The sequence below is a fragment of the Actinomadura madurae genome, from assembly GCF_047130825.1.
Taxonomy (GTDB): Bacteria; Actinomycetota; Actinomycetes; order Streptosporangiales; family Streptosporangiaceae; genus Spirillospora; species Spirillospora madurae.
In genome coordinates this window covers 2,319,319-2,376,989 of record NZ_CP083237.1, presented here as the reverse complement: position 1 = coordinate 2,376,989, position 57,671 = coordinate 2,319,319, and the positions used below count along the sequence as shown (strand labels likewise).

Annotated in this window: 38 protein-coding genes and 1 pseudogene (1 of these 39 running past the window's edge); 24 read left to right on the top strand and 15 right to left on the bottom strand. The window is 73.6% G+C overall.

Annotated elements, in window-relative coordinates; genetic code table 11:
* The first annotated feature begins 261 nt into the window (after nt 1-261).
* Nucleotides 262-1,704: a GAF domain-containing protein gene (locus K8Z49_RS10850; RefSeq protein ID WP_412518487.1), complete on the top strand. Its 1,443-nt coding sequence runs from the start codon at nt 262-264 to the stop codon at nt 1,702-1,704.
* On the opposite strand, the gene K8Z49_RS10845 is transcribed toward K8Z49_RS10850, so the two are convergent.
* Nucleotides 1,664-2,425, bottom strand: a complete 762-nt coding sequence (locus K8Z49_RS10845) for a histidine phosphatase family protein (RefSeq protein ID WP_412518485.1) — start codon at nt 2,423-2,425, stop codon at nt 1,664-1,666. The two genes, K8Z49_RS10850 and K8Z49_RS10845, sit on opposite strands and share 41 nt — an antisense overlap.
* Nucleotides 2,426-2,499: 74 nt before the next feature.
* Between K8Z49_RS10845 and K8Z49_RS10840 the strand changes: the two genes are divergently transcribed.
* Both K8Z49_RS10840 and K8Z49_RS10835 read left to right on the top strand, forming a co-directional pair.
* Entirely contained in the window at nt 2,500-2,865 is a 366-nt protein-coding gene (locus tag K8Z49_RS10840) for a hypothetical protein (RefSeq protein WP_024934758.1), read from the top strand.
* 136 nt (nt 2,866-3,001) lie between these two features.
* Nucleotides 3,002-3,409, top strand: coding sequence for a hypothetical protein (locus K8Z49_RS10835; protein ID WP_052357360.1), 408 nt, complete (start codon nt 3,002-3,004; stop codon nt 3,407-3,409).
* A 69-nt stretch (nt 3,410-3,478) separates the two neighbouring features.
* On the opposite strand, the gene K8Z49_RS10830 is transcribed toward K8Z49_RS10835, so the two are convergent.
* Entirely contained in the window at nt 3,479-4,243 is a 765-nt protein-coding gene (locus K8Z49_RS10830; RefSeq protein WP_021600314.1) for a nuclease-related domain-containing protein, read from the bottom strand.
* Nucleotides 4,244-4,541: 298 nt separating this feature from the next.
* Here K8Z49_RS10830 and hrpB point away from each other — a divergent pair, with 298 nt between their 5' ends.
* Nucleotides 4,542-7,088 carry an ATP-dependent helicase HrpB gene (hrpB, locus tag K8Z49_RS10825; protein WP_412518483.1) on the top strand — a complete coding sequence of 849 codons (2,547 nt, stop codon included), beginning with the start codon at nt 4,542-4,544 and terminating at the stop codon, nt 7,086-7,088.
* Here the strand turns inward: hrpB and K8Z49_RS10820 are convergent.
* Nucleotides 7,075-7,824, bottom strand: a complete 750-nt coding sequence (locus K8Z49_RS10820) for a TetR/AcrR family transcriptional regulator (protein ID WP_412518481.1) — start codon at nt 7,822-7,824, stop codon at nt 7,075-7,077. The genes hrpB and K8Z49_RS10820 overlap by 14 nt on opposite strands.
* 93 nt (nt 7,825-7,917) lie before the next feature.
* Between K8Z49_RS10820 and K8Z49_RS10815 the strand changes: the two genes are divergently transcribed.
* Together K8Z49_RS10815 and K8Z49_RS10810 are read left to right on the top strand one after the other, a co-directional pair.
* Nucleotides 7,918-8,874: an ATP-binding cassette domain-containing protein gene (locus tag K8Z49_RS10815; RefSeq protein WP_412518479.1), complete on the top strand. Its 957-nt coding sequence runs from the start codon at nt 7,918-7,920 to the stop codon at nt 8,872-8,874.
* Entirely contained in the window at nt 8,871-9,665 is a 795-nt protein-coding gene (locus K8Z49_RS10810; protein ID WP_111831304.1) for an ABC transporter permease, read from the top strand. Before K8Z49_RS10815 ends, K8Z49_RS10810 begins: the two co-directional genes overlap by 4 nt.
* On the opposite strand, the gene K8Z49_RS10805 is transcribed toward K8Z49_RS10810, so the two are convergent.
* The 3 genes from K8Z49_RS10805 to K8Z49_RS10795 all read right to left on the bottom strand — a co-directional run bounded on the left by K8Z49_RS10805 (nt 9,662) and on the right by K8Z49_RS10795 (nt 11,701).
* Nucleotides 9,662-10,366 carry a hypothetical protein gene (locus K8Z49_RS10805; RefSeq protein WP_111831305.1) on the bottom strand — a complete coding sequence of 235 codons (705 nt, stop codon included), beginning with the start codon at nt 10,364-10,366 and terminating at the stop codon, nt 9,662-9,664. The genes K8Z49_RS10810 and K8Z49_RS10805 overlap by 4 nt on opposite strands.
* 124 nt (nt 10,367-10,490) lie before the next feature.
* Nucleotides 10,491-11,216, bottom strand: a complete 726-nt coding sequence (locus K8Z49_RS10800; protein WP_081842674.1) for an anti-sigma factor family protein — start codon at nt 11,214-11,216, stop codon at nt 10,491-10,493.
* A complete protein-coding gene (locus K8Z49_RS10795; RefSeq protein ID WP_205717773.1) occupies nt 11,213-11,701 on the bottom strand; it encodes a sigma-70 family RNA polymerase sigma factor in 489 nt (162 codons plus the stop codon). Before K8Z49_RS10795 ends, K8Z49_RS10800 begins: the two co-directional genes overlap by 4 nt.
* Nucleotides 11,702-12,131: 430 nt before the next feature.
* Between K8Z49_RS10795 and K8Z49_RS10790 the strand changes: the two genes are divergently transcribed.
* On the top strand, nt 12,132-12,809 hold the full coding sequence (locus K8Z49_RS10790) for a hypothetical protein (RefSeq protein ID WP_256255272.1): 678 nt from the start codon (nt 12,132-12,134) through the stop codon (nt 12,807-12,809).
* A 70-nt stretch (nt 12,810-12,879) separates the two neighbouring features.
* Here the strand turns inward: K8Z49_RS10790 and K8Z49_RS10785 are convergent, their stop codons facing one another.
* Entirely contained in the window at nt 12,880-13,659 is a 780-nt protein-coding gene (locus tag K8Z49_RS10785; protein ID WP_412518476.1) for a class I SAM-dependent methyltransferase, read from the bottom strand.
* Nucleotides 13,660-13,759: 100 nt separating this feature from the next.
* On the opposite strand from K8Z49_RS10785, the gene K8Z49_RS10780 reads away from it, so the two are divergent.
* On the top strand, nt 13,760-14,302 hold the full coding sequence (locus K8Z49_RS10780; protein WP_256255273.1) for a CGNR zinc finger domain-containing protein: 543 nt from the start codon (nt 13,760-13,762) through the stop codon (nt 14,300-14,302).
* 31 nt (nt 14,303-14,333) lie between these two features.
* The gene (locus K8Z49_RS10775; RefSeq protein ID WP_412518474.1) at nt 14,334-14,801 is read left to right on the top strand and encodes an SRPBCC family protein; all 468 of its coding nucleotides are present in this window, start codon (nt 14,334-14,336) and stop codon (nt 14,799-14,801) included.
* Between the two features lie 117 nt (nt 14,802-14,918).
* On the opposite strand, the gene K8Z49_RS10770 is transcribed toward K8Z49_RS10775, so the two are convergent.
* The 8 genes from K8Z49_RS10770 to K8Z49_RS10735 all read right to left on the bottom strand — a co-directional run bounded on the left by K8Z49_RS10770 (nt 14,919) and on the right by K8Z49_RS10735 (nt 27,104).
* Nucleotides 14,919-17,399: a GMC oxidoreductase gene (locus K8Z49_RS10770; RefSeq protein WP_412518472.1), complete on the bottom strand. Its 2,481-nt coding sequence runs from the start codon at nt 17,397-17,399 to the stop codon at nt 14,919-14,921.
* 3 nt (nt 17,400-17,402) lie between these two features.
* Nucleotides 17,403-18,497, bottom strand: coding sequence for an alpha/beta hydrolase (locus K8Z49_RS10765; RefSeq protein WP_412518470.1), 1,095 nt, complete (start codon nt 18,495-18,497; stop codon nt 17,403-17,405).
* A 136-nt stretch (nt 18,498-18,633) separates the two neighbouring features.
* Nucleotides 18,634-21,576 carry a helix-turn-helix transcriptional regulator gene (locus tag K8Z49_RS10760; protein ID WP_412518468.1) on the bottom strand — a complete coding sequence of 981 codons (2,943 nt, stop codon included), beginning with the start codon at nt 21,574-21,576 and terminating at the stop codon, nt 18,634-18,636.
* A gap of 249 nt (nt 21,577-21,825) precedes the next feature.
* Nucleotides 21,826-23,259, bottom strand: a complete 1,434-nt coding sequence (locus K8Z49_RS10755; protein ID WP_412518465.1) for a rhamnulokinase — start codon at nt 23,257-23,259, stop codon at nt 21,826-21,828.
* Entirely contained in the window at nt 23,256-23,876 is a 621-nt protein-coding gene (locus K8Z49_RS10750; protein ID WP_021599678.1) for a LutC/YkgG family protein, read from the bottom strand. Before K8Z49_RS10750 ends, K8Z49_RS10755 begins: the two co-directional genes overlap by 4 nt.
* The gene (locus tag K8Z49_RS10745) at nt 23,873-25,330 is read right to left on the bottom strand and encodes a LutB/LldF family L-lactate oxidation iron-sulfur protein (protein ID WP_412518463.1); all 1,458 of its coding nucleotides are present in this window, start codon (nt 25,328-25,330) and stop codon (nt 23,873-23,875) included. Before K8Z49_RS10745 ends, K8Z49_RS10750 begins: the two co-directional genes overlap by 4 nt.
* Nucleotides 25,327-26,043, bottom strand: coding sequence for a (Fe-S)-binding protein (locus tag K8Z49_RS10740; RefSeq protein WP_021598288.1), 717 nt, complete (start codon nt 26,041-26,043; stop codon nt 25,327-25,329). The genes K8Z49_RS10745 and K8Z49_RS10740 overlap by 4 nt, the downstream gene beginning before the upstream one ends.
* Complete coding sequence (locus K8Z49_RS10735) at nt 26,040-27,104, bottom strand: LacI family DNA-binding transcriptional regulator (RefSeq protein WP_021598289.1); 1,065 nt, start codon at nt 27,102-27,104, stop codon at nt 26,040-26,042. The genes K8Z49_RS10740 and K8Z49_RS10735 overlap by 4 nt, the downstream gene beginning before the upstream one ends.
* Nucleotides 27,105-27,406: 302 nt before the next feature.
* On the opposite strand from K8Z49_RS10735, the gene K8Z49_RS10730 reads away from it, so the two are divergent.
* The 15 genes and pseudogenes from K8Z49_RS10730 to K8Z49_RS10660 all read left to right on the top strand — a co-directional run.
* Nucleotides 27,407-28,945 carry a sugar ABC transporter ATP-binding protein gene (locus K8Z49_RS10730; protein ID WP_024935545.1) on the top strand — a complete coding sequence of 513 codons (1,539 nt, stop codon included), beginning with the start codon at nt 27,407-27,409 and terminating at the stop codon, nt 28,943-28,945.
* Nucleotides 28,946-29,021: 76 nt separating this feature from the next.
* A complete protein-coding gene (locus K8Z49_RS10725) occupies nt 29,022-30,134 on the top strand; it encodes an ABC transporter permease (protein WP_021598292.1) in 1,113 nt (370 codons plus the stop codon).
* The gene (locus K8Z49_RS10720) at nt 30,131-31,120 is read left to right on the top strand and encodes an ABC transporter permease (RefSeq protein ID WP_021598293.1); all 990 of its coding nucleotides are present in this window, start codon (nt 30,131-30,133) and stop codon (nt 31,118-31,120) included. Before K8Z49_RS10725 ends, K8Z49_RS10720 begins: the two co-directional genes overlap by 4 nt.
* 73 nt (nt 31,121-31,193) lie before the next feature.
* On the top strand, nt 31,194-32,279 hold the full coding sequence (rhaS, locus tag K8Z49_RS10715; RefSeq protein ID WP_024935544.1) for a rhamnose ABC transporter substrate-binding protein: 1,086 nt from the start codon (nt 31,194-31,196) through the stop codon (nt 32,277-32,279).
* Between the two features lie 11 nt (nt 32,280-32,290).
* Nucleotides 32,291-32,627: pseudogene (locus K8Z49_RS10710) on the top strand (L-rhamnose mutarotase).
* A gap of 106 nt (nt 32,628-32,733) precedes the next feature.
* A complete protein-coding gene (rhaI, locus tag K8Z49_RS10705) occupies nt 32,734-33,945 on the top strand; it encodes an L-rhamnose isomerase (protein ID WP_412518458.1) in 1,212 nt (403 codons plus the stop codon).
* Between the two features lie 2 nt (nt 33,946-33,947).
* A complete protein-coding gene (locus tag K8Z49_RS10700) occupies nt 33,948-35,429 on the top strand; it encodes a BNR repeat-containing protein (protein WP_412518456.1) in 1,482 nt (493 codons plus the stop codon).
* A gap of 25 nt (nt 35,430-35,454) precedes the next feature.
* Nucleotides 35,455-38,697, top strand: coding sequence for a family 78 glycoside hydrolase catalytic domain (locus K8Z49_RS10695; protein ID WP_412518454.1), 3,243 nt, complete (start codon nt 35,455-35,457; stop codon nt 38,695-38,697).
* 11 nt (nt 38,698-38,708) lie between these two features.
* A complete protein-coding gene (locus K8Z49_RS10690) occupies nt 38,709-40,760 on the top strand; it encodes a bifunctional aldolase/short-chain dehydrogenase (RefSeq protein ID WP_412518452.1) in 2,052 nt (683 codons plus the stop codon).
* A gap of 144 nt (nt 40,761-40,904) precedes the next feature.
* Entirely contained in the window at nt 40,905-43,433 is a 2,529-nt protein-coding gene (locus tag K8Z49_RS10685) for an alpha-L-rhamnosidase C-terminal domain-containing protein (RefSeq protein ID WP_412518450.1), read from the top strand.
* 9 nt (nt 43,434-43,442) lie between these two features.
* Nucleotides 43,443-45,653 carry an alpha-L-rhamnosidase C-terminal domain-containing protein gene (locus K8Z49_RS10680; RefSeq protein ID WP_075020524.1) on the top strand — a complete coding sequence of 737 codons (2,211 nt, stop codon included), beginning with the start codon at nt 43,443-43,445 and terminating at the stop codon, nt 45,651-45,653.
* 17 nt (nt 45,654-45,670) lie between these two features.
* Nucleotides 45,671-47,089, top strand: a complete 1,419-nt coding sequence (locus K8Z49_RS10675) for an arabinose isomerase (protein WP_412518448.1) — start codon at nt 45,671-45,673, stop codon at nt 47,087-47,089.
* 111 nt (nt 47,090-47,200) lie between these two features.
* Entirely contained in the window at nt 47,201-50,314 is a 3,114-nt protein-coding gene (locus K8Z49_RS10670; RefSeq protein WP_412518446.1) for a family 78 glycoside hydrolase catalytic domain, read from the top strand.
* On the top strand, nt 50,311-54,300 hold the full coding sequence (locus tag K8Z49_RS10665; RefSeq protein ID WP_412518444.1) for a family 78 glycoside hydrolase catalytic domain: 3,990 nt from the start codon (nt 50,311-50,313) through the stop codon (nt 54,298-54,300). The genes K8Z49_RS10670 and K8Z49_RS10665 overlap by 4 nt, the downstream gene beginning before the upstream one ends.
* Nucleotides 54,297-57,671 carry the 5' portion of a glycosyl hydrolase gene (locus K8Z49_RS10660; protein WP_412518442.1) on the top strand. It continues 345 nt past the right edge of the window, so 3,375 of the gene's 3,720 nt are visible here — the first part of the coding sequence; the start codon lies at nt 54,297-54,299; the stop codon falls past the right edge of the window. The genes K8Z49_RS10665 and K8Z49_RS10660 overlap by 4 nt, the downstream gene beginning before the upstream one ends.

Here is a 57,671-nt window from a genome sequence, read left to right as displayed (position 1 = left end):
GACGTCCTCCCCGTAGTGCGGGGAGCGGCGCCGTCCCGCACGCATTCCCCCCGGACGCGCACGGGACGGCGGGACCCTTGGGACGGCCCGTCGGCTCCCCGGCAGCGACACGGTAGGCGCCGCCACGTTGCATGCAGGTTGCGATCGTCCGATCACTCTATGTGTCCGAATCCGGCCGGGCGAGATCCCGGGAATCGGTTGCGCCGCCGGCGCGATTGGACCGATCCTCAGACGGCCGAGGTCTCTCCGGGGAAAGGGCTGATGGTGGTGCACGAGGCTGTGCCGGTCCGGCAGCCGATCGCCGAGTCGTGGCGCCGGTCCCGGGACGCCGGCGTCGACGCCGGGGTGGCGGCGGCGCCCCTGGTGTTCGACCGGGACGTTCTCGCCGACGCCCGCGCCGCGCACCCCCTCGAACGGCACCTGCCGATGCTGGAGGCGCTGCTGCGGCAGGTCGCCGACGAGACCGAGCACCTGATGGTGATCACCGACGAGACCGGCAACGCGCTGTGGACGCAGGGCCCGCCGGCCGTCAGCCGCGCCGCCGACGCGATCGGGCTGACCGAGGGCTTCCGCTGGTCGGAGGACGCCGTCGGGACCAACGGGATCGGCACCGCGCTCGCCACCGGCCGGCCCGAGTACGTCTACGCCGCCGAGCACGTCGCGCACGTCCTGCACGGCTGGTCGTGCGCCGGCGCGCCGGTCACCGACCCCGACACCGGGCGGATCGTCGGGTGCATCGACGTCAGCGCCACGGTGGACGCGCTGCATCCCGCGACCGTCGCGCTCGTCGCCGCCGCCGCGCGGCTGGCGGAGTCGCGGCTGGAGAACGAGATGCTGGCCCGGGACGAGCGGCTGCGCGAGCGGCTGCTGCCGCACCTGCGCGGGTTGCGCGGCGCCGGCGCCCTCGTCACCCCCACCGGCCGCATCATCGCGGGCGAGCGGCTGCGCGGCCGGCGCGTCCCCGTCCCGGAACCGGGCGGCACGGTCGTCCTGCCGGACGGGCGCACCGCCGTCGCCGAACCGCTCGGCGAGGCGTTCCTGCTGCGGCTGCCGGGCCTCGTCGGCCGGGTGGACACCGGCGCGCCGGCCGGCCGCGACGCCGCGGCGCCGCCCGCCGGCGACGCGCCGCTGCTGACCCTGACGCTCCTCGGCGCCGGGCAGCCGCACGCGCACCTGGACGGGCGCCGGTTCGACCTGACGCTGCGGCACGCCGAGATCCTCGCGCTGCTGGCGCTGCACCCGCGCGGGCTGAGCGGCGACCGGCTCGCGCTCTACCTGTACGGCGACGACGGCAGCCCCGCGACCGTCCGGCCCGAGATCCACCGGCTCCGCCAGCAGTTCGGCGGCATCGTCCGCGCCCGCCCCTACCGGCTCGGCTGCGCGGTGGAGGCCGACTTCCTCACCGTGCGGCGGCTGCTCGACGGCGGTGACGTCGCCGCCGCGGCCCGGCTGTACGGGGGCGAGCTGCTGCCGCTGTCGGACGCGCCCGGCGTCCGCGCCGAACGCGACGAGCTGGCGGTGCGGGTGCGGCGGCAGGTGGTCGACCGGGGCGGGGCCGAGGCGCTGTGGACCTACGTCCAGACCGAGCCCGGCCGCGCCGACCTGGAGGCGCTGGAGCGGCTCCGCGCCGTCCTGCCGCCGGGCGATCCGCGGCTGGCCGCGGTCAGCTCGCGCCGCGCCCGGCTGCTCGGCGGGGAGCCGTAGGCGCCGGCGTCCCCGTCAGGTGGGCGCAGTCGTTGTAGCAGACGGCGGCCAGGCCGGTGCCGTCGTGCCGCCACCGGGTGACCGAGGCGTTGGCGACCGGCTCCTTCTCGATCGCCATGACCTCCTTCTCGGTCAGCTCCTCGACCAGGTACCGGGTCATGACGACGATCGCGTCGTGCGTGACGACCAGGGCCCGGCCCCCGGGGGCGCCGTCCTGCAGGTCGCGGTAGAAGCTGCGCAGCCGCAGCGCGAGGTCGGCCCACGACTCGCCGCCGGGCGGCCGGTAGTAGAACTTGCCGAGGCGCCGCAGCCGGTCCGCCTCCTCCGGGAACCGGTTCTGCACGCCGCGGGCGGTGAGGCCCTGGAGCGCGCCCTGCTCCCGGTCGCGGAGCCGCTCGTCCACCTTGATCCGCACCCCGCCGGGGTCCCGCGGGGCGGCGTAGGACGTCTGCGTGAGCGCGATCTCCGCGGTGTCGAGGGTCCGCAGGTAGGGGGAGGCGATGACGACGGTGGGGCGCTCGTCCTCGGGAAGCGCGGCGAGCCAGCGGCCGAGCGTCGCCGCCTGCGCGCGGCCGGTGTCCGACAGCGGGACGTCGGCGTCCCGCTCGGGGATGCCGGCCTCCTCGGCGTCGGTGCCCTCCACCGCCTGGTAGGCGAGGTTGCCGGTGCTCTCACCGTGCCGGGTCAGGGTCAGCCACTGCAGCGCGTTCACGCCCGCCATGCTGCCATGCCCGGCGGGGTGCGGACGCCGGTGCGGTGACACCGTCCTCTACAGGCGGTAGTACTCTCTGTGCCGTGACGGACGTCCTGGCCACCGTGACCATCGTGGCCGCGCTGCTGACCGCCGGCTACGCCCTCGTGACCGCGCTGCGCGGCCGGGCGATGGGCGTCGCCGACCTCACCGCGCTCGGCGTCCTGGAGGCGCTGCTGATCGCGCAGGCCGTCGTCGCCGTCGTGAAGCTGTCCGGCGGCGAGGGCCCGGACGGCCCCGCCACCTTCGTCGGCTACCTGATCGGCTCGCTGCTGATCCCCGTCGCCGGCGCCGGGTGGGGCCTGCTGGAGCGGACCCGCTGGGGGCCGGGCGTCATCGTCGTCGCCGGCCTGGCGGCCGCCGTCATGGTCGTACGGATGAACCAGCTGTGGAGCGGCACCGGTGCCTGAGCCCGAGCACGAGGACGTCCGGGAACCCGCGGGCGGGCGGCCCGAGACCCGCGCGGGCGACGGCGCCCGCGCCGGCGCCGGAACCCGCGCGGGCGCCGAAGGCCGGCCCGGCGGCACCGCGAGCGGGCCGGGACGGCTGCTGGTCGCCGTCTACGCGGTCTTCGCGCTCGCGGCCGGTGCGCGGGCGGGCGTGCAGATCGCCACGAAGTTCTCCGACGCGCCCGTGGCCTACCTGCTGTCGGCGCTCGCCGCGGCCGTCTACGTCCTGGCGACGGTCGCGCTCGCCCGCGGCGGCCGGACGTCGTTCCGGATCGCCGTCGCGGCCTGCTCGACCGAACTGGCCGGCGTGCTGGTCGTGGGCACGCTGAGCGTCATCGACACGGCGGCCTTCCCCGACGAGACCGTCTGGTCCATGTTCGGGCGCGGCTACGGGTTCGTGCCGCTGGTGCTCCCGGTCCTCGGCCTGCTGTGGCTGCGCCGCACCGCCCGCGAAGGTGGCGGAGCCTCCGCGGGCGGTGGGCGCCCTGTGAACGGCGGCGTGTGAGCCCCCCGGCCACAGGTGTTCAGAAGTCGGTTGCCGCGGCATGCCCTCTCCGCTCCGTCATGCGTGCCGTCATGCCGCGGCCGTCAAGTGGTGGCCGCCGATCGGCAGGGCGCGGACGGCGGCGCTGGTGATCGCCTCGACCTCCTCGGGCGACCGGTCGGCGACCGGGTTGCGGTGCATCCAGCGGATCAGCCGCAGCGGCTGCGCGAAGACGATGCCGTCGGCGGCGAAGGGCGTCCGGACGAGCTTGCCGCCGTGCACGGCCAGCACCGGCGTCACCGGCACCGGCACCTCCGCGACCCGGGAGATCGCCGCCGCGGCGGCCTCGGCCCGCGCGGTCAGCCCGGCGACGAGCTTGGACTGGGTGCGGCCGTCGACGAACAGCTTGCCGCCGTGCTGGGAGATCTCGGTGCCGGGGGCCCACGCCTCGTTGTGCACGAGCCAGACCCCGCCGGGGCCGATGACCAGCTCGTCGGCGGTGCCGTGCCCGGGGACCGTCCGCCCGTACAGGACGCGGTGACCGCGGCGCTCCAGCGTGTGGCGCAGGAAGCGGTTCATGCGCTCCTCGCCCCGCAGCCCGAGCCGCCACACCCGCGAGGCGTTATGAATGCGCCAATGGACGAACGTGTCCGCGGACGCCACCAGAACGGCCATCAGGATTCCGAAAGCGGCGTTGACGAGCAGTGCGCACAACACGAGCGCCGCCGCCGACAGAATAGCGCGCGTCCGCAAACGCCCCTTTTGGCCGCGCTGCCATAGCTCCTCGTACACCGCCTGCGGCGAGCCGCCCGTGAAGGCCGGCCGGTCCCTGAGATAGATGGAGCTGCCGAACATGGGAACCTCCCAGCACCTGCGATGACAGCATCATTATGGGGATGCCCCCGGCATTGACGCTACAGTTCGCAAGGTGACTTAAATCAAACTCCTAGGACAGTTCTCGGCCTTGACGGCATTGCGTGCCTGGTCGATCGTGCAGGGTTGGCCCGGACGATTCGCGGGAAAACACAGAATAGGTCGGGCGGAGTGCATGAAAGGCACAGTGCAAGTATCACCGCAAGAAACACGGCCTTTTTCGCCGCAATTCATCGGGGGCCGTTCCAGGGCCCGTGCGCCGGGGCGGCACACTGGGACGATGCAGCTGAGCGCCGCCGAGACCCTCCCCGTCCGCCACGCCGTCCCCGCCCTGCGCGCGGCCCTGGACGACGGCGGCACGGCGGTGCTGGCCGCGCCTCCCGGCACCGGCAAGACGACGCTGGTCCCGCTCGCCCTCGCCGGGCTCGCCCTCGGCGGCCCGCCCGCCGCCGGGAAGGTGCTCGTGCTGGAACCGCGGCGCCTCGCCGCCCGCGCCGCCGCCCGCCGCATGGCCTGGCTCCTCGGCGAGCGCGTCGGCGGCCGGGTCGGCGTCACCGTGCGCGGCGAGTCCCGTCCCGGCTCCCGCGTCGAGGTCGTCACCACGGGCGTCGTCCTGCAGCGGCTCCAGTCCGAACCCGACCTCCCCGGCGTCGGCACGGTGATCCTGGACGAGTGCCACGAGCGGCATCTGGACGCCGACACCGCGCTGGCGTTCCTGCTGGACGTGCGCGCCACGGTCCGCCCCGACCTGCGGCTGGTCGCCGCGTCCGCCACCGCCGACACCGGGCCGTGGGCGCGGCTCCTCGGCGGCGCGCCCGTCGTGGAGACCGAGGCGGCGCTGCACCCGGTCGAGACGATCTGGGCGCCGCCGCCGCGCCCCGTCGCGCCGCCCCACGGCATGCGCGTCGACCCGGCCTTCCTCGCGCACGTCGCCGCGACCGTCCGGCGGGCCGCGGCCGAGCGCGACGGGGACGTCCTGTGCTTCCTGCCCGGCGTCGGGGAGATCGCCCGCGTCGCCGGGATGCTCGCCGGCGCCGGGGCCGACGTCCTGCAGATCCACGGGCAGGCGCCCCGGTCCGCGCAGGACGAGGTGCTCGCGCCCTCCTCCCGCCGCCGGATCGTGCTGGCCACCTCGGTCGCCGAGTCGAGCCTCACCGTGCCCGGCGTCCGGACCGTCGTGGACTCCGGCCTCGCCCGCGAGCCCCGCACCGACCACGCCCGCGGCCTCGGCTCCCTCACCACCGTCCGCGCGTCCCGCGCCACCGCCGCGCAGCGCGCCGGCCGCGCCGGGCGGGAGGCCCCCGGCGCGGTGTACCGGTGCTGGACGGCGGCCGAGCACGACCGCCTCCCGGCCCGGCCCCGCCCCGAGATCGAGCTCGCCGACCTCGCCGGGTTCGCGCTCCAGGCGGCCTGCTGGGGCGACCCCGACGCGAGCGGCCTCGCCCTGCCCGACCCGCCCCCGCCCGCCGCCATGGACGCCGCCCGCGCCACCCTGCGCGCCCTCGGCGCCGTGTCTTCCCGAGGGGGGACGACCCCCCACGCCCCCCGCAACGCCGTGGAGGACGGGCGCGTCACCGGCCGGGGGCGCAGGCTGGCCCGTGTCGGGTTGCATCCGCGCCTCGCCCGCGCCCTGGTCGACGGTGCCGGCGAGGTCGGCGCCCGTGCCGCGGCCGAGGTCGTCGCGCTGCTCTCCGAGCCCCCGCCCCGCGCCGCCGGCGACGACCTGACCGCCGCCTGGCGCGCCCTGCGCCGCCGCGGCCGTCCCGCCGACGCCCACGCCGCCCGCTGGCGGGACGAGACCGCCCGCCTGGAGAAGGCGCTCGCCTCCTCGGCTCCGGAGGTCCGGCCGGGAGGGGAGGCCGAGGACGACCGGGTGGCCGGGGTCGTGGTGGCGCTGGCGTTCCCGGAGCGGGTGGCGCGCAGGCGGGGCGGCGGGTATCTGATGGCGTCCGGGACCGGGGCCGTCCTCGCGGACGGGTCGGCGCTGGCCGGGGCGCGGCCGGAGTGGCTCGCGGTGGCGGCGGCGGACCGCCCGGCCGGGTCGGCGTCGGCGCGGGTGCGGCAGGCCGTCGTGATCGGCGAGGACGTGGCGCGGTTCGCCGCGGCGCCGCTGCTCGGCGCGGACGAGGAGGTCGCGTGGCGAGACGGGGACGTGGCCGCGCGCCGCGTCGAGCGGCTCGGCGCGATCGAGCTGGACGTCCGGCCGCTGCCGGAGCCCGACCCGGCCGCGGTGCGGGCCGCGCTGCTGGACGGGGTCCGCGCCGAGGGGCTGGGACTGCTCACCTGGACCCCGGCGGCCGTCGCGCTCCGCGAGCGGCTCGCGTTCCTGCACGGTGCCCTGGGGGAGCCCTGGCCCGCGGTCGACGACGCGGCCCTGCTGGAGCGGGCTCCGGAGTGGCTGGCGGGAGCGCGGCGCCGCGCCGACCTGGCGCGGGTCGACGTCGCCGCCATGCTGCGGGGGCTCCTGCCCTGGGAGCAGGCCGCGCGGCTGGACGAGTACGCGCCCGAGCGGATCGAGGTGCCGTCCGGGTCGCGGATCCGCGTCGGCTACTCGGGCGAGCGGCCCGTCCTGGCCGTGAAGCTGCAGGAGCTGTTCGGCTGGGACGCGGTGCCGCGGCTCGCGGGCGGGCGGGTGCCGCTGGTGGTGCACCTGCTGTCCCCGGCGGGGCGCCCGGCCGCGGTCACCGCCGACCTGGCCTCGTTCTGGCGCGAGGGCTACAAGGCGGTCCGGGCGGAGCTGCGCGGGCGCTACCCGAAGCACCCGTGGCCGGAGGACCCGGCGGGGGCCGTCCCGACGAAGCGGACCAAGCGGGCTAGCGGGAGCTGATCAGGACCTCGATGCCGTCCAGGACGCGGGCGAGGCCGAACTCGAAGGCGCGCCGGGGTGCGGCGGGGGCGTTGTACTCCTGCCCGGCCGCGGTGCCGACGCGGGTGCCGATCGGGTAGTCGGCCTCGTCGACGAGCTCGGCGAGCAGCGGCGCGGTGGCCTCCCACCACTGCAGGTCGCTGATGCCGCTGCGGCGCTCGGCCTCGGCGGCGTTGACCGAGACGCGGGCGGCGCTCTCGGCGAAGCCGGTGACGAGCGCGACGACCGAGTCCATCTCCACGTCGGTGAGGCCGAGTCCCTCCACGGCGCGCAGCTCGAACTCGTACTTGGCGAGCGTGTGCGGGCCCATCGGCGGGCGCGCGAGCGTCACCTGCAGCAGCCACCGGTGGCGGTGGTACAGCGCCCAGCCGTCGTGGGCGACGTGCTCCAGCCGGGCCCGCCACGTGTCCTGCTCCGGGGGTGTCAGCTCGCCGAACGCGCGGTCGACCATGGCGTCGATCAGCTCGGCCTTGCCCGGGACGTAGGTGTAGATCGACATGGGGGAGACGCCGAGCTCGTCGGCGATGCGCCGCATGGACAGCGCCTCCAGGCCCGCGGCGTCGGCCAGCCCGATCGCCGTCCGGACGATGTCCTCCGGGGTCAGCCGCGGCTTGGGCCCCCGTCTGGGGCGAGCCCGCACGCCCCACAGGAGCTCCAGACTGCGTTTCGGGTCCCCGCCCCCGCTGTACTCGGTCACGCCGGGATCCTCTCAGGGATGAAACTCTGTACTCCGTACGCTATATTGGCCGCGATGGTAATTCCGTACTGTGTACATAGTTTGGAGGACGGGGTGACGGAACCACGGCTCGCGGTCTCCGCCGAGGGGCTGCGCAAGCGCTACGGCGGCACCGAGGCCCTGGCGGGGCTCGACCTGCGCGTCCCCGCCGGCACCGTGCACGGGCTGCTCGGCCCGAACGGCGCGGGCAAGACCACCGCCGTCCGGATCCTGACCACGCTCACCCGGCCGGACGGCGGCACCGCCCGCGTCGCCGGGCACGACGTGGTCCGCGAGCCGGACGAGGTGCGGCGCCGGATCGGGCTCGTCGGGCAGCACGCGGCGGTCGACGAGATCCTCGGCGGCCGGCAGAACCTCGTCATGTTCGGCCGCCTCCACCACCTCGGCGCGAAGGAGGCGCGGCGGCGCGCCGACGAGCTGCTGGAGCGGTTCCGGCTGGCCGACGCGGCAGCCAAGCCCGCCGGGGAGTACTCCGGGGGCATGCGGCGGCGCCTCGACCTGGCCGCGTCCATGATCCTCGCGCCGCCGGTGCTGTTCCTGGACGAGCCGACCACCGGACTCGACCCGCGCAGCCGGGGCGAGGTGTGGGACGCGATCCGCGCCCTGGTCGGCGGGGGCACGACCGTCCTGCTCACCACCCAGTACCTGGAGGAGGCCGACCGGCTCGCCTCCGGCATCTCGGTGATCGACCGCGGCCGCGTCATCGCCGAGGGCACCCCCGACGCGCTGAAGGCCCGGCTCGGCGGTGACCGCATCGAGGTCGTCCTGGACGACCCCGGGTCGCTCACCACCGCCGCCGGGATCGTCGGGAAGGTCGCGGCCGGCGAGGTGGACGTCGACGCCGAGACCCTGCGCGTCGGGGCGCCGGTGTCCGGCCGGGCCGCCGCGCTGACCGAGGCCGTCCGGGCCCTGGACGAGGCGGGCGTCGCCGTCGCCGACATCGGCCTGCGCCGCCCCACCCTGGACGAGGTGTTCCTGCACCTCACGGAGAAGGAGGAGGTGCCCTCATGAGCGTCGAGGCGCTGCGCTGGGCCGTCGCCGACGGGCGGACCCTGACCGGGCGGGCCCTCGCCCACTGGGCCCGCAGGCCCGGCGAGGTCGCGGTCGGGCTGCTGTTCCCGGTGATGGTCGTGCTGATGATGGGCTACCTGTTCGGCGGCCAGATGGACGTGCCCGGCGGCGGGAACTACCGCGCGTTCATCGTCCCCGGCATGTTCGCCCTCACGATGGCGTTCGGCGTCGAGACCACGTTCACCGCGGTCGCGAGCGACGCCGCCAAGGGCGTGACGGACCGGTTCCGGTCGATGCCGATGTCGCCGTCCGCCGTCGTGGTGGGCCGCGCCACCGCCGACATGCTGCACTCGGTCGCCGCCCTGGCCGTCATGGCGGCGTGCGGCGTGCTCATCGGCTGGCGCGTCCACGACGGCCCGGTGCGGGCCCTCGCGGGGCTCGGGCTGCTGCTGCTCCTGCGGTTCGCGCTGATCTGGCTCGGCGTCTACCTCGGCCTGGTCGCCAAGGGGCCGGAGTCGGTGGCGGCGATCCAGATCCTGGTGTGGCCGATCGGGTTCCTGTCCAGCGCCCTGGTCGCGCCGAGCACGATGCCGGGCTGGCTCGGCGCGATCGCCGACTGGAACCCCATGTCGGCGACCGTGACGGCGTGCCGCGACCTGTTCGGCGACCCCGTCACCGGCGGGTCGTGGGCGGCGCAGCACAGCCTGCCGCTCGCGGTGGCGTGGCCGCTGGTGATCGCGGCGGTGTTCGTCCCGCTGTCGGTACGCCGCTACCGCGCCCTCGGCCGCTAGGGCAGCAGGGACGCCCGGTGCCGCGCCAGCGCGAGCGCCGGGTAGCACGCCTCGGGCAGAGGCTCCGCGCCCGCGAGAGCGGCGCGGAGCCTCGCCCCCACGGCCGCGGCCTCGTACGGCTGGACGACGCACAGCTCGGCCTGCATCGCCTGCCGTGCGGCCGACATCAGCGCCGGGACGTCCCCCACGATCACGACCTCCGCCGGGACGTCGCCATACGACAGCCGGACGGCCAGAGCGTGCATCCCGGCGGTTCCGGCGCCCTCGTAGCGGAACTCGCAGACCAGGCGGTCGCCGTCCAGCGGCCCTTCCTGGATCAGCCACGCCTGACCGGGCACGACCCGCCCGAGCGAGCCCTCCCAGGGCGCGGCCGGGACGTCGCGGAGTCCGTCCGCCGCGCGCCCCGCCGCCCGGCGGCCCTCCGCCGGGCCGATCGCGGCGAGCGCCCGCAGGAACGTCCGGGCGCCCGGCGTCGCCGCCGCCCGCAGGCAGCCGATCAGGTCGCCGAGCGCGGCACGCCGCCCCTGGACGTGCGGGGCCGCCGCCTCGAGATCGCCGAGCCGCGCGGACGCCCACACCTCCGCCTGCAGCGGGCCCGGCAGCGCGGGCAGGGCGTCCGCCTCACGGACGTAGGCCGCGTACACCTCGCGGAGCCCCGGCAGCATCAGCTCGGGGCCCGCGGACGGCCGGATCGCACTCACCGGACCAGCCTATGAGACCCGGCCCATGAGACGTGACGGAGCGGCGCGTCCGCGCGGCCGGTGCGGCCGGGCCGGCGTGGACGCGCCGCGGGTCCTGCGAAGGCCGGATCCAGAAGGCCCGGGCCTAGGCGGGGACGGTCAGCAGCGTGCGGCCCTCGCCGATCGTCCGGACCTCGAACCGGCTGATCTCCTGCGGCCGCAGCGCCGTGCCGCCCTGCACTGCGAGCCGCGGCTGCGCCGAGCCCGGCAGCCCGTACCCCTTGGCCGGGACGGCCCAGCCGACGACGGTGTGGGCCTTGCCGTTCTTGTCCACCGCGACCAGCTCGCAGCGCAGCGGCCCGTCCACCTTGCTGAGCTGCAGCCCGACGCGGCTGCCCCAGGCCTTCTGCTGCATCGCGACCGTGCCGGTGACGCCGGTGCCCTCGTCGGAGGCCGACATCAGCCGGCCCTCGCGCATCAGCGCGGCCGTGTCGCCGTCCTGACCGGCCGGGGCCCGCTCGCGGTCCGCGCCGAGGGTGAACCCGGTGCCGGCCGCGCCGCCGAGCAGCACGACCCCGGCCGCCGCCGCGGCCAGCGACCGGGCCGCGCGGTGGCGCCGCCGGCGGCGGATCCGGTGCCGCATCATGTCGGTGACCACCGCGGGCTCCGGCGGCGCGGGCATCGCCTCCACCGGGTCCTCGATCGGGCCGATGCCGTCGAGCGTCTCCGCCAGCCCGCGGAGCGCACCCAGCTCCTCGTGGCAGGAGTAGCAGGTCGACAGGTGGGCCTCGAAGGCGCGGCGGTCGGGCTCCTCCAGCAGGCCGAGGGCGTAGGCGCCGACGTCGACGTGCGGCATGTCCGGCGCTCTCATGGCGTCACGCCCCTCTCCTCCAGGGCGACGCGGAGCGCCCTGAGCGCGTAGTAGACCCGGGACTTCACGGTGCCCACGGGGATGCCGAGCTGCTTGGCGGCCTCGTTGACCGACCGGTCCCGGAAGAAGGTCTCGTTGAGGATCTCGCGGTGGGCGGGGGACAGCGCGAGGAGTGCTTCGGACACGACGACGGAGCGCAGCAGATCCTCCAACCCGTCGGGCACGCGCATGTTCTCCAGCGGGCCCTCGCCCGCCTCCTGCGGCCGTGCGTTCTTGCGGCGCTGGTCGTCGATGACGATCCGGCGGGCGACCGTCGCCAACCACGGCAGCAGGGAGGTCGCGTTCTCGTCGAGCTGGTGCGCGCTGCGCCACGCGCGGATCATCGTCTCCTGCACGACGTCCTCGGCCCAGTGCCGGTCGCCGCCGGTGAGGCGGAGGACGAACGACAGCAGCGGACGGCCGTACACGCGGTACAGCTCGGTCACGATCACCTGGTCGTCGACGCCTCCGGCGGGCTGCGGGCCGCGGAACCAGCTCCACGGTCCGGGAGGGCGTTCGCGGGTGGCCGACGCGGCGGCCGGTGATCTGTGGGCCATCGGGGGTCTCCGGGCGGGTGCGAGGGGCGGGTCGACGCGGTGACCGTGGGTGTCACGTTGGGAGGCAGTACGGGACCCCTGGGCCCGCCGGTTCAACTGGAGACCGTTTCGAGGCGAATTTTCCAGTTGCTCCCTTACTTGTTCGCGACCTTTTCCTTACCCCCGGGGCGGACGCCCCCCGGGCCGCGTCTCAGGTTCGTAGGGGGACGGCAGGATCCGAACGACCGCGCCAGGGTCTTCGCCGGGCACATTCATTCCGGTCGTGGAGCGAATGAGGGCACCGAGCCCATTTGCCCAACCGATGACGAGGGGCGGCAGAGTGAAGGGAAACGGGGAAGCACAGCTCAGCTACCGCCTGCTGCTGGCGGTGGACATCCAGGGGTACAGCCGGCGCGACACCCGCGAGCAGCTGCGCGCGCAGCGGCTGCTCTCGGACGCGCTCGACCGCGCGGCCCGGGGCGTCGGCCTCGACCGGGCCGGCTGGGACAAGCAGGTCGGCGGGGACGGGGAGCTCGCCACACTGCCGGACGGGGTCGACCCGGCGACGGTGGCCGGCGACTTCGTGATCGGCCTCGACGAGGCGCTGCGCGTGGTCAACGAGGACGCCGGCCGGTTCCGGCTGCGGGTGCGGCTCGCGCTGCACCACGGCACGCTCACCGCGGGGCCGTTCGGCCCGGCCGGCGACGCGCCGATCGTCGTCCAGCGGCTGCTGGACGCGACGCCGCTGCGCCGCCTGCTGATCGACGACGAGGACCGCGACCTGGCCTACGTCGTGTCGGACTCGCTGTTCGACGACGTCGTGCGGACCGGGTTCTGCGCCCTGCCGCCGGGAGACTTTCACGCCGTCAAGGTCGTCGCGAAGGGCGCGGCGTTCCGCGGCCACATCCTCACCGGCCGCGCGGCCCGCTCCGGCGCGCCGTCCGCGCGGGGCGGCCAGGATCCCGGGCTCGTCCCGCGAGCCCGCGTCCTGGACTTCCCGGCCCTCGCCGCGAGGTGAGAGGCGTCGGGAGGGCGAGCACGTCGGCGGCCGGGGCCGGTGATCGCCGGAGGGCCCGCCGCGTGGCGGGTCAGACGGGCAGAAGGGCGGCGAGCAGCCGGTTGTGGCCGTGCTGCCACAGCGTGCCGATCTCGGTGAAGCCGGCCGTGCGCAGCGCCTCGGTGTGCGCGGACAGCAGGCGGGCCGCCGCGCCGTGGTGCCCGGTGACGTCGTCGGCGCTCTGCGCGCGCAGGCCGGCGAAGGCGGGGTCGGCGCCGATCGCCTCCCACCACTGCGCCCAGGTCTCCGGGCGCGGGACGGCCGCATGCCGCCGGGCCGCCGCCCGTTCCCGCACTGCGCCCTCCAGCCGGTCCAGGCCGGGCGTTGCGTCGTCGGCGTGCAGGTCGTCGCCGTTGAGGAACAGCCCGCCGGGGCGCAGTACGGTCGCCAGCTCGGCGTAGACCACGCGCAGGTCGGCGGGGGAGATCCAGTGCAGCGCGGTGGTGCTCACGGCGGCGTCGGCCTGCCGGGGCAGCCGCAGCCGGGCGGCCCAGCCGGGCTCGCGCAGGTCGAGCGTGGTGAAGGCGATGCCGTCGCGGCCGGCGTGCACGGCCCGGCCGAGCGACAGCAGCAGGGGGTCGGCGTCGATGGCGACGACGGTGGCGGCGGGGATCCGGTCGAGGATGCGGCCGGCGAGCGAGCCGGGCCCGCAGCCGAGGTCCAGCACCAGCGGGTCGGGACGCTCCGCGGCCGCCTCCACCGCGTCGATCATCACGGTGAAGCGGTCCTCGCGATCGGGGACGTACCCCTCCTGCTGGGCGTCCCAGCGCGCGATCCAGGTACCGGCGGCCTCCCGGCCGAGCAGCGTCATGACTCCTCCTGTGACTGTCATGTAGCCTTTGACCAGTGACAAGCTAACCCGGAAGGGCGTAACTGGTCAAGTGAACTTCAACAGTCATACCGATGGCGTGGTGGCGTCCGCCGTGAAGCTCGTCAACGGGCTGACCGAGGGGGAGCGGCGCGGGCGGCCCTACACGCCGCCCACCGGGGAGGGCCTGGCCGCCGTGGGCATGGAGGCCCTCCAGGGCATCAGCAGGCGCACCGCCCTGACCGCGGACGAGGCCGCCGAGTTGGCCGCCGTCGCCCGCGAGCTGCGCGTGGTGTTCGAGGCCGTCGCCGCCGGCGACGTGAACGCCGCCGCAGGGCAGCTGAACCGGCTGCTGGCGCGGACCCGGGCCAGGCCCCGGCTGGCACGCCACGACGGCGAGCCGTGGCACCTGCACTTCCACGGCGAGGGCGGCACCATCACCACCGACTGGGGTGCCACCTGCGCGACCGGTCTCGCGGTCGTCCTCGGCGGCGAGATGCACGACCGCCTCGGCGTCTGCACCGCGCCGCACTGCGACCGCGTCTACGTCGACACCTCCCGCAACGGCACCCGCCGGTTCTGCGGGACCGCCTGCCAGAACCGCGTCAAGGCCGCCGCGTTCCGCGCCCGCGCCCACTCCTCCTGACACCCCGCCAACGGCGGTGTAGCGTGTGGCGATGATCCAGGCCACCGCCACCACCACCGCCGCGCCCGAGGATCTGTTCCGGCACCTCGCCGTCCCCGAGGCGTGGGGCCGCTGGGGCAGGTTCCCCACCCCGGCCAGGCAGGCGCGCAAGGGCGACACGACCACCTACGGCGTCGGGACGGTCAAGAAGATCTGGCCGGCCAGCGAGCAGACCGTCGCCTACGAGCCCTACACGCACTTCGGCTACATCGCGCTGAGAGGGCTCCCCGTCCGCCGCTACCGCTCCGACGTCCACCTGGAGAACGGCGGGCACCTCGAGAATGGCGGGCAGGGCACCCTCATCCGGTGGGAGGCGACGTTCGAGCCGCTGATCCCCGGAACCGGCGCGCTGGTCGGGTTCGGGCTGCGGCTGATGCTGAAGGCGTTCGTCAAGTGGCTGCCCGCGCACGTCGAGGACTGCCCCGCCGACTGCCCCGCCCGCCGGGCGGGCGACATCTGACCCGGACAGGGGCCGGAGGCCGCGCGACCCCCCGCGCGACCTCCGGCGAAAAGGTGCAGGCCGAGAGCACCCCGCAGTTCCCTCGGCCTGCACGACCTTGGCCCCCCTCGGGCCCCCTCAGGCGGGGTCCGGGCCGTAGACCTCCCACAGCTCCCCGGCGAAGAACCTGCCGAAGTCGAGCAGCTTGCCCGCCCCGTCCGGGCCCGACGTGCGGAACGTCGTGAGCTGCCGCGCGAAGTCCGTCAGCTGGATGTGCAGGACGCCCGCCGCGACGATCTCGGCGGCCTCCTCCTCGTCCTCGCCCACATGCCCCTCCAGCAGGCGCACGTAGAGCGTGCTGGTGTCCGGCCAGATCCGCGTCGGCGGCCCGTGCAGGACGTTCTTGTGCCCGCTCAGCGTGCGCGGCCGGTCCTCCCCGTCGGTGTAGAACAGCCGGTACTTCATCAGCCGCCGGTCGTCCTCGCCGTCGGCGACGAACAGGTTGAACGTGCCCTTCTCGACCGGGCGGCGGCCGCCGTCGCCGGCCGCGTCCACCCAGCCCTCGGCCTTCGCCTCGTGCCCGGGCTCGGCCAGGAACCGGTCGGTGTCCGCCGCGGTGATCGTCAGCCGGAACGACAGGGGCCGGCGCCCCTCGGCCAGCTCGCCGATCCGCGGATCGCTCTCGCCGTAGGTGACGAAGCCCTTCATCTCCTCGGTGAACGACAGCGACGTACGGCCGGCAGCCACATGGGACGGTCCCCGTGCCCCATCGTGACTCCCCGATGCCGGACCGTACGCCGTGTGGGGGGACGACCCCCCGCGCCCCCCGGAAACCGACTCGTACGCCGAGCCGTTCTCCCCCCCGCCCGGCGAGCCGGGTCCCCCGACCGGCTCGGCCCCCGTGGTGGACGGGACGGTGGTGCTGGAACCGCCCGCACCCCGTCGTGCGGACGAGTTCTCCAGCAGCCGCGTCGCCAGCCGGTCGGCGTGCGCGGCGATGGTGAGCGAGGGGTTCGGGCCCACCGGACCCGGCATCGCCGCCCCGTCGGCGATGTACAGGCCCGGGAACCCGAACACCTCACCGAAGGCGTCGCAGACGCCCTCGTCCCGGTGGGCGCCCATGGGGGCGCCGCCCAGCGGATGGACGGTGATGATCCGCTTGCGGAACCACATCGGGTTGTCGGCGTAGTGGGCGCCGAGCACGTCCGCGATCCCCTGCATCGTCCTGCGGACCCGGGTGAACAGCTCCTCGCTGGTCTCCGACGTCCAGTCGGCGGCGAGCCGGCCGTCCTTCAGCCGCAGCCGCCCGTCGGCGGTGTCGCGGCCCATCCCGAGCAGCGGCAGCGAGCTGACGGTCAGCGCCCCGTCGCCGATCAGGTCGGAGATCTCCTTGGACAGGTTGGTGTCCGGCGCGTCCCGGAAGAAGTCGGTGAACCGGTTCCACAGGAACTTCACCGCGCGCTCGAAGTCGTTGCCGACGTCGAAGCCGTCGACGATCCAGTCGGTGAACCCCGGGTAGCCGCCGTCCTCGATGTAGGCGCCGCGGCCCGCGCCGGGCACGCCGTCCAGCTCGTCCGGCAGCCGGATCGCCGTGGTGATCACCGGGCCGCGGCTGGCGTTCAGCGGCCGGACCCGGTTGCGGTCCTTGGCCCGCATCAGGAACGTCAGCAGGTCGCCGTTGCCGCTGAAGCGGGTGCCGAGCGCGTCGCTCAGCCCGGGGAACGCCTCCCGCGACTTCAGCAGCAGGAACGTCGTGCCGTAGGTGCCGGCGCCCAGGACCAGCCGGTCGCAGGAGATCGTCCGGATCGGCAGGCGTTGCTTCTTCGCGGTCAGGTCGACGTGGTGGACGTAGTCGACCTCGTACCCGCCGCCCGGCCGCGGCCGGATCGCCTTGACCTCGTGGGACGTGCGGATGTCGGCGCCGTGGTGCGCCGCGGCCGACAGGTAGGTGTGGTCGAGGCTGTTCTTGGCGCCCTCGTTGCAGCCGATGTCGCACTCGCCGCACAGCCGGCACGTCCGCCGGGGGACGCCGTGGACGTTGCCGTACCCGGCGTCCACGATCGGCAGGCTCAGGCCGGGCGTGCCGCCGGGCCGCGAGGCGAAGCTGACCGCGAGCGGCGGCAGCGTGCACTGCAGGCCGAGCTCGGCCGCCGCGTCCTGCATCGCGTGCGTCTTCGGGGTGTCGTCGAACGGGACCTGCTCCAGCGGGTAGGGCGTCGCGCCCATCATCTTCTCGACCGCGTCGTAGTGCGGGTCGAGGTCGGCGCGGGAGATCGGCCACGACTCGTACCCGCCGCCGGGCATCGGCTGGTCGTGGACGAACCAGCGCTCGTCCTTGCGCAGCAGCACGTTCGCGTAGATCAGGGAGCCGCCGCCCAGCCCCGACGAGACGACGGAGTCGCAGCCCTTGAAGCTCCAGACGTCGAACATGCCGTACAGCCCGGCGTCCGGGTCCCAGAACGCCCGCCCCATCTCCGCGGGGGAGCGCGGGAAGGCGCCCGGCGGGTACGGCTGGCCGCGCTCCATCAGCACCACCCGCCGGCCCGCCTCGGCCAGCCGGTAGGCGGCGACGGAGCCGCCGAAGCCGGACCCGATCACGACGGCGTCCACGTGCTCCATGCGTCAGCCCGCCTTCCGCTTGAGGAAGTCGAGCACCTGCGGCAGCACCTCGATGTCGATGCTCTTGCCCATGAAGACGTCCTGGTGGCCGTAGCCCGGCAGGATCGCCAGCTCGTGCCGGCCCGGCGCGATCTTCTCAAGGGCGCGGTGGCAGACGATGTTCGAGTCGGTGAACACGTTGTTGCGGTCTCCGGTGAGGAACAGGATCGGCGTGGTGACCTCGGCGGCGCCGGCCAGGTAGTCGTCCGGCAGGCTCGCGTGCCGGGCGGAGCGGGGGGCGTACTTCACCGCGCGGCCGGCCTTCACCATCGCGTGGATGTGCCGGTAGTAGTGGACGTTGCACGCCCCGAACAGGTCGGGCAGGCGCCCGTGCGTGACCGGCGACATCTTCTCGTGCGTGAAGATCGGCTTGCCGCCGCCCCACATGAAGCTGAGCATGTGGCAGGCCGGCTCAGAGCAGTCGCGGTGGAACGGCCCGACCGCCTTGGCGAGCGTCCAGCCGCGGGTCAGCACGGGGGCGGCCCCGTAGCGCGGGTCGAGATGGCACGGTCCGACGACGTACTCCATCAGCGCCGGCCCGTACGCGAGCTTGACCCTCGACCAGAGCGGCGTCCGCGGCGTCAGCGAGACGCTGTTGCAGACGAGGCTGGTGACGCCGGTGACGGTCCCGGCGAACAGGGCCATGGAGAACGACACGGCGCCCAGGCAGTGGGAGATCACGTGCACGCGCCGGCCCCCGATGTGGCGGCGCAGCTCGGCCATCGCCGCCGGGTGGTCGAAGAGCGCGATGTCGTCGAGGTTGTAGCGCTGGGTCTCGGCGTTGTAGGGGAACCGGCCGCTCATCCGGAAGTCCAGCGCCCACACGTCGCCGAACCCGGCGTCGTGCAGGTAGTTCACCAGGTTGGCGTGCTCCGGCATGATGTACATGTCGCTGGACGTCGTCAGGCCGTGCACCAGCAGGACCACGTCGTCGCTCTGCGCGCGGCGGAACCGGGTCAGGGTCAGGCCGAGGCCGTCCCCGGTCGCGAAGGGGTGCACGGACACGTCGGCATCGGCGACGCCCGCGTGCGTGAAGCGCGCGATCCGCTCCTGGTCCATGGTGATCCCCTCCGGCGTTTCCGACGCCCTAACCTTGCCAAACCCGAATATCGGCGCGGCATCGTGGAGAACCCGTACTTACGTGCGCTGCGGGGTCTGGCGCGCGTACGGGACGTACGTGATGTAAGAGTCGGATCTAGGCGGAACGGTTCATAGCGGTCGCGACACCGACGCGCGAGGAGACGCCGATCTTGGCGAACACGCGGGAGAGATGGGTCTCGACCGTCCGGACGCTGAGGAACAGCTGCTCGGCGATCTGCTGGTTGCTCTTGCCCTCGGCGACCAGCAGCGCGATCTCGTGCTCGCGCGGCGAGAGCCCGAACGGCAGGTCCTTCTTGGCGCCCTTGGGCCGGCCCTGGGGCGCGGGCGTGGTCGGCACCCGGACGCCGAGGCGGCGCTGCTCGCGGACGGTCTGGGCCAGCAGCCCGCGCATCCCGCACGCCTCGAAGGTCTCCGCCGCCGCGCGCAGCCGCTCGCGGGCCGCGGTGCGCTCGCCGGCGGCGGCGTGCGCGACGCCGGCGGCCAGCTCGGCGCGGCCGGCCTCGGGCCGGCGGCCCGCCTTGGCGAGCAGGTCGGCGGCCTCCGCGGCCAGCGCGGCCGACGCGGCCGGGTCGCTCGCCCGGACGGCGTGCGCGCGGGTCAGCTTCGCCAGCCCGACGTCGCCGGTCAGCGCCGGATTGGCGATCGCGTCGGCGATGCCGGCCCACGCGGCTGCGTCGGCGTGGTCCTCCTGCGCGGCGCGGACCGCGGCCAGCGCCTCGGCGCAGATCACCAGCGTGCTGAAGTCCAGGCCCTGGGTGCCGTCGCCGCACGCGGCGATCAGCGCGGTCGCGCCCTCCTCCAGCCGCCCCTCGTTGATCACCGCGATGGCGCGCGCGACGTGCGCCATGTGGGTCCACCACTCGCCCGAGCCGGTGTCGTTGGCGACGGCCTCGTCCCCGGCGCGGACCGCCCGCTCGTGGTCGCCGATCCAGCTCGCCGTGAGGCACTGCTGCATCAGCCCGTAGGCCAGCACCTCCTTGGACCGCAGGTCGCGGCCGACGGCGGTGGCCTCGTCGGCGACGGCGGAGGCCTCCTCCAGCCGCCCGAGCTGGGTGAGGACGCGCGACTGCCCGGCCAGCATGTAGCCGAGGATGAACGTCTGGCCCGTCGTCCGGGTGATCGACACCAGCCGCTCGACGTGCCGCAGCGCCTCGTCGTACATGCCGAGGAACGACTCGGCGAACACCAGCCAGGCGAAGCAGTCCAGGCAGTCGGCGAAGTCGTTGTCGGACGCGGCGGAGAACAGCTGGTCGGCGGTCCGCGCGTAGGCGATCGCCTCGTCGATCTGGCCCCGCCCGTACGACACGATCGGGCGCATCGACGCCACCGCCGCGGTCAGCCCGGGGCCCCAGCCGGGGTCCCGTTCGGGAATGCTGTCCAGGACGGCCTGCGACCCGCGGGTGTCGATCTTCTGGATGCGGTCGGCGACGAGCCGGATCCGCAGCAGCACCGCCTCGGGCGTCTGCCGGTCGGTGATGCGGCGCAGCTCGTCCAGCACCAGGGCGCGCGCCTCGTGGATCCGGCCGAGCTGGCGCTCCATCACCGCGCACATGTGCACGGTGCGGGCGCGGCGGACGGTGTCGTCGGACGGCAGCAGGCCGAGCAGGGTGCGGGCGCTGTCGCGGCCCTCCTCGGCGTGGCCGCTGACCGCCTGCGCCTGGGCCAGCTCGACCAGCAGCGCGAGGCGGTCCGGGTAGGCGGCGTCGGCGCCGTCGGGCATCAGGTCGAGGGCGGCCTGCAGCCAGTACGCGGCGGTGCCGGGCGCCTGCTGCGCCACGACGCGGGCGGCCTCCACCAGCGTCCGGATCGCCTCGGCGTCGCCGAACCGCGCCGACCGCACCACGTGGTGGGCGCGGACGGCCGCCGGGGCGCCCAGCTCGGCCAGCCGCGAGGAGACACGGGAGTGCGCGGCGATCCGCCAGCCGGCCGCAGTGGAGGCGTAGGCGACGTGCCGCACGAGGGGGTGCCGGAACCGGAACCGGCCGCCCGGCGCGGGCCGCACCACGTCGTGGCCGGTCAGCACGTCCAGGGCGGTGAGCGCGGCGTTCTGCTCCATCTCCGCGGCGACGGCGGCGAGCGCGGGCTCGAACACGTCCGCGGCGACGGCGGCGCCGCGCGCCATCCGCAGCGCCTCGGGCGGCAGCGCGCTCAGCTCCACCTGCAGCGCCGCCCGCACCGGCGGCGGCACCTCGGTGAGGCTCGCTACGCCCTTCTGCCAGCTCTGCCGGTCGATGCCGTCGCCGCCCGCCGGGGCGGCCCCGTCCGGCATCTTCGACAGCGCCTCAAGGTAGAAGGGGTTGCCGCCGCTGGCCTTGAACAGGGCCCTGCACCGGGTGTGGCTGACGTCCGGGCCGAGGAACTCCCTGACCTCGCTCTCGCTGAGCGGGTCGACGGCGACCCGCACGCCCTGCGGGCCGGCCGCGTCCACCAGCGCCGCCAGCCGCGGCGACGCCTGGGCGGGCCGGTAGGCGACCGCGACCAGCACCCGGCCGCGCGGCGGGTGCCGGACGAGATGGTCCAGCAGTTCGATGGTCGCGTCGTCGGCCCAGTGCAGGTCGTCCAGGATCAGCACCAGCCCGGACGGCTCGGCCAGGTCCTCCAGCAGGTGCCGGACGGTCCGGTGCAGCTGGTAGCGCGCCGTCCGGGACTCCGGGGAGGCGGCGGGCGGCTCGCCGGTGATGTCGGCGAGCGCGGGGAACACCGTCCCCAGCAGCCGCAGCGCGCCCTGCGACAGGTGCAGGGTCTGGTCTTCGAGGTGGTCGTCGAGGGCGTCGACGACGGCGCCGAACGGCATCTCCTGCTCGAACTCGGCCGCCCGGCCCGCCACGTACGGCAGCTTGCGCGCGCCCGCGGCGTCCGCCAGCTCGTTCAGCAGCCGCGACTTGCCCGCGCCGGGCTCGCCGACCATCGCCAGGAAACCGTAGCCGCCCTCGGCCGCGTCCAGCACGCGGTCGATCTCGCGCAGCGCGTCGCGCCGGCCGACCAGCGGGCCGTTGCCGGGCCGCCCCCCGGCGCCGCGGGCCGCACGACCCTCCATGCTCACACCCCACCAGGCGGTCGATACGCCGTGATCCTGCTCGTCGTCGTGGTCCCTGAGAACTGGCGGACTTACCTTATCGGGTGGAACGTCAATAAGGTGGGGCAACACGCCCCCGCCCGCGCGCGGTGCCCGCGGGCCGGTCTCCTCCGTCCATTAGCAATGAACGGCCCTCGGGCGCCCCATGTCAACCTTGGGAAGGTAAACCGTCCCGGCACCGTGACATCCCGGGGCGCCCGGAGGCACGGGTCAGCCCTCCAGCCCCAGGCGGGCGGCGGCTTCCCTCCAGCGCGCCTCGTCCCCGGACGGCGTGTAGCGGCGGACGTCCTGGGTGGCGGCCACCAGCGCCCGGCACTCGGCCAGGCCGCCGGCCGCGCCGTGGGCGCGGGCCTGGATCAGGACGTTGCCGAGCGCGGTCGCCTCCACCGGACCCGCCACCACCGGCAGGCCGCCGGCGTCGGCGGTCAGCCGGCACAGCAGGTCGTTGCGGCTGCCGCCGCCGACCAGGTGGACGACGTCGACGTCCCGGCCCGACAGGCGGGACGCCTGGCGGAGCGCGGCGCGGTGCGCCAGGGCGAGGCTGTCCAGGATGCAGCGGACGGTCTCGGCCCGGGTCGACGGCTCGGGGAACCCCCGGCGGCGGCAGTGCGCGGCGATCCGGGCGGGCATGTCGCCGGGCGGCAGGAACTCCGGGTCGTCGGGGTCGACGAGGGAGCGCAGGCCCGGGACGTCCGCGGCCTCGGCGAGCAGGGCGGGCAGGTCGGGGCCGCCCCAGGTGCGCAGGGACTCCTGGAGCAGCCACAGCCCCATCACGTTCCGCAGGTAACGGACCGTCCCGTCGACGCCGCCCTCGTTGGTGAAGTTGGCCTTGCGGCTCGCCTCGGTCAGGACGGGCGCGTCCAGCTCCACCCCCACCAGCGACCAGGTGCCGCACGAGATGTAGGCGAACCGCTCCGTCGTCGCGGGCACGGCGACGACGGCGGACGCGGTGTCGTGGGAGCCGACGGCCGTGACGGGCAGGGCGCCGTGGCCGGTCTCGGCCGCCACGTCCGGCCGGAGCGCGCCGATCACCGAGCCGGGGTCGCGGAGCGGCGGGAGGATCGCCGCCGGCAGGTCCAGCCGGGCGAGGAGCTCCGCCGACCAGGTGCCTTCGCGGACGTCCAGGAGGCCGGTCGTGGATGCGTTCGTCCGCTCCGCGCCGATCTCGCCCGTCAGCCAGTAGGCCAGCAGGTCCGGGATCAGCAGGAGCGTGCTCGCCGCGGCCAGGTCGTCCGCCGCCAGCTGGTAGATCGTGTTGAACGGCAGGAACTGCAGGCCGGACGCCTGGTAGAGCAGGTCGTCGCCCAGCTCGGCGCGGATCCGCTCCATCACCCCGGCCGTGCGGCCGTCGCGGTAGTGGACGGGATTGCCGAGCAGGTCGCCGCCCCCGTCCAGCAGGCCGTAGTCGACCGCCCACGAGTCGATGCCGGCCGACACCAGGCCGTGCGGCGCGGCGCGCAGGCCGTCCAGGACGTTGCCGTAGAGCCCGAGGACGTCCCAGTGCAGGGTGCCGTTGACCCTGACCGGGCGGTTCGCGAAGCGCCGGACCTCGTCCAGGGCGAGGGTGCCCGGCCCGACGCGCCCGGCCATCACACGGCCGCTCGACGCCCCCAGGTCCACGGCGGCGAAGGTCGCTTCGCTCATGTGACGACCAGCACCTCCAGCGTCCTCGGCCCGTGCACGCCCTCGACGCGGGACAGCTCGATGTCGCTCGTGGCCGACGGGCCCGACACGAACGTCAGCGGGCGCCGAGGGTCCAGCCGTTCGAGCGCCTCCGGCACGTCCGGGGCGACCTGGTCCGCCAGGACGACGATCAGGTGGTAGTCGGGGACGAGCGACAGCGCGCGCGCCCCCTGCGCGGCGCCGTGGTCGAGCACGATCGTGCCCGTCTCGGCGATGGCGGCGGCGCAGCCGGTGACCGCGCCCGCGAGCCCGTCCAGGGACGGGACCGACGGGTCGCGGACGATCACGTCCCCCGCCGCGGACGTCCACTCCTCCGGCAGGTCGGACGGAACGCCGTACGAGCCGGGACGGGCCGCGAGCCGCTCCGCGACCGTCGCGGCGATCTCCGCCGGGGAGACCCGCAGGACCGTCGCCCGGTAGTGGGCGACCCGCTCCGCGAACAGGTCGAGCACGCCGTCCTCGTGGTGGCGGCGCAGGTAGCCGCGGTCGATCCGGTCGTAGGAGGCGGCGACCTCGGCGGCCGGCCGTTCGGGCATCACCCGCTCGATCCGGCCGAGGATCTCCTCGCGCGCGTTCACGTGTCCTCCCCCTCCTTCCGGCCGCCGTCCGTGCGGGCCCACCAGGCGCGGAACGACTCGGGCGGCGGCGCGGGCGCGTCCCGCGTCTCGGTCCACGCGCTCAGCGGGCCGGGCAGCCGCCGGATCCGGCCGCGGCGCGCCACGGCGCGGCGGCTCGCGGACGCGGCGCGCTGCGCCAGCGCCAGCCGGGTGGGGGAGCGCAGCGTCCACCCGGCCGCCGCCATCGCCACCCGTTCCAGCGGATGGCGCGGGCCCTTCTCCACGGCGCGGGCCCGCAGGTGGACGAGCACCTCCGGGATGTCGATCGCGACCGGGCACGCCTCGAAGCACGCCCCGCACAGCGACGAGGCGTAGGGCAGCGAGGCGTCCACCTTCGACCCGATGCCCCTGATCTGGGGCGACAGGATCGCGCCGATCGGCCCCGGATACGGCGACCCGTAGGCGTGGCCGCCCGCGCGCTGGTAGACCGGGCACACGTTCAGGCACGCGGAGCAGCGGATGCAGCGCAGCGCCTGCCGGCCCACCTCGTCGGCCAGCGTGTCGGTGCGGCCGTTGTCGAGCAGGACGAGGTGGAAGTCGCGCGGGCCGTCGCCGGGGGAGACGCCCGTCCAGGTGGAGGTGTAGGGGTTCATCCGCTCGGCCGTGGACGAGCGGGGCAGCAGCTGCAGGAACACCTCCAGGTCCCGCCAGCCGGGCACGATCTTCTCCACGCCCATCACCGAGATCAGCGTCTCGGGGAGCGTCAGGCACATCCGCCCGTTGCCCTCCGACTCCAGCACGACGAGCGAGCCGGTGTCGGCGACGGCGAAGTTCACCCCCGACACCCCGACCTTCGCCGACAGGAACTTGGCGCGCAGGTGCCGCCGGGCGGCCTCGGCCAGCTCGGCGGGGGAGTCGGTCAGGCCCTCCGGCGCGTCCTGCATCGTGCGCAGGAAGATGTCGCGGATGTCGGACCGGTTCCGGTGGATCGCCGGGACGAGGATGTGCGACGGCCGGTCGTCCCCGAGCTGGACGATCAGCTCGGCGAGGTCGGTCTCGTAGGCGGTGATGCCCTCCTCGGCGAGGAACTCGTTGAGGCCGATCTCCTGCGTGGCCATCGACTTGACCTTGACGACCTCGGTCTCGCCGGTCGCCTTCACCAGGTCGGCCACGATCCGGTTGGCCTCGGCCGCGTCCCGCGCCCAGTGCACCGTCCCGCCGGCCTCGGTGACCTTCTCCTCCAGCAGCCGCAGGTAGTGGGAGAGGTTCTCCAGGACGTGGTCCTTGATCTGCTTGCCCGCCTCGCGCAGCGCGGACCAGTCGTCCAGCTCCGCGACCGCGGAGGCGCGCCGCCCCCGGATCGTCGTGGTCGCGTGCGCCAGGTTGCCGCGCAGCCGGGTGTCGGCCACCGCGCGCCGGGCGGCGTCCGGGAACGACGGCATCCCGACGTAGGTCGGCATCTTCGCTTCGCTCATCGTGACGGGTCCTCCTCCGTGGAGGCGAGGATCTCGGCCAGGTGGACGGCCCGCACCCCCGCGCGTGTGCGGGTGAGCGCGCCCCCGATGTGCATCAGGCAGGAGTTGTCGGCCGCGCACAGCGCCTCGGCCCTCGTCTCCCGGACGGCGGTGACCTTGTCCGCGCACATCGCCGCCGACACCTCGGAGTTCTTCAGCGCGAACGTCCCGCCGAACCCGCAGCACTCGGCGGCGTCCGGCAGGTCGACCAGGTCGATGCCGCGGACCTCGCGCAGCAGCCGCAGCGGGCGGTCGCCCACGTGCAGCATCCGCAGCGAGTGGCACGTCGGGTGGTAGGTGACGCGGTGCGGGAAGTACGCGCCGACGTCGGTGACGCCGAGGACGTCCACCAGGAACTCCGACAGCTCGTACACCCGCGACGCCACCCCGGCCGAGCGCGGCGCCAGCCTCGGATGCCAGTCCCGGATCATCGCCCCGCACGAGGCGGACGGCGTCACGATCGCGTCGTAGGGCTCGAACGTCTCGGCGAACCCCTTGACCAGGGGGAGCGCCTGCCGCCGGTAGCCGGTGTTGAGATGCATCTGCCCGCAGCAGGTCTGCGTTTCGGGGAACTCGACGTCGTGGCCGAGCCGCCGCAGCAGCCGGACCACCGCCTTGCCCGTTCCCGGGAACATCGTGTCGTTGACGCAGGTGAGGAACAGCGCGACCTTCATGAGGCGCCTCCGGACGGGGAGCGGCTGGACTCGCGGACCACCAGTTCGGGTTGGAACATGACCTGCTGGTGGGCGTGCCCGCCCGATTCGTCGCACTCCTCCAGCAGCAGCTCGGTCGCGATCCGGCCGAGCTGGTACGTGGGCTGCCGCACCGAGCTGAGCGGGACGGCCGCCGCGGCCGAGAACTCGATGTCGTCGTACCCGATCAGCGCGACGTCAGTCGGCACCTTCACCCCGGCCTGCAGCAGGACGCGCAGCACACCGAGCGCGAGCAGGTCGTTCGCGCAGAAGATCGCGTCGGGCAGCGGCGGGCCCGCCTCCAGCAGCCGCCGCGCCGCCTCCTGCCCGGACCGGGCGTTCATCGCCCCGACGGCCACCTCGCGCATCGCCTCGCGGCCGAGGCCGGCGGCGCGCAGCGCCCGCAGCGCGCCCTTGCGGCGGTCGGCGCACTGGCGCAGCACCGTCGGCCCGGTGACGAACGCGAGCGTGCGGGCGCCGCCGTCCAGCAGCTCGCCGGCGGCCAGCTCGCCGCCCGCGACGTCGTCGACGGCGACCGAGCACTGGTTGGCGCGCGGCGTCGGATGGTCGAGCAGCACCACCGGGACGTTGCGCTCGCGCAGCCGGTCGGCGGTCTCGCCGTCGTCGCCGACCGGGGTCAGCAGCACGCCGCGGACCCGCTGCTCGGCGAACACCCGCAGGTTGCGCTGCTCCCGCTCGTTCGACTCGCCCGACGACGACAGGATCACCGCGTAGCCGCGCTCGCTGGCGGTGTCCTCCACGCCGCGCGCCACGTCGGTGAAGAACGGGTTGCCGAGGTCGAGCACCATGAGGCCGATCGTGCTGCTGTGCCCGGCGCGCAGCGTGGACGCCGAGCCGTTGCGGACGAAGCCCAGCTCGCGGATCGCCCGCTCGACCCGGGCCCGGGTCGCCGCGGCGACCCGCTCGGGCCGGTTGAGCACGTTGGACACGGTGCCCGGCGAGACACCGGCGTGCGCCGCGACCTGCTTGATCCCGACCGTTCTGCCCGGGTTCTCGGGACGTCCGGTGTCGTCTGTGCTCAATCGGTGTGCCCCCGGTCCGTCCGCGTGCCGTGTCGCCGCTCACTTTGGGTCATCGGATTAAAACGTGTCAACCCCGGAGTCGGGACGCGGGCCCGGCAAACCTCGCTGGCCGGTCCCGGCCGCGGCCGATTCCGAAAACTTCGCCGCCCTTGCGAGCACGGGCTTTGCGCAGGCTCGGCGGGGGGCCGCCGAGAGATCACCTCTTGACGAGTGCTCCGGCTCACATCTAGCGTCCTCCGCAACATCCTGTTAAAACGTTTTTCATTCGTACGTCACAGACGTCCCCCGCGAGGAGGGCCGCGATGGGTGCACCGGGCCGGTCGGCGCCGCCGACATTGGCACTGGTCAACGTGAGTAAGTCGTTCGGCGCCGTGCGCGCCCTCCAGGGCGTCACCCTGGAGCTCCACGCGGGCGAGGTGCACGCCCTGGCCGGGGAGAACGGCGCGGGCAAGTCCACGGTTGTAAAAACGTTCGCAGGCGTGCACCGCCCCGACGCGGGCGAGGTGCGGGTGGACGGCACGGCCGTCGCGTTCGGCGGGCCCGCCGACGCGCAGGCCGCCGGCGTCGCGGTCATCTACCAGGAGCCCACCCTGTTCCCCGACCTGTCGGTCGCCGAGAACATCTTCATGGGCCGCCAGCCGCGCGGCGCGCTCGGCCGCATCGACCGCCGCGCCATGCACGCCGAGGCCGCCCGGCTGTTCGGCCGGCTCGGCGTCGCGCTGGACCCTCAGCAGCCCGCCCGCGGGCTGTCCATCGCCGACCAGCAGGTCGTCGAGATCGCCAAGGCCATCTCCCGGGACGCGCGGGTCCTCATCATGGACGAGCCCACCGCCGCGCTCACCGGCCAGGAGGTCGCGCGGCTGTTCACGGTCACCCGCACCCTGCGCGACCAGGGCTGCGCCATCCTGTTCATCTCGCACCGGCTGGAGGAGATCTTCGAGCTCTGCCAGCGGGTCACCACGCTGCGCGACGGCACCTACGTCGGCACCGACCGGACCGAGGACATCACCGCCGACGACCTCGTCCGCCGGATGGTCGGCCGCGACCTGGACGCGCTCTACCCCAAGCAGGACGTCGCGCCCGGCGAGGTCGCGCTGAAGGTCAGCCGGCTGACCCGCGAGGGCGCCTTCACCGACGTCTCCTTCGAGGTCCGCCGCGGCGAGATCGTCGCGCTGGCCGGGCTCGTCGGCGCCGGGCGCAGCGAGGTCGCCCGCGCCGTCTTCGGCGTGGACCGCTGGGACGCCGGCCGCGTCGAGGTCGACGGCCGCGCGCTCCCCGCGGGGAGCCCCACCGCGGCGATGTCGGCCGGGCTCGCCCTCGTCCCCGAGGACCGCCGCCAGCAGGGCCTGGTCATGGACATGTCCATCGAGCGGAACATGGGCCTCACCCAGCTGAGGGCGCTGCGCCGGGAGACCGGGCGCGGCGGGCTGATCTCCCGCAAGGTCGAGCGCGACCGCGCCGCCGACTGGGGCCTGCGCCTCCAGCTCAAGTACTCCCGCCTCACCGACGCCGTCGGCGTGCTGTCCGGCGGCAACCAGCAGAAGGTCGTGCTCGCCAAGTGGCTGGCCACCGAGCCGGCCGTGCTGATCGTGGACGAGCCGACCCGCGGCATCGACGTCGGCACCAAGGCCGAGGTGCACCGGCTGCTGTCGGAGCTGGCCGCGCAGGACCTGGCGGTGCTGATGATCTCCTCCGACCTGCCGGAGGTGCTCGGCATGGCCGACCGCGTCCTGGTCATGCACGAGGGCCGGCTCACCGCCGAGATCGCCCGCGCGGACGCGACCGAGGAGAGCGTGATGGCCGCCGCGACCGGCCGCCCCGGCAGTGGAAAGGCGGCCTGATGACCGCAGCGAAGCGAGGATCTTCAGGCCGCCCGCCCTGGGGTCCGGGGGCCGCCCCCCAGAAAGGCAGGGCCTGATGACCGTCCTCGCACAGTCCCCGGCCAAGCCGGGCTCGGGCGGGCCGCCGGGCGGCGGCCGCCGCCTCGTCGACCTGGTGCTGCGCGCCCGCGAGCTGAGCATCCTCGGCGCCCTCGTCCTGCTCGTCGTCGGCACGACCCTCGCCAACCCGCGGTTCCTGTCGGGGCAGGGCGTCAAGGACATCTTCCTCAACGCCTCGATCCTGGTGCTGCTCGCCGTCGGGCAGAGCATGGTCGTCGTCACCCGCAACATCGACCTGTCGGTCGGGTCCGTCGTCGGGCTCGTCGCGTTCAGCGCCGGCAAGTTCGCCTCCGGCGGCGACCGCAACGTCGTGCTCGTCGTCCTGGTGGGCGTCCTCATCGGCCTGGTCTGCGGGCTGGTGAACGGCCTGCTGGTCAGCTTCTGCCGCGTCCCCGCCCTGGTGGTCACCCTCGGCACGCTCTACGTGATCCAGGGGCTCGACTACCGCATCGCGCACGGCGACCAGATCGGCGCCGCCGAGCTGCCGTCCTCGGTGCTCAAGCTCGGCAACGACGGCGTCCTCGGCATCCCGTACCTGCCGATCATCACCGTGATCGTGATGCTGGCCGTCGGCTTCTACCTGCGCTCCTACTCCTCCGGACGCGAGTTCTACGCGATCGGGTCCAGCCCCGAGGCCGCGATGCTCGCGGGCGTGCCGATCCGCCGCCGCGTCCTGACCGCCTACCTGGTCAGCGGCGCGCTGGCCGGCCTCGCCGGGGTGCTGTGGCTCGCCCGGTTCGGCACCGTCGTCGCGGACGCCGCGCACGGCTGGGAGCTGACGGTCGTCAGCGCCGTGGTCGTCGGCGGCGTCGCCATCACCGGCGGCGTCGGCACCGTGTACGGGGCGGCGCTCGGCGGGTTGCTGCTCACCACCATCGGCAGCGTGCTGGTGGTGCTCAAGGTCAACTCGTTCTGGCAGGACGCCATCACCGGTGTCCTCCTGCTGCTGGCCATCAGCGTCGACCGGCTCCTGGCGCTGCGCGTCACCCGGGCGCTCAAACAGCGGTCGCTGGAGTCCACCGTCCACCGGGACGTGAACGGCGGCGGCGCGGCCGGGACCGCCGAGGCTTCGAAGGAGGGCCGGGCATGAGCCGCCTGATGCGGTGGGAGACCGCCGTCACCGCGCTGCTGATCGTGGTGTTCGCGAGCGGGGCCGGGTTCTCGCCCGACTTCGCCAACAACGACAACCTGTCGTTCGCGCTGGACGACCTCAGCGAGATCGCGCTGATCGCGCTGCCGATGACGCTGCTGGTGGTCTGCGGGCAGGTCGACCTGTCGGTCGCCTCGATCCTCGGCCTGTGCAGCGCCCTGACCGGCAAGCTGTGGGACGGCGGCATGGCGATCGAGACGATCATCCCGATCGTGCTCGTCGTCGGCCTCGTCTGCGGGCTGGTCAACGGCCTGCTCGTCACCAAGCTCGGGCTGCCGTCCCTCGCCGTGACGATCGGCACGATGACCCTCTACCGGGGGCTGGCGTACGTGACCCTCGGCACCGGGGCGATCTCGGAGTTCCCCGTCGCCTACACCGACCTCGCGACCCAGTCCATCCCGGGCACCCCGATCCCGTACCCGATCGCGCTGTTCGCCGTGCTCGCCCTCCTCACCGGCGTCGTCCTGCACGCCACCGGCCTCGGGCGGTCGCTGTTCGCGATCGGCGCGCAGGAGGACGCCGCCTACTTCGCCGGCATCCGGGTCAAGCGCATCAAGCTCGTCCTGTTCGTGGTCTCCGGCCTCGTCGCCGGGTTCGCCGGCATCGTCTACACGCTCCGCTACGGCAGCGCCCGCGCCGACAACGGGCTCGGCCTGGAGCTCACCGTCATCGCGGCGGTGCTGCTCGGCGGCGTCGACTTCGACGGCGGCAAGGGCACCCTCGGCGGCGTCATCGCGGCCGTGCTGCTCATCGGCCTGCTCCGCAACCTGCTGATGCTCAACGACGTGTCCACCGAGGTCCAGTCCATCGTCACCGGGCTGCTGCTCATCATCAGCGTCCTCACGCCGCGGCTGATCGCCGTGGTGCGCGAGGCACAAGGCCGGCGGCGGGGCGCGCGACCCGCGGTCCCCGCCGCCGCACCATGACCCGCCGAGACCGTCCCCCCGCCGCGTCCACCCCCACCCCGAAGCACGACCCGGAATTCTGAAAGGCACCCTGATGACCACTCGTTTGCGCGCCCCGCGCCGGCTGGCCGCCGTCGCCACGGCGAGCGTCCTGGCCCTCAGCCTGGCCGCCTGCGGCGGAACCACCAAGGACTCCTCGTCCGGCTCGGGGGACGCCAAGTCCGGCGGGAACGCCTCCGCGAACCCGAACGCGCCGCTGAAGAAGGGCCTGAAGCTGGCCTTCCTCCCCAAGCAGGTCAACAACCCCTACGAGACGATCGTCGACAACGCCGGCATCGCGGCGACCAAGGAGTTCGGCGGCGAGGCCAAGGAGGTCGGCCCGTCCGACGCGTCCGCGTCCTCGCAGGTCTCCTACATCAACACGCTGATCCAGCAGCGGCACGACGCGATCCTCATCGCCGCCAACGACGAGAACGCGGTGTGCGGCCCGCTCAAGCAGGCGATGTCCAAGGACATCAAGATCGTCGCCTACGACTCCGACACCAACCCCGACTGCCGCGACCTGTTCATCAACCAGGCCAGCTCCGAGGAGATCGGCCGCAGCGAGGTCAAGCTGCTGTCCGAGCAGATCGGCGGCAAGGGCGAGATCGCGATCCTGTCGGCGACCGCGAACGCCACCAACCAGAACACCTGGATCAAGTTCATGCAGGACGAGCTGAAGAAGCCGGAGTACTCCGGCATGAAGCTCGTCAAGATCGCCTACGGTGACGACGACGACCAGAAGTCGTTCCAGCAGACGCAGGGCCTGCTGCAGGCCTACCCGAACCTGAAGGGCATCATCTCGCCCACCACGGTCGGCATCGCCGCCGCGGCCCGCTACATCTCCGGCTCCAAGTACAAGGGCAAGGTCGCGCTGACCGGCCTCGGGACCCCGGACCAGATGCGCAAGTTCGTCAAGGACGGCACGGTCGAGGCGTTCGAGCTCTGGGACCCCAAGAACCTCGGGTACCTCGCGGCCTACGCGGCGGCGGCGCTGTCGTCCGGCCAGATCACCGGCGCGCAGGGCGAGAAGTTCAAGGCAGGCAAGCTCGGCGAGCGCACGATCGGCGCCAACGGCGAGGTCATCCTCGGCCCGCCGACGGTCTTCGACGCGAAGAACATCGACCAGTACCACTTCTGATCCCAGCCGAGATGACGACGTCCGAAAGCAGGAAGCGCGTGTGCTTCCTGCTGAAGGTCAGGCAGGACCGCCTGGAGGAGTACAAGCTGCGCCACCAGGCGGTCTGGCCCGACATGCAGAACGCCCTGCGCGACACCGGCTGGCACAAACTACTCGCTGTTCCTGCGGGAGGACGGCCTCCTCGTCGGCTACCTGGAGACCGACGACTTCGAGGCCGCCCAGGAGGCCATGGCCCGCACCGAGGTCAACGCCCGGTGGCAGGCGGAGATGGCGCAGTACTTCGAGGACCTCGACGGCCGCCCCGATGAGGGCATGCGGCCGCTGACCGAGGTCTTCCACTTGGACTGACCGGTGACTGGAACGGAGCGCCAGCGGAGTGGAGGGCACCGGTCAGTCGCACTTGCCGGGGGGTCTGGGGGGTCGTCCCCCCCAGCTTTATAGGAGAGAGGTAACCGTGACAGACACCAGCGCGGTGAAGGACGCCCTGCGCCGCCAGCAGATCGAGACTCCCTCGTGGGCGTACGGGAACTCGGGGACCCGGTTCAAGGTCTTCGCCCAGCGGGGCGTGCCGCGCACCCCGCAGGAGAAGATCGACGACGCCGCGCAGGTGCACCGCTTCACCGGCGTCGCGCCCAGCGTGGCCGTGCACATCCCCTGGGACAGGGTGGACGACTACGCCGCGCTGGCCGCGCACGCCAAGGAGAGGGGGGTGCGGATCGGGGCGGTGAACACCAACGTCTTCCAGGACGACGACTACATGCTCGGCAGCGTCACCAACCCCGATCCCGCCGTCCGCCGCAAGGCCCTCGACCACCTCCTCGAAGCGGTCGACATCATGGACCTCACCGGCTCCCGCGACCTGAAGCTGTGGTTCTCCGACGGCACGAACTACCCGGGGCAGGACGACATCCGCGCCCGCCAGGACCGGATGGCCGAGGCCCTCGCCGCCGTCTACGAGCGGCTCGGCGACGACCAGCGGTTCCTGCTGGAGTACAAGCTGTTCGAGCCCGCGTTCTACATGACCGACCTGCCGGACTGGGGCGCCTCCTACGCGCACTGCGTCAGGCTCGGCCCGAAGGCGCAGGTCGTGGTGGACACCGGGCACCACGCGCCCGGCACGAACATCGAGTTCATCGTGGCGTTCCTGCTGCGCGAGGGGAAGCTCGGCGGGTTCGACTTCAACTCCCGCTTCTACGCCGACGACGACCTGATGGTCGGCGCGGCCGACCCGTTCCAGCTGTTCCGCATCATGCACGAGGTGGTGCGCGGCGGCGGCTACGACGCGTACACCGGTGGGGGGGCGACCCCCCACACCCCCCAGCGAGAACGTGGAGCCGGCGTCGCGTTCATGCTCGACCAGTGCCACAACATCGAGCCGAAGATCCAGGGCCAGATCCGCTCGGTGATGAACGTCCAGGAGGCCACCGCGAAGGCGCTGCTGGTGGACATGGACGCGCTGCGCGCCGCGCAGGAGTCCGGCGACGTCCTCGGGGCCAACGCGGTGTTCATGGACGCCTACAACACCGACGTCCGGCCGCTGCTCGCCGAGCTGCGCGAGGAGATGGGCCTGCACCCGGACCCGGTCGCCGCCTACAAGGCGTCCGGCTACTACGAGCGGGTGGTCGAGGAGCGCAAGGACGGCCAGGCCGCCGGTTGGGGCGCCTGACCATGGCCGGGACGCTCCGCCGGGGCGGCGCCGCGACCGCGGCCCTGGCCACCGCAGCCCTGGTCGCGGCGGCGCTCACCGGCGCCGGCCGGGCCGACGCCGCCGCGCCCGCCGGGGAACGGGCCGCGGGCCCGGCCCTGCAGAGGCTGAAGGACACGCGGCTGGACGCGAAGGCGCTGTACTTCGTGTCCTATGACGGCCTGGTCAACAACGGCTCGTTCCAGCAGAGCGGCATCCTCACCTACGCGGGCTACCAGTACGCCGGCTGGTACACGGCCGACCGGAGCGCGGTCATCGCGCGGCGGCACCTGCCGAACGGCCCGTGGAAGAGCGTGACGCTGCCGCACAAGCTCAGCACCGACGACTCGCACAACGTCATCTCCATGGGCGTGTCGCCGCAGGACGGCCGCCTGCACGTGGCGATGGACACCCACGGCAACCAGGTCTACTACACCAGGTCCGAGCCGGGGCTCGCCTCCGATCCGTCCCCGGGCCGCTGGGACGCGTCCCGCTTCGGACCGGTCCAGCGCACCCTCGACGGCACCGACCTGGGCGGCATCACCTATCCCCAGTTCGCCGTCACGCCCGAGCGCAGGCTCCAGCTCGTGTACCGGACGGGCGGCTCCGGCAACGGCACCAACGAGATCGCCGAGTACGACGCGGCGGGCGGCGGCAGCTGGACCAGGCTCGGCAAGTGGTCCGGCGCCGCCGGCACGTACTCCGGCAACGGGCAGACCAGCACCGCCCGGAACATGTACGTGCACGGCATCACCTACGGCCCGGACGGCCGCCTGCACGCCGCGTTCACGTGGCGCGAGCAGAACTTCGGCGTCCTGTGCCACCCGGGCGGCCTGTCCAACCACGACACCGGCTACGTGTACTCCGACGACCGCGGCCGCACGTGGCGCAACGACGCCGGCCAGGTCGTCGGCGCCACCGGCACCGCGGACCAGGTGGCCCTGGACGATCCGGGGCTGGTCGTCGACCCGCTCGACCCGAACCACGCGCTGATGAACCAGGAGAGCCAGGCCGTGGACGCGGCCGGCCGCCCGCACGTGGTCATCAGCTACGTGCCGGGCCGGTTCACCCAGTGCGTCACCGACTTCACCGCCCAGCGCAAGGCGTACTCGCGCACCTTCCACCTGACCCGCGACGCCGGCGGGAAATGGCGCAAGGTCGAGATCCCGGTGCCGAACGAGGCCTTCGGCCGCTCCCGGATCGTGTTCGACAAGGCGGACAACGCCTACGTGATCATGCCGTTCGGACGGATCGTCGCCGCGAGCAAGGCCGGCGGCTGGACCGACTGGAAGCTGCTGTTCGACGGCACCCACTACTCCGGCGACCGCACGCTCAACGCCTTCGGCGAGGTCCTCGTCGACGACTCCCGGGTCGCCACCGACGGCGTCCTGTCCGTGATGTACCAGCAGAAGTCCACCGGCACCACCCCGTCCCCGATCCGCGTCATCGACTTCAAGCTCGGCTAGACGAGTCGACAAGGAGCACCCGAGGATGCCCCCAACCTCACCACGTCGCTGGACCGCCGCCGCCGTCGCGGCCGGGCTCGTCCTCGCCGTCGCCGCCCCCGCCCACGCGCGGGAGAGGGCGGCGCTGAGCGTCGCCGGGCTGGAGACCGAGCACGCCACCACCCCGATCGCCGTCGCCGACCCCGAGCCCCGGCTCGGCTGGCGGCTGACCTCGCGCGAGCGGGGCCAGCGGCAGACCGCCTACCGCATCTCGGTCGCCACCGCCGACGGCGGCGACACCGTCTGGGACTCGGGCCCGGTCTCCGGGGCGCGGTCCTACGACGTCCGCTACGGCGGCCCGGCGCTCAAGCCGGCGACCCGCTACACCTGGCGGGTCAAGGTCGCCGACGCCGACGGCGACTGGACCGGCTGGAGCAGGCGGACCTGGTTCGAGACCGCGCTCGCCAAGGCCGGCTGGCGCGGCTCCTGGATCGGCGCCCCCGGCGACGCAGCGTCCACCCCGGACCTGAAAGGCACCAACTGGATCTGGTACCCCGAGGGCGACCCGGCCGCCGAGGCGCCCGCCGCGTCGCGCTACTTCCGGGGGACGTTCGACCTCTCCTCGGTGCCGCAGGGCGCCCGGCTGGTCATGACCGCCGACGACGGCTTCACCGCGTGGGTGAACGGCGCCGAGGCCGGGTCACGCGACCCCGACCCGGAGGCGGAGAACTGGCGGCGCCCCATCGTCGTCGACGTGGCGTCCAAGCTCCGGCAGGGCCGCAACGTCATCGCCGTCAAGGCCACCAACGGCAGGGTCAGCCCGGCCGGGCTCCTCGGCAGGCTGGAACTGCCCGGCCAGGAGCCGGAACGGTTCGACACCGGCGCGGCCTGGCGCTCCGCCAACGAGGAGCCGTCCGGCGACTGGCGGGCGGCGGACTACGACGACGCGAGCTGGGCCGAGGCGAAGGTGCTCACCGCCTGGGGCGGTGCGCCCTGGGGCGAGGTGAGACCCGAGCGGCCCACCCTTCCCGAGCCGCTCCTGCGCCGCGACTTCGCCGTCCGGGGCAAGAAGATCGCCAAGGCCCGGCTGTACGCGGCGGCGGCCGGGTACGCCGAGCTGAGCCTGAACGGCAGGCGCGTCGGCGACGGGGTCCTCGAACCCGGCTTCGTCCGCTACGACAAGCGCGTCGAGTACACCACCCACGACGTCACCCGGATGCTGCGGCGCGGCGGCAACGTGATCGGGGCGCGCCTCGGCCGCGGCTTCTACGGGATGACCCAGCAGAACGTCTGGAACTGGCACGCCACGCCCTGGACGGCCGAGCCGCGGCTGCTGGCCCAGCTCGTCGTCACCTACGACGACGGCAGCACCCAGACCGTCGCGACCGACGGGTCGTGGCGCTACGCCGAGGGCCCGGTCCGGTTCGACTCCCTCTACGGCGGCGAGACCTACGACGCCCGCGAGGAGAAGCCCGGCTGGGACCGTCCCGGCTTCGACGCCTCCGCCTGGAAGCAGGCGGCGGGCGTGTCCGCGCCCACCACCACCGTGGTCCCGGAGGAGCACGAGCCGATCAAGGTCGCGCGCACGCTGCGGCCCGTCGCGGTCACCAGCCCCAAGCCGGGCGTCCACGTGTTCAAGATGCCGCACAACACCGCCGGCTGGGCCCGCATCCGGACCCGCGGACCCGCGGGCACGAAGATCACCCTGAAGTACGGCGAGAGGCTCAACGCCGACGGCACCGTCCAGTCCGGCAACGGCCTGGTCACCGGACGCTCGCAGACCGACGAGTACATCCTCGCCGGACGCGGGACGACCGAGACCTGGGAGGCCCGCTACACCTACAAGGGCTTCCAGTACGTCGAGGTGACCGGCTGGCCCGGCGAGCCCCCCACGGTCGCCGATCTCGACGGCCGCGAGGTCCACAGCGACCTGAGCCCGGCCGGCTCGTTCGGCAGCTCCAACGAGCTGTTCAACACGCTGGAGACCGCCACCCGGCAGACCGTCGTCAACAACTGGCACGGCATCCCGACCGACACCCCGATGTACGAGAAGAACGGGTGGACGGGCGACGCCCAGCTCATGGCCGAGATGGAGATGGGCCGGTACGACCTGCGGCGGCTGTTCGCCAAGTGGATGACCGACCACCGCGACAGCCAGGGCTCGAACGGGCTCGTCCCCGCGATCGTCCCCGACAACGGGTGGGGCCTCGGCGACGGATGGCCGTCACCGCCGTGGCACGCCTCGTTCACCGTCATCCCGTGGCAGATGTACCAGCGGTACGGCGACCGCGACGTCCTCTCCGACAACTACCCCGCCATGCGCCGCTACCTGGACGACTGGCTCACCCGCGTCGACGGCGAGGGGCTCTACCCGAGCAAGCTGAACGACTACCTGGCCCCCGGGTACGGCGGCAACACGCCCGAGGACATGCGGCTGCACGGCACCGCCTACACCTACTCCAACACGCTGATCATCGCCGGCATCGCCGAGGTCCTCGGGCAGGACGCCGACGCGGCCCGCTACCGGGCGGCGGCGGCGAAGATGAAGGACGCCTTCAACAAGGCGTTCCTGCGCGGCGACGCCTACGTCACCGACACCGACCCCGGCTACCGGCAGACCAACGCGCTGATCGCGCTGGCCCTCGGCCTGGCGCCGCAGGAGTCGCAGAAGGCCGTCACCGACCGGCTCGTCCGGGACGTCGAGGAGCGCGGCGACCACCTCAACACCGGCGCGCTCGGCACCAAGTACCTGCTGACCGAGCTGACCGCGCGCGGTCACGGCGAGCTCGCCTACAAGGTCGCCACCCAGCGCACCTACCCGAGCTGGGGCTACTGGATCGACAACGGCGCGACGACGCTGTGGGAGCGCTGGGACCTGGACGCCCGGTCCCGCGACCACGTGTTCCTCGGCGGCGCCATCGGCGAGTGGTTCACCGAGGACCTCGCCGGTATCGAGCCGGCCGCGCCCGGCTTCGACCGGATCAGGATCGCGCCGCAACCGCTGGGCGACCTGACGTCGGTGAACGCCTCGGCACCCACCCCGCACGGCCCGGTCACGGTCCGGTGGACGAAGTCCGGCTCCGGATTCGTCCTCCGCGTTACCGTCCCGGTCGGTGCCACCGCCGAGATCGAACTGCCCGCCGCGACCGCGGACCGGGTCACCGAGAGCGGGCGGGCGCTCGCCTCCGCCCCGGGCGTGCGCGTCCTCGGAGCCGGAGCCGGCGCCAACGGGAGCGTCGTCCGGGTGGCGGCCGAGTCCGGCTCGTACACCTTCCACGCACGCAAGTGAGGAGATATCCGATGACCGCCACTCCACCCGAGGTGGAGCAGCTGCTGGAACGGGCCAACACCCTCGGCTCGGACCCGCGCAACACCAACTACGCGGGCGGCAACGCGTCCGCGAAGGGCACGGTCACCGACCCCGTGACGGCCCGCGACGTCGAGCTGATGTGGGTGAAGGGCTCCGGCGGCGACCTCGGCACCCTCACCGAGCGGGGCCTGGCCGTGCTGCGGCTGGACCGGGTGCGCGCGCTCGTGGACGTCTACCCGGGCGTCGACCGCGAGGACGAGATGGTCGCCGCGTTCGACTACTGTCTGCACGGCAAGGGCGGCGCGGCGCCGTCCATCGACACCGCCATGCACGCCCTCGTCGAGGCCGCGCACGTCGACCACCTGCACCCCGACTCCGGCATCGCGATCGCGACCGCCGCCGACGGCGAGGAGCTGACCCGGCGGATCTTCGGCGACCGGGTCGCGTGGGTGCCGTGGCGGCGGCCCGGCTTCCAGCTCGGGCTGGACATCGCCGAGATCAAGCGCGCCAGCCCGCGGGCGATCGGGGTGATCCTCGGCGGGCACGGCATCACGGCGTGGGGCGAGACGAGCGAGGAGTGCAAGGCCAACTCGCTCGACATCATCCGCACCGCCGAGGCCTACATCGCCGAGCACGGCAAGGCCGAACCGTTCGGCGAGGTGATCCACCCGGCGCTGCCGCAGGACGAGCGGCACGCCCGCGCCGCCGCGCTGTTCCCGCTGATCCGAGGGCTGGCGTCCACCGACCGGCCGCAGGTGGGGCACTTCACCGACGGTGAGGCCGTCCTCGACTTCGTCTCCCGCGCCGACCACCCCCGGCTCGCGGCGCTCGGCACGTCCTGCCCGGACCACTTCCTGCGCACCAAGGTGCGGCCGATGGTCCTCGACCTGCCGCCGGACGCGCCGCTCGACGACGTCAAGTCCCGCCTCAAGGAGCTGCACGCCGCCTACCGCGAGGAGTACGCCGCCTACTACGACCGGCACGCCACGGCCGAGTCGCCCGCGATGCGCGGCGCGGACCCGGCGATCGTCCTCGTGCCCGGGGTCGGCATGTTCTCCTTCGGCGCGAACAAGCAGACCGCGCGGGTCGCCGGCGAGTTCTACGTCAACGCGATCAACGTGATGCGCGGCGCCGAGGCGCTGTCGTCCTACGCGCCGATCGACGAGTCGGAGAAGTTCCGCATCGAGTACTGGGAGCTGGAGGAGGCCAAGCTCCGCCGGATGCCGAGGCCGAAGCCGCTCGCCACCCGGGTCGCGCTCGTCACCGGCGGCGGGTCGGGCATCGGCGCGGCCACCGCCCGCCGGCTCGCGGCCGAGGGCGCCTGCGTCGTCGTCGCCGACATGGACGTCGCGGCGGCCGAGAAGGTCGCCGCCGAGATCGGCGCGAAGGCGCTCCGCGCGGCGGACGCCGCCGTCGCGGTCGGCGCCGACGTGACCTCCGAGGAGGAGATCGCGGCGGCCGTCCGGGACGCGGTCCTGGCGTTCGGCGGCGTCGACCTCGTCGTCAACAACGCCGGCCTGTCGATCTCCAAGCCGCTGCTGGAGACGACCGCCGCCGACTGGGACCTGCAGCACGACGTCATGGCGCGCGGCTCGTTCCTGGTCTCCCGGGAGGCCGCCCGCGTGATGGTCGAGCAGGGGATGGGCGGCGACATCGTCTACATCTCCTCCAAGAACGGGGTGTTCGCCGGGCCGAACAACATCGCCTACGGCGCGACCAAGGCCGACCAGGCGCACCAGGTCCGGCTGCTGGCCGCCGAGCTCGGCGAGCACGGCATCCGCGTCAACGGCGTCAATCCCGACGGCGTCGTGCGCGGCTCCGGGATCTTCGCCGGCGGCTGGGGCGCCAAGCGCGCCGCCGTGTACGGCGTCGAGGAGGAGCGGCTCGGCGAGTTCTACGCCCAGCGGACGCTGCTCAAGCGCGAGGTGCTGCCCGAGCACGTCGCCGCCGCCGTCTTCGCCCTCACCGGCGGAGACCTGACCCACACCACCGGACTGCACATCCCCGTGGACGCCGGCGTCGCCGCCGCGTTCCTGCGCTGAGGAGGGGCGCTCCCGACCGAAGAGGGCCGGCCGGCGGCCCGGACGGCCGGCCGCGGCGCTCACATCGCCGCGGCCGACCGCCCCCACCCGGGCGCCGGCCGGCCCGATGGGCCCACTCGACCAAAGGAACCCGAAGGGACAACGATGACCCCGGCCGAGAAGTTCGCGCGTTCCCGTGTATCCGTCATCACCTCGCTGGGCCTGGGCGCGGCCGCCCTGGTCGCCGTGCCGTCCGGCGTCGCCTCCGCGGCACCCCGAGATCCGCTGGGACTTCCGTCCCTGTCCCGCGCCGATCACTACGTCCTCGCCCCTTCCAGCCGGACGGTCCGTCCGGTGAAGGTGGGGGAGGCGCACGGGTTGAACGGCGACTACGTGACCGCCGCGTCCGAGAAGTCGGAGACGGAGGGGCACGACCTGGAGGCCGGGTCGTCCACGACCGCCAAGGCCGACGGCGTGATGACCCGTCAGACGGGCGACAAGGCCGGGGCGAGCTTCGGCTACCGCCTGCGCGTCACCCCCGGACGTCCCGTGACGCTCCGAGTGGAGGAGGCGGGCAGCGCCACCGCGCACTACGAGGTGCTGGTGAACGGCAAGGTCGTGCACGAGCGCGAGCCCGACCCGGCGCAGGCCGGAGTGTGGAGCGGCGACAAGGCCGGTCTCGTCCACTACGACGTGACCGTCCCGGCAGGGATCGTCGGATCCGCCAGGGAGATGCGGGTCTCGTTCCGGAACACCGACGAGCCGGGGCCGGGCGCCCGCATCTATGCCGTCTGGACCCTCTACAACGATGGCCGTGCCCCTGCGGCGCCCTACGGCGGGACGGTCGCGAACCCGTCCGGCGCCTTCCACCACGGGACGACCACCCTCACGTCCAACGAGTACGGCCGCCCCTACGTCGTCTACGACTTCGGTAAGGAGGTCGGCGGGCAGGTCCAGGTCACCGCCGACGTCCGTGAGGGCACGCCCAGGCTCGGCCTGGCGTTCAGCGAGAGCCCGCAGTACCTCACCACCGCGTCCGACTACAGCCAGGACCCGGTCGGTCTCGCCACCGAGACCCACTACTTCGACACCCAGGCGGGACGCTCCGCTATGACCGACCCGGTGATCCGGGGCGGTTTCCGCTACCTCATGGTGTTCCTGGACGGCCCCGGAGAGGTGAAGCTGTCCGACCTGCGGCTGAAGTTCACCGCCGACCCCGCCAACCCGGACCTCGACGGCTACAAGGGCGCGTTCCTGTCCAGCGACGACACCCTGAACCGGCTCTGGTACGCGGGCGCCTACACCGTCCAGATGGCGACGATCGACCCGACGACCGGGCGCCCCTACCCGGGCCGGGAGGGGCCGGTCCGCAACGACGCGATCGTCGGTGAGGGCGACAGCGTCATCAGCGACGGCGCCAAGCGCGACCGCATGATCTGGGGCGGCGACAACGCGGTCGCGGACCCGGTCTCGTACCTCTCGACAGGCCGGTCGGGCCCGTCCGCCAACGCGGTCGGGTTCATGGCCAAGGGGCAGGCGGCCAGCGGCCAGATCCCCGGCCTCTACCTGACCGAGCAGCACGGCTACAACATGAGCTGGGGCGAGTACGCGGCCTGGTGGGTCCACAATTACTGGACGCACTACCTCTACACCGGCGACCAGGCGTTCTTCGACACGTGGTACGACGCGATGAAGAAGAACGTCGCGTGGCTGGAGTCGAACGCCGGGGACGACGGCCTGCTCACCATGAAGGGCGCCGGCGGCACCTGGGGCTACGGCAACGACGCGGGCGGCACCTACGTCTCGTCCCTGTACGTGAAGGTGCTCGCGCAGGCCGCGCAGGCCGCCGAGGCCAAGGGCGACACCGAACTCGCCGCGACCTACCGCGAGCACGCCGCCCGCACCGCCAAGGCGGTCAACGACCACCTCTGGGACGCCGACGCCGGCGCGTACAAGGTCAGCCCGTCCGACGGCCGCCACCCGCAGGACGGCAACGCGATGGCGATCGTCGCGGGCGTCGCCACCGGCGACCGCGCCGAGTCGGTGCTGAAGTTCTTCGGCGACGCGCTCGCCAACCCGCACGGCGACCTCACGGTGGACGAGCCGGGCGGTGTCGTCCCGCAGTACATCAGCCCGTTCGTGTCGTCCCAGTCGCTGCTGGCCCACTCCACCCAGGACGACATGGCGGGCGCGATGTCGCTGCTCCGCCGCACCTGGTACCCGATGCTCGGCAAGGCGCAGCCCGGCACGCTGTGGGAGAACGTCAGCCCGTCCGGCGCGCCGCAGCTCGGCTCCTACACGAGCCTGTCGCACGGATGGGCCGCCGCGCCCACCTCGTTCCTCACCAACCAGGTCCTCGGCGTCACCCCCACGTCGGGCGGGTTCGGGACGTTCACCGTCCTGCCGCACCCGGCGAGCGGGCTCCGCTGGGCGCAGGGACGCGTGCCCACCCCGCACGGAAACATCACCGCCGCGTGGAAGCAGCGGGGAAGGACGTTCACACTCCGCGTCACCGCGCCCGGAGGCACCACCGCCACCGCCGGCGTCCCGGCGGGCGGCGCGTCGGAGGTCCGGGTCGACGGAAAGGTCGTCTGGCACGACGGCACGGCCGTGAAGCCGGGCGTCACCGTCCGGGACGGCCTCGTGCGGATCCCCGGGCTGACCGGCACGTCCACCCTGACCGCTTCCCGCTGACCTGGAGTGATGATGGTTCCCCCCACCACCGCCCGCCGCTCCCTCGCCCGCGCAGCCGTCGCCGCCGCGCTCACGATCACCAGCACCGCCGCCCTGGCACTGCCCGCCGTCGCCGCGCCGCGCCCGCGCGGCCCCTGGCAGGACGCCTCCTACACCCCGCGCCCCGGCCAGTGGCGCCCCTACGTCCTGGCCCCGTCCAGCCGCGACGTCAAGCCCGTCACGGTGTTCAAGGCGGACCCCCGTCAGGGGGCGATCGACGGCTCTCCGGAGTCCGCGCTGAGGAAGGGCGGCGGCTCGGTCCGGCTCGGCGGCGCCGATGACCGGGCCGGTTCCCCGCTGCTGATCGTCGACTTCGGCAAGGAGGTCGCCGGGCACCTCAAGGTCCGGGTGAAGGGCACGTCCGGTTCCCCGAAGCTGCGCGCCTGCTTCTCCGAGTCGGTTCGGTACATGGCGCTGGACCCGGAGGCCAACGACGGCCAGGGGAAGATCGCGCCCGGCTGCGACACGGCCAACATCTGGAACGGCTTCCCCGGCCGGCCCTACACCGCGGACACCGACAGCCACGCCCTCCCGCTGGACGGCGTGAGCCTGCCCGGCACCGTCCGCGACACGGAGCTGCGCGGCGGTTTCCGGTACGCGACGCTGTTCCTGGACGGCCCCGGCGGCGTCGACGTCGACGCGATCTCCCTCGACTTCACCGCCGCGCCCGACCAGCGCGACCTGGACGGCTACCGCGGCCACTTCCTGTCCAGCGACGACCTGCTGAACAAGATCTGGTACGCGGGCGCCTACACCGTCCAGATCAACACCGGCGCGCCGGACACCGCCAAGAAGTGGCCCTACGAGCCGGGGGAGGGCGACCACGCCGACGCCCCCGTCCCGCACGCCGACCCGAACGTCTCCGTCATCTACGACGGCGGCAAGCGCGACCGGATCGTCTGGCAGGGCGACCTCGCCGTCCAGGCGCCCGTCGCCTACGTCAGCACCTACGACATGGGCTCGGTCGACAACTCGCTCTCCTCGCTCGCCGCGCAGCAGCTCCCGGACGGCTACATGCCCGCCGCGAGCCTGGTCGGCCAGCACAACCAGAACGAGCTGCGCACCTACGGCGAGTACGTCACGTGGTTCGTGGCGAACATGTACGACCACTGGTGGTACACCGGCGACCGCGCCTATCTGGACAGGTGGTGGCCGCAGCTCACCAAGGCGACCGCCTGGCTGGAGTCCGTCCGCGCCGAGGACGACGGCGGCCTGATCGGCTTCGCGAACTCCGGGTCGTGCGGCCACTACGGCTACTCCGACTGCGGCCACGAGACCTACGTCAACGCCCTCTACGCCCGCAACCTGGAGCAGATGGCCGCCATGGCGAAGGCGCGCGGCGACGCCTCGGCCGCCAAGACCTACGCCGACCGGTCCGCGGCCGTGAAGAAGGCCGTCAACGACCAGCTGTGGGACGACGGGACCGGCGCCTACCGGCTGTCCCGCGAGATCCCCGGCGCCTATCCGCAGGACGGCAACGTCACCGCGGTCCTCACCGGCATCGCCGGCGGCGACCGCGCGAAGCGGGCCCTCGCCTACCTCCGCGCCAACAACTGGACGGACATCGGGTCGCTGACGGTCTCCACGTCCACCCCGAACGCGAGCCTCCCGCCGTTCTACGCGCCCCTGCCGAGCGGGTTCGAGGCCGACGCCCGCCTGGAGACCGGCGACGCGTCCGGCCTGGAGCTGATCCGCAAGTACTGGGGCCACCAGCTCCAGCAGGACCCCGGCTCCACGTTCTGGGAGCACATGCAGCCGGACGGCACGCCCAACCTCAGGCAGTTCTCCAGCCTCGCGCACGGCTGGGCCGCGCAGCCGACCGTCACGCTCAGCTCCAGGGTGCTGGGCGTGCGCCCGGCCGCCCCCGGGTATTCGTCCTGGGCCGTGGTCCCGTTCACCGGGAAGCTGAGGTGGGCCGAAGGGACCGTGCCGACCCCGCACGGCGACATCGCCGCGTCCTGGCGCAGGACCGGGCACGGCTTCCGGCTCAAGGTCACCGCGCCGAGCGGCACCCGGGGCCGCCTCGCCGTCCCGGTCGCCCCGTCCACCCGGCGGGTCACGCTCGACGGGCGGACGGTCTGGGCCGCGGGCAAGGCCACCGCGCACGGTGTGTCCAGCGACGGCAGGTACGTCTACGTGGACGGGGCGCCCGCCGGGCGCCACACCCTCACAGCCCATTAGCCGACAGGAGGAGACGAATGGCAAACGACACAGCGCCGCCGGCGGTGAAGGTCGGACTGGTCGCCGGCGGCCTCGGCGCCTACTGGCCGCAGTTCCCGGATCTGCTGCCGCAGCTCAAGCGGTCCGCCGAGCGCGTCTCGGAGCGGATGCGCGGGCTCGGCGCCGAGGTGGTCGACGTCGGGTTCATCTCCGATGCGCAGGAGGGCGCGGCGGCGGCCGAGAGGCTCCGCGCGGCCGGCTGCGACATCATCGTCGGCTTCCTCACCACCTACATGACCGCGACGATGCTGGTCCCGGTCGCGCAGCGGGCCGACGCGCCGGTCCTGCTGATCAACCTGCAGCCGACCGAGTCGATGGACCACGCCACGTTCGACACCGGGCAGTGGCTCGCCTACTGCGGCGCCTGCCCGCTGCCGGAGATGGCGAACGCGTTCGCGCGCTGCGGCGTCCCGTTCCGCTCGGTCTCCGGCTACCTGGAGGACGAGCGGGCCTGGGCGAGGATCGGCCGCTGGGTGCGGGCCGCCGGGGTGCGGGCCGCGCTGCGGCGGGGCCGGCACGGGCTGATGGGCCACCTGTACCCGGGGATGCTGGACGTCTCCACCGACCTCACGCTCGTCAGCGCCAACTTCGGCGGGCACGTCGAGGTGCTGGAGTTCGACGACCTGCGCGTCCGGGTGGAGAAGGTCACCGACGCCGAGACGGCCGCGAAGAGGGCCGAGGCGGAGAAGATCTTCGAGCTGGACGCGTCCGTCGACGACGACGACCTCACCTGGGCCGCCCGCGTCGCGGTCGGCCTGGACCGGCTCGCCGAGGACTTCGAGCTGGACAGCCTCGCCTACTACCACCGCGGCCTGGACGGCGAGGTCCACGAGCGGCTCGGCGCCGGGATGATCCTCGGCGCCTCGCTGCTCACTGCGCGCGGGATCCCGGCGGCCGGCGAGTACGAGCTGCGCACGTCCCTCGCCATGCTGATCGCCGACCGGCTCGGCGCGGGCGGCTCGTTCACCGAGCTGCAGGCCCTCGACTTCCACCGCGGCCACGTCGAGATGGGCCACGACGGGCCCGCGCACCTGGCGATCAGCGCCCGCCGTCCCTTGCTGCGAGGGCTCGGCGTCTACCACGGCAAGCGCGGCTACGGCGTGTCCGTCGAATTCGACGTCAAGCACGGCCCGGTCACCGCGTTCGGGATCATCCAGCGGCGCGACGGCCGGTTCGCGTTCGCCGCGTCCGAGGGCGAGACCGTGGACGGCCCGCTGCTGCAGATCGGCAACACCACGTCCCGCGTCGACTTCGGCTGCGACCCCGGCGAGTGGACCGACGCCTGGTCCGCCACCGGCATCTCGCACCACTGGGCGCTCGGCACCGGCCACCGGATCGCCGACCTGAAGGCCCTGGCCGACCTCCTGGAGATCGAGCTCATCGAGGTGAGGCGCTGAACCTCACCGCACAGGATCGGGGGATCCACAACTGAGGTGACGGCGAGCCGCGCCCGTGCCCCACCGGGCCGCGGGCTCTGTTCGCCGCGCCCGAAAACCGGAGGAAAACCCATGCGGCGAACACCCAGAGCGCTGCGTCCCACATCCCCATTCCTCGTTCTCCCGGCGTCCCTCCTCCTCGTCGTCACCACCGCCGGCGCGGTCCCCGCCGCCGCCTCGCCGGGCGGCGCCGTGAAGGTCGTCCAGACGCGCACCGAGTACGCCGACCGGCCGCTCGGCCTCGACGCCGCCCGCCCGCGGCTGACCTGGCGGCTCGGCTCGGCGAAGCGCGGGCAGGCGCAGTCGGCGTACGAGGTGCGGGTGGCGTCCGCGCCGTCCCGCCTCTCCGCACCGGACGTGTGGGACAGCGGGAAGGTGGACTCCGCGCAGTCCGTGCTCGTCCCCTACGCCGGGCCGGGACTCAAGCCCCGGACCCGTTACTACTGGACGGTCCGGGTGTGGGACGGGACCGGCCGCCCCTCCGCGTGGAGCAAGGCCACCTGGTGGGAGACCGGCCTGCTGGACGGCGCGGTGCTCGCCGGGGAGTGGATCGGGCACGACGCGCCGCTGCCGCTGCCCACCTCCTTCACCGGGCAGAACGACCCGTCCCAGCTCAAGACGGGCACCACGCAGGGGCAGACGTTCACCTCCGACAAGCCGGTGACGAAGGTGTCGATCCCGATGCCGACGTGGCACACCACCGACGCCGACGCGACCATCGCGCTGCGCAAGGACGGGCCCGGCGGCGAGATCCTCGCCCAGCGCCGCGTCGTCGACCACTCCGACAACGCCGAGGCCGCCCTCACCCTCGACACACCGGCACCCGCCGGGACCTACTACATCGAGCAGTCCGACCCGTCCGGGCAGATCGGCTGGTGGAGCCACACCGGCGGCGGCTACGATCACGGGCAGGCGTACACGGACGGCGAGCCCGCCCCCGGCGACCGCCGGTTCTCGCTCCAGACCGTCTCCAGCGGGCCGGACGGGCTGACGTCCCAGCTCCGCAAGGACTTCACCGTCGGGAAGAAGATCGAGCGGGCCCGCCTGTACTCGACCGCCCTCGGCGTCTACACCGCCGAGATCAACGGCAGGCGCGTCGGGCACGACGAGCTGACGCCCGGCTGGACGGACTACAAGACCCGCGTCCAGTACCAGACCTACGACGTGACGCAGCTTCTGCGCAGGGGCGGCAACGCGATCGGCGCCACCCTCGCGCCCGGCTGGTACGCCGGACACGTCGCGAGCTTCGGACCCGGCCGGTACGGGCCGCGCCCGTGGCTGCGCGCCCAGCTCCAGATCGACTACACCGACGGGACGTCGCGGCGGATCGTCACCGACCCGAGCTGGCGCAGCGCCACCGGCCCCGTCCTCACCTCCGACCTGCTCATGGGGGAGCGGTACGACGCCCGCGAGGAGACCCCCGGCTGGAGCCGCCCCGGCTTCGGCGCGCAGGGGTGGAAGCCCGTCCTCGTCAACGACGAGGCGACGGCGACGCCCGTGGCGCAGTCCGCCGCGCCCACGCGGATCGAGCAGGAGATCAAGCCGATCGCCGTGACCAGCCCCGAGAAGGGCGTGCACATCTTCGACCTCGGCCAGAACATGGTCGGAACCGTCCGGCTGCGCGTCGCCGGCCAGGCCGGGACGAAGGTGACCCTGCGGCACGGCGAGGTCCTCAACAAGGACGGCACCCTCTACACCGCGAACCTGCGCACCGCCGAGGCGACCGACACCTACACCCTCAAGGGCGGCGGCACCGAGACCTACGAGCCCCGCTACACCTTCCACGGCTTCCGCTACGTCGAGGTCACCGGCTACCCCGGCACGCCCGGCAAGGACGCCGTGACCGGACGGGTGGAGCACACCGCCGAGCCGATGACGATGTCCTTCGACACCGACGTGCCGATGCTCGACCAGCTGCACCGCAACATCACGTGGGGGCAGCGCGGCAACTTCCTGTCGGTCCCGACCGACACCCCGGCGCGGGACGAGCGGCTCGGCTGGTCCGGCGACATCAACGTGTTCTCCCGAACCGCCACCTACACCATGGAGTCGGCGCGGTTCCTCGCCAAGTGGATGCGCGACATGCGCGACGCGCAGACCGCGGACGGGGCCTTCACCGACATCGCGCCCACCGTCGGCGGCCTCGGCGGCGGCTCCGCCGGCTGGGGCGACGCCGGCGTCACCGTCCCGTGGAACCTGTACCGGGCGTACGGGGACCGGCAGGTCCTCGAACAGAACTACCCGGCGATGCAGAAGTGGATCTCTTACCTGGAGAGCCACAGCGACGGGCTGCTGCGGCCCGCGTCCGGCTACGGGGACTGGTTGAACGTCGACGCCGAGACGCCCAAGGACGTCATCGGCACCGCCTACTTCGCCCACGCCGCCGGCCTGGTCGCCCAGGTCGCCCGCGTCCTCGGCCGCCCCGGCGACGCGGCGAGATACGAGGACCTGGCGAAGCGGGTCAAGGAGGCGTTCACCGCCGCCTACCTGAAGGACGGGCGGCTGAAGGGCGACACCCAGACCGCCTACGTCCTGGCGCTGTCGATGGACCTGCTGCCCGCGGACGCCCGCGAGGCCGCCGCCGACCGCCTGGTCGAGCTGATCGAGGCGCGCGGCTGGCACCTGTCCACCGGCTTCCTCGGCACCCCGCGGCTCCTGCCCGTCCTCACCGCGACCGGGCACGGCGACGTCGCCTACCGGCTGCTCCAGCAGCGGACCTTCCCGTCCTGGGGCTACCAGATCGGCAAGGGCGCCACCACGATGTGGGAGCGCTGGGACTCCATCAAGCCGGACGGCTCCTTCCAGGACGCCGCGATGAACTCCTTCAACCACTACGCCTACGGCGCGGTCGGCGAATGGATGTACGAGAACATCGCCGGGATCGCCGCGGCCGAGCCCGGCTACCGCCGCACTGTGATCCGGCCCCGGCCGGGCGGCGACGTCCACCGCGCCGCCGCCACCTACGACTCGGTCTACGGGCCGGTCTCCAGCCGGTGGAGCCTGCGCGGCGACCGGTTCGCCCTCGACGTCTCGGTGCCCGTCAACACCACCGCCGAGGTGTGGGTTCCCGCGGCGAAGGCGGACGACGTCGCACAGCAGGGTGCGAGGTTCCTGCGCATGCAGGACGGCGCCGCCGTCTTCGAGGTCGGCTCCGGCTCCTACCGGTTCGTGGCGAAGACCCGATGACCGCACCGAACGAGAAGGCCCGTGCCATGCGCAAGATCCCCCTACGCCGCGCCGTCGCGACCCTCGCGCTGCTTCCCCTCATCCTCGCGTTCGGCGCCGTGCCCGCACGCGCGGACGCGTCCGGGCTGCGCGCCTCCGGGCTGCGCACGGACGCGCTCGACGACCCGATCGGCATCGGCGACGTCACTCCTACGCTGAGCTGGCGCCTGTCGGCGGCCGGGCGCGGCGCCGCCCAGTCCGCCTACCAGGTGGTCGCGGCGACGTCCCGGGACCGGCTCGGCGACGCCGACCTGTGGGACTCCGGCAAGGTCGCCTCCGGCACCGCGAACGCCGTCTACCGGGGCACGGCGCTCACCTCGCGCCGCCAGGTGTGGTGGCGGGTCCGGGTCTGGGACGGCTCCGGGCGCGCCTCCGCCTGGAGCGCCCCCGCCCGCTTCGAGACCGGCCTGCTCGCCAAGGGCGACTGGTCCGCCGAATGGATCAGCGACGAGCGCTGGCTGAACCGGGCGCCGACCCCGGTCACGGTCGCGCTGCCCGCCGGCACCAGGGCCCGTTACCTGCGGCTGGACGTCACGAAGCTGGGGCTGCCGATCAAGGAGGGGAGCTCGCTGCTGTCGCGGCTCCAACTCGCCGAGATCGAGGCCCTCGACGCGTCAGGGACGAACGTGGCGAAGGGCGCGGCGGTCACCGCGTCCGAGGTCCGCGAGTACCCCGGCAAGTGGATGCCGGAGTTCGTCACCGACGGGTCGGTCACCACGCAGAAGGCGCCGTTCGGGTACACCAGCCCCGCCTACGGGTCGCAGGACCCCGGCCACCACATCTGGCTCCAGCTCGACCTCGGCGCGGCCAAGGACGTGTCGTCCGTGAAGCTGTATCCGCGCACCGACACGATGACGAGCGACGGGAAGACGCCGAACTTCCCCGTCGACTACACGATCCAGACGTCGGACTCGGCGGACGGCCCGTTCGCCGCCGCCAAGACCGTCACCGGCCAGGAACCCCCGCCCGCCTACCAGACCGACATGCCCCGGCTGCCGCTGCTCGCGCGGCAGTTCTCCCTGAAGGACAAGGTCCGGTCGGCCCGGCTCTACATCACCGCGCTCGGTGTCTACGACGCCACCATCAACGGCCGCGCGGTGAGCGACGCCGTCCTCGAACCGCCGAACACCGACTACCGCGAACGCGCCGAGTACGCCGCCTACGACGTCACCGGACTGCTGAGGCGAGGCGGCAACGCGATCGGCGTCCGGCTCGGGAACGGCACCTACAACGTCACCGCGACCACCGACCGCTACACCAAGTACGTCGGTGCCCAGGGCGCCCCGAAACTGCTCGCCCAACTGGAGGTCACCCTCGCCGACGGGACGACCGCGCGGATCGCGACCGACTCGTCCTGGCGGACCGACCTCGGCCCGACGACGTTCACGCACTGGTACGGCGGTGAGGACGAGGACGCCCGGCTCGCGCAGCGGGGCTGGGACGAGCCGTCGGCGAACCTGGCGTCGTGGAAGCCGGCCGCCGAGGCCCCCGACCCCGGGATCGCGCTCACCTCGCGCATGTCGCCCGCGATCGTGCCCGTCGGGCGCCGCGAGACGGTCAAGGTCACGCGGCCGAAGAAGGGCACTTACGTCTTCGACCTCGGCGAGAACGTCGCCGGGTGGCCGCAGCTCCGCGTGCGCGGTGCGCGCGGCACGAAGCTGACGCTCAAGCCGGGGGAGCGGCTCGGCTCGGACGGCCTCGTCGAGCAGGGCACGATGATCGCCGGCGGGGCGCAGAACCCGCCGATCGAGGACAACTACACCCTCGCCGGGGCGGGCACCGAGACCTGGCACCCGCGCTTCGTCTACCACGGGTTCCGCTACGTCCAGGTGACCGGCCTGCCGTCGGAGCCGTCCAAGAACGCCGTCTCCGCGGTCGTCCTGCGCGCCGGCAACGCCTCCGCCGGGTCGTTCGAGAGTTCCGACCTGCTGCTCAACGGCATCCACCGGATCATCGACCGGTCGATCCAGGGGAACATGTTCAGCATCCTCACCGACTGCCCGGACCGGGAGAAGCTCGGCTGGCTGGAGGAGACCCAGCTCGTCCAGGGGACGATCACCCGCAACTACGACGTCGCGGCCTACTACCCGGCGCTGCTGCGGAACATGGCCGAGGCGCAGACGGCGGACGGGCTCGTCCCCGACATCGCGCCCGAGTACGTCCAGTTCTCCGGCGGGGTCCGCGACGACCCCAACTGGGGCAGCGCGATCATCATGGCCGCCTGGCAGCACTACCGGACCTACGGCGACGCCGCGCCGCTGCGCGAGTTCTACCCCAACATGCAGCGGTACCTGGACTACCTGACGTCCAAGGCGGACGGGAACCTGCTCGACTACGGCCTCGGCGACTGGGCGGCCGTCGACCAGACGACCCCGCGCGGGATCGCCGCGACGTACGGCTACCAGCGCAGCGCCGCCACGCTCGCCCGCATCGCCGAGCTTCTCGGGAAGGACGAGGACGCCGCCCGCTACGACAGGCTGGCGGGCGACATCGCCGAGGCCTTCAACGCGAAGTACCTGGACGAGGCGAAGCACACCTACGGCTCGGGCAGCCAGGCCGGGGACGCGTTCGCGCTCGATCTCGGCATCGTCCCGGACGGCCAGAGGAAGGCCGTCCTCGACCACCTCGTCGCGTCCATCAAGGCGGGCGGACACCACCTGACCGTCGGTGAGATCGCGCTTCCGGCGGTGTTCCGGACGCTGTCGGCGGCGGGCCGCGACGACGTCATCCTCGCCGTCGCGCAGCAGGTCACCAGCCCGAGCTACGGCTACCAGGTCGTGCACGGCGCGACCTCGCTCACCGAGTACTGGGACGGCCCGACCGGCTACGGATCGCAGAACCACTTCATGCTCGGCGCGATCGACGAGTGGTTCGGCGCCGGGCTCGCCGGGATCCGGCAGGCCGACGCATCGGCGGCCTTCGCCAGTCTCGTCATCAGGCCCGCCGTCGTCGGCGACCTGACCCGCGCCGCGTCCTCCTACGAGACGCCGCGCGGCACGGTGTCCAGCTCGTGGCGCCGTTCCGGGCACGACCTGCGGCTGGACGTCACCGTCCCGCCGGGCGCCCCGGCGCGCGTCGAGGTGCCGCTGCTCGGGGCGTCCGGTGCGAAGGCCCCCGCCGGGGCGAAGGCGCTCGGCGTGCAGGACGGGCGGGCCGTGTACGAGGTCGGGTCGGGCTCCTGGACGTTCACGGTCCGCACCCCCGGCGCCGTGCGGCAGGACCGGACCCAGCTCGCGATCGAGCCGCCGTTCGGCGTGGACATCCCGGTGATCGACGGGAAGCCCACGCGGGCGGAATTCCGCGTCACCAACCTTGAGCGGCACCCCGTCACCGTCCCGGTGAGGGCCGCCGCCTCCGAGGGCTTCACCGCCACGGCCGGCGGGCGGGTCACGATCCCGGCGGGCGGCTCCGCCGGGGTCCCGGTCACGCTCGCGAACACCGGCTCCGGGAAGGACGGGACCGTCACGGTCACCGTCGACGACGAGAGCGTCCAGGCACCGCTGCGCGTCACGTCCAACGCCGTCCGCACCGCCGCGATGTCGGCGTCGAGCACGCACAGCGGGTCGTCGCCCGCCTGGACCAACGACGGCGGCACGGACTCCGGCGTCTGGCTGAACGGCACCGGCGGCTGGAACGACGACACCGCCGGGGCGTTCCCCGACACCCTCACCGCCACCTGGGACGAGCCGCAGCGCATCGGCCGGGTGAAGGTCTTCACGCTGGACTCGCCGAAGTACCCGGCCGCCAAGACCGGCGTGCGCGACTTCGACGTCCAGGCCCGGGTGGACGGCGCCTGGAGGACGGTCACGACCGTCACCGGCAGCACCGCCGGGACCGTCGAGCAGACGTTCGCGCCCGTCTCCGCGACCGCGCTGCGGCTGCTCGTCCACGACTCCAACGACCACAACTACAGCCGCGTCATCGAGCTGGAGGGCTACCCCTCATGATCCGTTCCAAGACCCGGCTGCTCGCCGCGCCGGCGGCCGCGATCGTGGCGCTTCCGGGGCTCGCGGCCGTCGACGCGGTCGCGGGCGCCCCGCCGTCCGGGCCGGCCGTCCCGGTGCTGACCCGCGGGACCTTCGCGAACCCTCCGGCGTCCGTGCGGCCCAAGTACCGCTGGTGGCAGCCGCTCGCCTACACCGACGACGGCGAACTCGGCCGCGAGCTCGACCAGATCGAGAAGGCGGGCGGCGGCGGAGCCGAGGTCGCGCCGTTCAATGTGGAGGGGACCGGCAACAACACGCCGGAGTTCCTGAAGACCTACGGCTGGGGCACCCCGCTGTGGGCGCGGAAGACCCGGACGATGCTCGCGCAGGCCAAGTCCAAGGGGCTCGGCCTGGACTTCACCATCGGCCCCCGCTGGCCCGCGATCGTCCCCACCGTCGACGACGTCAACGACCCGAGCGCACAGCAGCAGATCGTCTTCTCCCACGAGTTCCACAAGGGCGGCACCAGCAGGTCCGGTGAGCTGCCGACCAACTTCAACGTCGCACCGCCCGCCGGTGCGAAACGGACGCTCATCGCCGCACTCGTCGCCAAATGCGATGACGCGGACTGCGCGTCCTCCAGCGCACCGAGAATGCTGGACCGCGCAAGCGTCACCGACGTCACCCCGAAGGTGGACGCGCAGGGCGCGCTCGCCGTCGACTTCCCCGGCGATGCCACGAGCACCTACGCGCTGATCGCCTTCTACCAGACGCCCAGCGGGCAGTCGCTGTCCGGCTACACCGCGACCGGCACCAACTACGCCCTCGACCCGTTCAGCAAGGCCGGGGCGAGGGCGACCACGGACTTCTACGACGAGCACATCCTCACCCCCGACGTGCGGAAGCTGCTCGCCCAGATGGGCGAGAGCGACCTGTTCGAGGACTCGCTCGAACTGGGCTCCACCCAGAAGTGGACGTCCGAGCTGGTCGGCCAGTGGACGAAGCTGCGCGGCTACGACCCGGTCGAGGTGCTCCCGGCCCTCGCCGGCGCGGGCGACCAGGGCATCACCGACCGGCCGTTCTTCGACTTCGGCGGCGGCGCCGGCGCCCGGGTCCGCACCGACTACCGGCAGACCCTCAGCGACCTCTACATCCGCAACCGGCTCGACGTGCTCCGCACCTGGGCGCACAAGCACCACATCAGCACCCGCATCCAGCCCTACGGCATTCCGGTGGACGTCGCCGAGGCCGCCTCGCACGTCGACGTGCCCGAGGGCGAGTCGCTGGCGTTCGGCCAGTCGGTCGGGGCCTACAGCAACGTGCAGGACTACCGCGTCGTCGCCACGGGCGCGCACGTGTCCGGGCGGCCGGTGGTGTCCGACGAGTGCTGCGCCTTCTCCGGCTCGGTGTGGGGCTCGACGGCCGGCGCCGGATCGGACGCCTCGAACCTGCAGGCGGTCCACCGGGGCTTCGCCGGCGGCGTGAACCAGATCGTCTGGCACGGCTTCCCGTACCTCAGCAGGGGACCCGCGGGCGCCGGACCGCAGTCGGCCTGGCCCGGCATGACCTACGGCGGCAACACCTCCTACTCGGAGGCGTGGGGCGACAAGGGCGGCCCGAACTGGGCCGACCACCGCTCCGTCAACGACCACCTGGCCCGGATGCAGCTCGTGCTGCGGCAGGGCAAGCCCCGCTTCGACCTGGCCGTGTACTGGCAGGACTTCGGCATGAACGGCACCGGCACCACCGGGAGCGGGTCCAACAAGCTGATCCAGAGCTCCTCGGCACTGGCGTCGGCCGGATACACCTACGAGTACCTCAGCCCGGCGCTGCTCCAGCGCAAGGACGCCACCTATGCCCGCGGCACCCTGTTCGGCGACCGCTCCGCCTACCGCGCGGTGCTGCTGAACGACCAGAAGACGATGCCGGTGGCCGCCGCGGAGAAACTGCTCCGGCTGGCGCGGCAGGGACTGCCCGTCGTCATCGTCGGGGACGTCCCGAGCACGGTGCCCGGCAACGGCGACGCCGCGCGCCAGGACGCGCGGCTGAAGTCGGTGGTCTCCGAACTGCTCCGGCAGCGCGGCGTGGTGCGGGCGGCGAGCGAGGCGGACGCGCCGGACGCGCTGCGGCGCCTGACCGTCACGCCGGCCGCGACGCCGCACGACGGATCGGGTGCGCTCCTCGACGTGCGCCGCCAGGCGGGCTCCACCGACTACTACTACCTGTACAACCAGACGAACACGACGACCGCGCAGAAGGTCACCCTGACCGGCCAAGGCGTCCCCTACAGGCTGGACACCTGGACCGGCAAGATCACCCCGATCACGGACTACACGTCCGGCCACGGCACCGTCACCGTCCCCGTCCGGCTGGCCGGGAACGACGCCACGGTCATCGCGGTCACGCCGCGCCGCGACGCCACCTTCACCGGCCACCCGCGCGACCCCCGGCCGGGCGGGCAGGGGACGGCCGCCGTCCCGCGGCCGTTGAGGCTCGACGAGTGGTCGCTGTCGGTCGACGCCTGGGGTCCCGGGCCTTCCGGCAGGCCCGGTGACACCGCGCACAAGGCACTCGGGCCGGTCACGGTGAAGGCCGGCGCGGACGGCGCGCTGCCCTCCTGGTCGGCGATCACCGCGGCCAACGGCCACCCCGTGGACCTCAAGGACGTCTCGGGCGTGGGCACCTACACCGCGCGCGTCACGCTCGACCCCGGCTGGAAGGGCGTCGACAAGGCCGAACTCGACCTCGGGACACCGGTGGACACGGTCCGGGTGAACGTCAACGGGCACGACCTCCCGCCGCTGAACCAGGCCGACCTGCGGCACGTCCACGTTGGCCGCCACCTGCGGCCGGGCGCCAACACGATCACGGTGCGGGTCGCCTCCACGCTGCTCAACGCGGTGCGCGCCGCACCCGGCACCGGCGCCGCGTCGCGGACGCCGATGGACTACGGGCTGTTCGGGCCCGTCACTCTCACGCCCGCCGGCGGCGACCGTCCGGTGCTGACCGCCGAGGCCCTCGAACCGGAGCTGCCGCTGGCGGACGGCGGCTACAACCGCGCGACCGTGCTGGTCACCAACGCCTCCGCGCGTCCGGCGAACGTGACGGTCACCGCGTCCGCCGCCGCGGGGATCAGCGCCGAGCCGGAGCGGGGCCGCGTCACGGTGCCGGCCGGCGGGTCGGTGACGGTGCCCGTCGGGCTGCGCGACAAGGGCGTCGCGTCCGGCACGAGCACCCTGAAGGTGACCGCGCGCAGTGACGCCGGGCCGTCCGCCGCCACGGCGGTGACGCTGCGGCACTCCGGCGACCTCGCCCTCAATCCGGGCGGCGCGCCGTTCCCGCGGGTGGTCGCCGACGCCGGCCAGGACCGGTACCCGGCCAGTCTCGCCGTG

Excerpts from the sequence above, each read along its gene's own strand:
- K8Z49_RS10850 (WP_412518487.1), top strand. The coding sequence starts at position 262 with ATGGTGGTGCACGAGGCTGTGCCGGTCCGGCAGCCGATCGCCGAGTCG.
- K8Z49_RS10845 (WP_412518485.1), bottom strand. The coding sequence starts at position 2,425 with ATGGCGGGCGTGAACGCGCTGCAGTGGCTGACCCTGACCCGGCACGGT.
- K8Z49_RS10830 (WP_021600314.1), bottom strand. The coding sequence starts at position 4,243 with ATGTTCGGCAGCTCCATCTATCTCAGGGACCGGCCGGCCTTCACGGGC.
- hrpB (WP_412518483.1), top strand. The coding sequence starts at position 4,542 with ATGCAGCTGAGCGCCGCCGAGACCCTCCCCGTCCGCCACGCCGTCCCC.
- K8Z49_RS10810 (WP_111831304.1), top strand. The coding sequence starts at position 8,871 with ATGAGCGTCGAGGCGCTGCGCTGGGCCGTCGCCGACGGGCGGACCCTG.
- K8Z49_RS10800 (WP_081842674.1), bottom strand. The coding sequence starts at position 11,216 with ATGAGAGCGCCGGACATGCCGCACGTCGACGTCGGCGCCTACGCCCTC.
- K8Z49_RS10785 (WP_412518476.1), bottom strand. The coding sequence starts at position 13,659 with ATGACGCTGCTCGGCCGGGAGGCCGCCGGTACCTGGATCGCGCGCTGG.
- K8Z49_RS10775 (WP_412518474.1), top strand. The coding sequence starts at position 14,334 with ATGATCCAGGCCACCGCCACCACCACCGCCGCGCCCGAGGATCTGTTC.
- K8Z49_RS10770 (WP_412518472.1), bottom strand. The coding sequence starts at position 17,399 with ATGGAGCACGTGGACGCCGTCGTGATCGGGTCCGGCTTCGGCGGCTCC.
- K8Z49_RS10765 (WP_412518470.1), bottom strand. The coding sequence starts at position 18,497 with ATGGACCAGGAGCGGATCGCGCGCTTCACGCACGCGGGCGTCGCCGAT.
- K8Z49_RS10760 (WP_412518468.1), bottom strand. The coding sequence starts at position 21,576 with ATGGAGGGTCGTGCGGCCCGCGGCGCCGGGGGGCGGCCCGGCAACGGC.
- K8Z49_RS10755 (WP_412518465.1), bottom strand. The coding sequence starts at position 23,259 with ATGAGCGAAGCGACCTTCGCCGCCGTGGACCTGGGGGCGTCGAGCGGC.
- K8Z49_RS10745 (WP_412518463.1), bottom strand. The coding sequence starts at position 25,330 with ATGAGCGAAGCGAAGATGCCGACCTACGTCGGGATGCCGTCGTTCCCG.
- K8Z49_RS10740 (WP_021598288.1), bottom strand. The coding sequence starts at position 26,043 with ATGAAGGTCGCGCTGTTCCTCACCTGCGTCAACGACACGATGTTCCCG.
- K8Z49_RS10730 (WP_024935545.1), top strand. The coding sequence starts at position 27,407 with ATGGGTGCACCGGGCCGGTCGGCGCCGCCGACATTGGCACTGGTCAAC.
- K8Z49_RS10725 (WP_021598292.1), top strand. The coding sequence starts at position 29,022 with ATGACCGTCCTCGCACAGTCCCCGGCCAAGCCGGGCTCGGGCGGGCCG.
- K8Z49_RS10720 (WP_021598293.1), top strand. The coding sequence starts at position 30,131 with ATGAGCCGCCTGATGCGGTGGGAGACCGCCGTCACCGCGCTGCTGATC.
- rhaS (WP_024935544.1), top strand. The coding sequence starts at position 31,194 with ATGACCACTCGTTTGCGCGCCCCGCGCCGGCTGGCCGCCGTCGCCACG.
- K8Z49_RS10700 (WP_412518456.1), top strand. The coding sequence starts at position 33,948 with ATGGCCGGGACGCTCCGCCGGGGCGGCGCCGCGACCGCGGCCCTGGCC.
- K8Z49_RS10695 (WP_412518454.1), top strand. The coding sequence starts at position 35,455 with ATGCCCCCAACCTCACCACGTCGCTGGACCGCCGCCGCCGTCGCGGCC.
- K8Z49_RS10690 (WP_412518452.1), top strand. The coding sequence starts at position 38,709 with ATGACCGCCACTCCACCCGAGGTGGAGCAGCTGCTGGAACGGGCCAAC.
- K8Z49_RS10685 (WP_412518450.1), top strand. The coding sequence starts at position 40,905 with ATGACCCCGGCCGAGAAGTTCGCGCGTTCCCGTGTATCCGTCATCACC.
- K8Z49_RS10680 (WP_075020524.1), top strand. The coding sequence starts at position 43,443 with ATGATGGTTCCCCCCACCACCGCCCGCCGCTCCCTCGCCCGCGCAGCC.
- K8Z49_RS10675 (WP_412518448.1), top strand. The coding sequence starts at position 45,671 with ATGGCAAACGACACAGCGCCGCCGGCGGTGAAGGTCGGACTGGTCGCC.
- K8Z49_RS10670 (WP_412518446.1), top strand. The coding sequence starts at position 47,201 with ATGCGGCGAACACCCAGAGCGCTGCGTCCCACATCCCCATTCCTCGTT.
- K8Z49_RS10665 (WP_412518444.1), top strand. The coding sequence starts at position 50,311 with ATGACCGCACCGAACGAGAAGGCCCGTGCCATGCGCAAGATCCCCCTA.